At 63.1% G+C, this 50,043-nt stretch carries 35 protein-coding genes; 26 read left to right on the top strand and 9 right to left on the bottom strand.

The window, feature by feature from the left end; all coding sequences use genetic code 11:
• Positions 1-122 precede the first annotated feature (122 nt).
• On the bottom strand, positions 123-476 hold the full coding sequence (locus ACTXGA_RS22915) for a hypothetical protein (protein WP_443397043.1): 354 nt from the start codon (positions 474-476) through the stop codon (positions 123-125).
• A gap of 247 nt (positions 477-723) precedes the next feature.
• On the opposite strand from ACTXGA_RS22915, the gene ACTXGA_RS22910 reads away from it, so the two are divergent.
• The 6 genes from ACTXGA_RS22910 (at position 724) to ACTXGA_RS22885 (ending at position 10,470) form a co-directional block, all read left to right on the top strand.
• Positions 724-2,109, top strand: coding sequence for an amidase (locus ACTXGA_RS22910; protein ID WP_443397042.1), 1,386 nt, complete (start codon positions 724-726; stop codon positions 2,107-2,109).
• An 883-nt stretch (positions 2,110-2,992) separates the two neighbouring features.
• The gene (locus ACTXGA_RS22905) at positions 2,993-4,156 is read left to right on the top strand and encodes an efflux RND transporter periplasmic adaptor subunit (RefSeq protein ID WP_443397041.1); all 1,164 of its coding nucleotides are present in this window, start codon (positions 2,993-2,995) and stop codon (positions 4,154-4,156) included.
• Entirely contained in the window at positions 4,153-7,248 is a 3,096-nt protein-coding gene (locus ACTXGA_RS22900; RefSeq protein WP_443397040.1) for an efflux RND transporter permease subunit, read from the top strand. The genes ACTXGA_RS22905 and ACTXGA_RS22900 overlap by 4 nt, the downstream gene beginning before the upstream one ends.
• 209 nt (positions 7,249-7,457) lie before the next feature.
• Positions 7,458-8,000 carry a GbsR/MarR family transcriptional regulator gene (locus ACTXGA_RS22895; RefSeq protein WP_443397039.1) on the top strand — a complete coding sequence of 181 codons (543 nt, stop codon included), beginning with the start codon at positions 7,458-7,460 and terminating at the stop codon, positions 7,998-8,000.
• Positions 8,001-8,015: 15 nt separating this feature from the next.
• A complete protein-coding gene (locus tag ACTXGA_RS22890; RefSeq protein WP_443397038.1) occupies positions 8,016-9,452 on the top strand; it encodes a cytochrome ubiquinol oxidase subunit I in 1,437 nt (478 codons plus the stop codon).
• Between the two features lie 7 nt (positions 9,453-9,459).
• Complete coding sequence (locus tag ACTXGA_RS22885) at positions 9,460-10,470, top strand: cytochrome d ubiquinol oxidase subunit II (RefSeq protein WP_443397044.1); 1,011 nt, start codon at positions 9,460-9,462, stop codon at positions 10,468-10,470.
• A gap of 65 nt (positions 10,471-10,535) precedes the next feature.
• Here ACTXGA_RS22885 and ACTXGA_RS22880 read toward each other — a convergent pair whose 3' ends face one another.
• Positions 10,536-11,582: a LacI family DNA-binding transcriptional regulator gene (locus tag ACTXGA_RS22880; RefSeq protein WP_443397037.1), complete on the bottom strand. Its 1,047-nt coding sequence runs from the start codon at positions 11,580-11,582 to the stop codon at positions 10,536-10,538.
• 245 nt (positions 11,583-11,827) lie between these two features.
• On the opposite strand from ACTXGA_RS22880, the gene ACTXGA_RS22875 reads away from it, so the two are divergent.
• The 8 genes from ACTXGA_RS22875 (at position 11,828) to ACTXGA_RS22840 (ending at position 21,507) form a co-directional block, all read left to right on the top strand.
• Positions 11,828-13,096, top strand: a complete 1,269-nt coding sequence (locus ACTXGA_RS22875) for an ABC transporter substrate-binding protein (RefSeq protein WP_443397036.1) — start codon at positions 11,828-11,830, stop codon at positions 13,094-13,096.
• Positions 13,097-13,228: 132 nt separating this feature from the next.
• Positions 13,229-14,074 carry a carbohydrate ABC transporter permease gene (locus tag ACTXGA_RS22870; protein WP_443397035.1) on the top strand — a complete coding sequence of 282 codons (846 nt, stop codon included), beginning with the start codon at positions 13,229-13,231 and terminating at the stop codon, positions 14,072-14,074.
• The gene (locus tag ACTXGA_RS22865) at positions 14,071-14,910 is read left to right on the top strand and encodes a carbohydrate ABC transporter permease (RefSeq protein WP_443397034.1); all 840 of its coding nucleotides are present in this window, start codon (positions 14,071-14,073) and stop codon (positions 14,908-14,910) included. Before ACTXGA_RS22870 ends, ACTXGA_RS22865 begins: the two co-directional genes overlap by 4 nt.
• A 30-nt stretch (positions 14,911-14,940) precedes the next feature.
• Positions 14,941-15,984 (top strand): ABC transporter ATP-binding protein, encoded by a 1,044-nt coding sequence (locus ACTXGA_RS22860; protein WP_443397033.1) that lies wholly within the window; start codon positions 14,941-14,943, stop codon positions 15,982-15,984.
• 9 nt (positions 15,985-15,993) lie between these two features.
• Complete coding sequence (locus tag ACTXGA_RS22855) at positions 15,994-17,274, top strand: amylo-alpha-1,6-glucosidase (RefSeq protein ID WP_443397032.1); 1,281 nt, start codon at positions 15,994-15,996, stop codon at positions 17,272-17,274.
• On the top strand, positions 17,271-17,957 hold the full coding sequence (locus ACTXGA_RS22850; RefSeq protein WP_443397031.1) for a D-lyxose/D-mannose family sugar isomerase: 687 nt from the start codon (positions 17,271-17,273) through the stop codon (positions 17,955-17,957). The genes ACTXGA_RS22855 and ACTXGA_RS22850 overlap by 4 nt, the downstream gene beginning before the upstream one ends.
• A gap of 161 nt (positions 17,958-18,118) precedes the next feature.
• Positions 18,119-18,295, top strand: a complete 177-nt coding sequence (locus tag ACTXGA_RS22845) for a helix-turn-helix domain-containing protein (protein WP_443397030.1) — start codon at positions 18,119-18,121, stop codon at positions 18,293-18,295.
• A gap of 179 nt (positions 18,296-18,474) precedes the next feature.
• A complete protein-coding gene (locus tag ACTXGA_RS22840; protein ID WP_443397029.1) occupies positions 18,475-21,507 on the top strand; it encodes a hypothetical protein in 3,033 nt (1,010 codons plus the stop codon).
• A 39-nt stretch (positions 21,508-21,546) separates the two neighbouring features.
• On the opposite strand, the gene ACTXGA_RS22835 is transcribed toward ACTXGA_RS22840, so the two are convergent.
• Together ACTXGA_RS22835 and ACTXGA_RS22830 are read right to left on the bottom strand one after the other, a co-directional pair.
• A complete protein-coding gene (locus tag ACTXGA_RS22835) occupies positions 21,547-27,597 on the bottom strand; it encodes a LamG-like jellyroll fold domain-containing protein (protein WP_443397028.1) in 6,051 nt (2,016 codons plus the stop codon).
• A gap of 167 nt (positions 27,598-27,764) precedes the next feature.
• Positions 27,765-28,418, bottom strand: coding sequence for a LuxR C-terminal-related transcriptional regulator (locus tag ACTXGA_RS22830; protein WP_443397027.1), 654 nt, complete (start codon positions 28,416-28,418; stop codon positions 27,765-27,767).
• Between the two features lie 35 nt (positions 28,419-28,453).
• Between ACTXGA_RS22830 and ACTXGA_RS22825 the strand changes: the two genes are divergently transcribed.
• The 4 genes from ACTXGA_RS22825 to ACTXGA_RS22810 all read left to right on the top strand — a co-directional run bounded on the left by ACTXGA_RS22825 (position 28,454) and on the right by ACTXGA_RS22810 (position 33,316).
• The gene (locus ACTXGA_RS22825) at positions 28,454-30,460 is read left to right on the top strand and encodes a sensor histidine kinase (RefSeq protein ID WP_443397026.1); all 2,007 of its coding nucleotides are present in this window, start codon (positions 28,454-28,456) and stop codon (positions 30,458-30,460) included.
• Positions 30,457-30,792 (top strand): EF-hand domain-containing protein, encoded by a 336-nt coding sequence (locus ACTXGA_RS22820; protein ID WP_443397025.1) that lies wholly within the window; start codon positions 30,457-30,459, stop codon positions 30,790-30,792. Before ACTXGA_RS22825 ends, ACTXGA_RS22820 begins: the two co-directional genes overlap by 4 nt.
• 111 nt (positions 30,793-30,903) lie before the next feature.
• Entirely contained in the window at positions 30,904-31,287 is a 384-nt protein-coding gene (locus ACTXGA_RS22815) for a hypothetical protein (RefSeq protein WP_443397024.1), read from the top strand.
• Between the two features lie 118 nt (positions 31,288-31,405).
• Positions 31,406-33,316: a hypothetical protein gene (locus tag ACTXGA_RS22810; protein WP_443397023.1), complete on the top strand. Its 1,911-nt coding sequence runs from the start codon at positions 31,406-31,408 to the stop codon at positions 33,314-33,316.
• A gap of 120 nt (positions 33,317-33,436) precedes the next feature.
• Here ACTXGA_RS22810 and ACTXGA_RS22805 read toward each other — a convergent pair whose 3' ends face one another.
• The 3 genes from ACTXGA_RS22805 to tcuA all read right to left on the bottom strand — a co-directional run bounded on the left by ACTXGA_RS22805 (position 33,437) and on the right by tcuA (position 37,615).
• Positions 33,437-35,065 (bottom strand): tetratricopeptide repeat protein, encoded by a 1,629-nt coding sequence (locus ACTXGA_RS22805; protein ID WP_443397022.1) that lies wholly within the window; start codon positions 35,063-35,065, stop codon positions 33,437-33,439.
• Between the two features lie 71 nt (positions 35,066-35,136).
• Positions 35,137-36,240, bottom strand: coding sequence for a tricarballylate utilization 4Fe-4S protein TcuB (gene tcuB / locus ACTXGA_RS22800; protein WP_443397021.1), 1,104 nt, complete (start codon positions 36,238-36,240; stop codon positions 35,137-35,139).
• A complete protein-coding gene (gene tcuA / locus ACTXGA_RS22795) occupies positions 36,230-37,615 on the bottom strand; it encodes an FAD-dependent tricarballylate dehydrogenase TcuA (protein WP_443397020.1) in 1,386 nt (461 codons plus the stop codon). Before tcuA ends, tcuB begins: the two co-directional genes overlap by 11 nt.
• 79 nt (positions 37,616-37,694) lie before the next feature.
• Between tcuA and ACTXGA_RS22790 the strand changes: the two genes are divergently transcribed.
• Complete coding sequence (locus ACTXGA_RS22790; protein WP_443397019.1) at positions 37,695-38,618, top strand: LysR family transcriptional regulator; 924 nt, start codon at positions 37,695-37,697, stop codon at positions 38,616-38,618.
• 47 nt (positions 38,619-38,665) lie between these two features.
• On the opposite strand, the gene ACTXGA_RS22785 is transcribed toward ACTXGA_RS22790, so the two are convergent.
• Both ACTXGA_RS22785 and ACTXGA_RS22780 read right to left on the bottom strand, forming a co-directional pair.
• Positions 38,666-39,820, bottom strand: coding sequence for an acetate/propionate family kinase (locus tag ACTXGA_RS22785; protein ID WP_443397018.1), 1,155 nt, complete (start codon positions 39,818-39,820; stop codon positions 38,666-38,668).
• Positions 39,817-41,208, bottom strand: coding sequence for a bifunctional enoyl-CoA hydratase/phosphate acetyltransferase (locus ACTXGA_RS22780; RefSeq protein ID WP_443397017.1), 1,392 nt, complete (start codon positions 41,206-41,208; stop codon positions 39,817-39,819). The genes ACTXGA_RS22785 and ACTXGA_RS22780 overlap by 4 nt, the downstream gene beginning before the upstream one ends.
• A gap of 284 nt (positions 41,209-41,492) precedes the next feature.
• Between ACTXGA_RS22780 and ACTXGA_RS22775 the strand changes: the two genes are divergently transcribed.
• From ACTXGA_RS22775 to ACTXGA_RS22745, 7 genes are all read left to right on the top strand, one after another.
• Positions 41,493-42,326 carry a TolB family protein gene (locus ACTXGA_RS22775; protein WP_443397016.1) on the top strand — a complete coding sequence of 278 codons (834 nt, stop codon included), beginning with the start codon at positions 41,493-41,495 and terminating at the stop codon, positions 42,324-42,326.
• Between the two features lie 227 nt (positions 42,327-42,553).
• Positions 42,554-43,450, top strand: a complete 897-nt coding sequence (locus ACTXGA_RS22770; protein WP_443397015.1) for an OmpA family protein — start codon at positions 42,554-42,556, stop codon at positions 43,448-43,450.
• Between the two features lie 111 nt (positions 43,451-43,561).
• The gene (locus ACTXGA_RS22765) at positions 43,562-44,542 is read left to right on the top strand and encodes a hypothetical protein (RefSeq protein ID WP_443397014.1); all 981 of its coding nucleotides are present in this window, start codon (positions 43,562-43,564) and stop codon (positions 44,540-44,542) included.
• A gap of 94 nt (positions 44,543-44,636) precedes the next feature.
• Positions 44,637-45,584, top strand: coding sequence for a trypsin-like serine peptidase (locus ACTXGA_RS22760; RefSeq protein ID WP_443397013.1), 948 nt, complete (start codon positions 44,637-44,639; stop codon positions 45,582-45,584).
• Positions 45,585-45,622: 38 nt separating this feature from the next.
• A complete protein-coding gene (locus ACTXGA_RS22755) occupies positions 45,623-46,312 on the top strand; it encodes an OmpA family protein (RefSeq protein WP_443397012.1) in 690 nt (229 codons plus the stop codon).
• A 33-nt stretch (positions 46,313-46,345) separates the two neighbouring features.
• Positions 46,346-48,157, top strand: a complete 1,812-nt coding sequence (locus tag ACTXGA_RS22750; RefSeq protein WP_443397011.1) for a caspase family protein — start codon at positions 46,346-46,348, stop codon at positions 48,155-48,157.
• Positions 48,158-49,630, top strand: a complete 1,473-nt coding sequence (locus ACTXGA_RS22745; protein ID WP_443397010.1) for a hypothetical protein — start codon at positions 48,158-48,160, stop codon at positions 49,628-49,630.
• Positions 49,631-50,043: the final 413 nt, after the last annotated feature.

The raw sequence follows: 50,043 nt of genomic DNA, 5'->3' as shown, positions 1-50,043 counted from the left end.
TTCAAAGCCAGTTCCGAAGCCGCCAAGAAAACAAGAAAGGAGACGCCGGCATTGACCACAACATGACCGCCGAGGAATAAACAAGGGTGGGTCAAATCTCGGTGAAAAAACCGGGTCACTTCTCAGCGGAAATCAACAGATTGTGAGCTTAGGATCTCGAACCCGTAGGAAATGGACCCCTTGGGGCGCGGGCTGTCTCGCCACACAGAAAACGCGGCGCCGGGACCGTCGCCACCGTTCAGGCGATCCAGCCGCACAATTACGGGACTGTCCTCCAGAAGCTCTCTGGGGCGTGTTTGCAGGATCGCGTCCGTGAAGGCAAAACCGATTTGCACGCGGACGTTTTCCGCAAAGGCATCGGATGGGACGGCCCCAAAGGCGGCCCAAGAAACCAAGTAGACCATCAATGATGTGCCGCGAACCAGGGATTCAGCCGTGCCCCGTTTCAATGTGCCCGCATTCACAAGTCCGCTCATATCTCACATGCCCCGCATGCCCCCGTCGTGTGCCGCATCGAACGTTGGATTGAACGACCACTCGTGATAGTCACTTCTAGCTTTAATAAAAATCATCTCGGGGAGACCTTCCATGCTCACGCGTCGTGCCCTCTTGAGAAGCACTGTTGGGGCTATGGTCGCCGCAACAGTGGTTCCAGCGCAAGTCAAACCTGCCGCTGCCGCCCCGAGGGCAATCGATGAATTCATCGACCGGGACGCCTTGGGCATGGCCGAACTGATCAAGAGCGGCGAGATTTCCGCACGGGAGGCTGTCGAGATCACGATTCGCCGGATCGAGGCGATGGAGCCCATCGTCAACGCGATCACGACCCGCAGTTATGACCGCGCCTTCGAGAAGGCCGAGACGATTTCCAAGGACACGACCTTTGCGGGCATGCCGATCCTGATAAAAGATATGATCGACGTGGGCGGCGTGCGGCGGACCGATGGGTCGCGCATGATGCTTGCCAACATCCCGGCCGAGAACGTCATGTATGTCGACGGGGTCGAGGCGGCGGGGATGAACATCATCGGCATGACCAATGTGCCGGAATTCGCCCAGTTGGGGATCATCACCAACAACACCGCCTTTGGCCTGTCGCGCAATCCCTGGGATCTGTCCTTGTCCACGCTGGGCTCGTCCGGGGGTGCCGGCGCGGCGGTCGCGTCAGGCATGGTGCCTCTCGCCCACGGAACCGACGGCGGAGGGTCGAACCGGTTGCCAGCTTGCGCGCAGGGTCTCTTTGGTGTGAAACCCAGCCGCGCGCGGATGCTGCCGGGCGAGGCGGGAGGCCAGCACGGCCCTTTCAAGACCAACCAGGCGATCTCGCGCACGGTGCGCGACAGCGCGGCCCTCTTCGCACATACCGAGGATCCGAACGGGCCGTTCCCAGCGATCGGACTGGTAACGGGAGCGTCCACCAGACGGCTTAGGATCGGATATGCTCCGAGCATGGACGGCGGCGTGGCCGTCGATCCCGCCGTCGTGGCCGCGCAGGAGAACACCGTCCAGCTGTTGCGCGATCTCGGGCACGAAGTGGTGGACGCCGCCATCCCCTTGAATGCGAGCGAGTTCTTCGAGAATTACAACGGCGCGTTCCTTGGGCAGTTCGGCGTCGTCGCCGATGGCGCCCGCGCGATTACCGGCGCGTCCGCGCGCGAGAGCGGATTGCTGGACCCCTTCACTGCGACCCTCATCGAATACGGCAGCACCATCCCGGCCGACGTTCAGACGGCGGGCATGGAGTATCTGGCCACTGTACCGGCGCGCTACGCCCAAGTATTCGAGGACATCGACCTGCTCTTGTTACCGGTGATGCCGTTCCTGTCGATCGACGGCAATGCGCTGTCCCCGGACACGATCGTCAACGACTCCGTGATCGACTTCCTTCAGGCGGGTCTTTCATTCACCGCGTCGGTCAACGTCTCCGGCCACGCGGCAATGTCGGTGCCGCTGAACTGGGATCCGGAAACGGGCCTGCCTGTCGGATCGATGTTCCAGACTGCGACGGGCAACGACCGCATGCTCTACGAGCTGGCGTTCGAGCTGGAAGAGGCGCGCCCGTGGAAAGATCGCTGGGCTCCCTATTCCTGCAAGTTCATTCCGGTGTGATCCACGACTGAGATTGTCCTTGCGCGGGGGGCGGCGCCCGGTTGACGGGAGTGAAAAGCGGGACAGCGGGAGAATTTGGCCTTGGGCATCGGCGGCGATCACGCTATCCGCGCCTAGCGCGGCCAAAACGGCTTGTCCGGCTTGATCGATTTGCACCGCCTGTTTGATCGCTGGACCCTGGCAGGCCGCGGGAACCGGACCCAATGTGTTGGTCGTTCGAAAACCGGAGCGATTTCTTCGAAACGCCATCGCTGCTTGGCCTGCGGGTTGGTCAGGTAGGGCCGACAGGTGGCAGCTTTGGCGATGCTGGCTGGTTCCTCGCACGGCACAACTGTATGCAATGTCCGGACAGAGGTTACGGTGCACTGGCCTTTGGGTAGCTTGCCCTTTTTGGATTTTATCGACTTGTCCGGCTATCCTGGGAGATGGAACCGATTTCAGAACGCGTTGCTGCTGATCAACTCGACGTTCCCATTCCCGGATCTTGGTTTGCGGGCGACGCTGCCCCAAGCCGAACGATCCGCATTTCCCGTTCACGGCGCCAATGAGGACATCGGGTCTGGGCCCATTTGCGGTGAGCTTTTTTTGGCGTGCGGGCGGCCGACTTTACCGGTCACGGCCAATAGCCCCGGGTCGAAAACAGCCTTTGGCCTTCGAAATCCGGGTCGCGCCTTTCAGGACCCGGTCCGGCGGCAAACCGTGACAGGTCCCAAAGCCCCACTTCGCACAAAAAGCGGCCAGATTGAGCACATGGGATCACGACATTGGGAGGGGTCCGACAAATTCTGGACCGCCTAGGGGCTTCGTGAAACTAATTCCGACGGAGTTGAGACGCGGCGTCGTTGAAGGCTCGAACCCCAACTGCTTCGAAGCGGAGTCCGCAGTGAAATTGGTCAAACATACGGCAGTCATTTTTGCCTCCATCGGTATCCTTGCGGGCGCATACGCCCTGACTTTCGGCGTGCCATCGCAGGTATCGCAGCTTTGGGGGGGCGTAAGCTCTGAACCGGTTGCAGGGGGCCCCGGAGGGGCGCCCGGTGCGAGGGCAGGGGGCCCCGGCGGCGGGCGCGGCGGTCAGGCGACTTCGGTTGTGATGGGGCCGATGGAGGAAAGCAGCTATGCGCTGGTTCTGCACACCGTCGGCAGCGCCACATCCCTGCGCCGGTCCAACGTTACGATGAGCGAGGCGGGCGAAGTTGTCGAAACCGCGCTTTTGGCCAATGGGGCCGTCGAAAAGGGCGATGTTCTGTTGCGGCTGGATGACCGGACGCAGCGTCTGGCGCTGGACATCGCCGAGGCGGAACGGGATCAGGCACGCGACACGCTTGAGCGGTATAAAAGCCTCCAGTCGGGCGGAAATCTGACGGTGTCCGGTGTCACGCTGGCGGAGGCCGAAGTTGCGCTGCGGCTGGCGGAGGCCAATCTGGGCATGGCCGAATTGGCCTTGGAGGAGCGCACGGTGGTCGCGCCAATCTCCGGGCGCATGGGGCTGAGCGATGTTCAGGTCGGCGATCTGGTCAGCGCGGGCGATGTGATCGTGACCATCGACGATTCCACCACCCTGATCGCCGAATTCGAGGTTCCGGAACGGTCGATCGGTTTGCTGGAAATCGGCAAGACGGTGCGGGTAGGCACGCCGACTTATACAGGCCGTGTGTTCGAAGGGCGCGTGGCGGCCTTTGACAGCCGTCTTGATCCGGTGACGCGCAGCGTGACGGTCAAGGCGGAAATCGACAATTCCGAAGGTCTGCTGTGGTCCGGCATGACCTTTTCGGTGCGTATGATCGAACAGACGGAGCCGCTGCCCACGGTGCCCGCCACGGCGGTGACATGGGACCGGACCGGCGCGGGCATCTGGGTGGTCGATGGCGGCCGCGCCTCGCGCGTGCCGGTGACCATCAAGTACCGTGAGGGCGACCGGGTCTGGCTGGAAACCTCGGTTTCCGACGGCGCGATTGTCGTGACCGAAGGTGCCTCGAAATTGCGCGATGGCGCGATGGTGGCCAATGCCGACGGCGCTCTCGATGCTGGAGGCCCGCAGACATGAGCCTTGAAAAAACGCTGCACCGGGTCGGGTTTGCGGATACCTTCGTCGCCCGCCCGATCCTTGGCCTTGTGCTGAATCTCTTGATCATCATTGCCGGGCTGGCCGCCCTGACCAGCGTTGACGTCCGCGAAATGCCGGATGTGGATCAGCCCGTGCTGTCGATCCGCACTACCTATGAGGGGGCTGTTCCCGCCACCGTCGACACCGAGATCACGCAGGTTCTGGAGGATGCGCTGAGCGCGCTCGAAGGGCTGGTCTACATGGAATCGGAGTCGAGCGCCGGTTCGAGCCGTATCACCATCGACCTGTCTGACGGGACCGACGTGGACATCGCGGCAAACGAAGCGCGCGAGATCGTGTCGGAAACCATGCGTTCGTTGCCTGACGACGTGGACGATCCGAGCGTGTCCAAGGCTGACAGCAACTCCGACGCCATCATCCGGCTGGCGCTGCTGGGCGACGCCAGTTTCGACGAGCTGACGCGGCTCGCCGAAGGGGCGGTTTATGAGCGGTTGTCGACCATCGACGGCATCGCCGAGGTCACGATCCGCGGCAACCGGGCGAATGAATTCCGCGTCACGCTGGACATGCCGTCGCTGTTGGGGCGCGGGTTGACGATCTTCGATGTCAGCGATGCGCTGTCCAGCCTGCGGGACGACACCCCGCTGGGCGAGTTGGAAAGCCAGGCGACGACGCTGGCGCTCAGCGTCGGGAACAAGGCCGTCACCGTCGATACGGTCAAGGCGGTGCGGATCAATGGCACGACCTCGATCTCTGATGTGGCGCTGGTGCAGTTGCTGCCGGAGGATGCCAGCGTCTTTGCCCGGGTGAACGGGCAGACGGCGGTAGGGCTCGACATCACGCGGCAATCGGTCGGGAACACGCTGGATATCTCACGAGAGGTCAATCTGGCTGTCGAAGAATTGCGGCAGGTCCTGCCGGAGGGCGTTCAGCTGGTCATCACCTCGGATGACGGTGTCTTTATCGAAGGGTCGATCAACGAGGTGGTGCAGTCCATCCTGCTGGCCACGGTCATCGTGATCGCGGTGATTTTCGTCTTTCTGCGCTCGCCCCGGGCGACGCTGATCCCGGCGATCACGATCCCGGTGGCGCTGATCGGCACATTGGCGGCGATCTGGCTGACCGGGTTTTCGGTCAATACGATCAGCCTGCTGGCACTGGTGCTGGCGACCGGCATGGTGGTGGATGACGCCATCGTGGTGATCGAAAATATCGTACGCAAACGCAAACAGGGCATGGGGGCCTTTGCCGCTGCGGCGGCAGGCACGAACGAGGTCTTCTTTGCGGTCATTTCGACCACCGCGACGCTGGCGGCGGTCTTCATTCCGATTTCCTTCCTGCCCGGGCAGGCGGGCGGTGTGTTTTCTGAATTCGGGTTCGTGCTGGCCATTGCGGTGACGCTGTCTTCGGCCACGGCGCTGACGCTTGCGCCGGTGTTGGCGGCCCTGCTGGATCCCGGCAAGCCGACCGCGAAAGAGACCGGGGGCACTCAGCCTGCGGGTCTGATGGCGCGGGGGTTCGATGCGGTGATGGACTGGGCCATCCGCACGCCGGTTCTTGTGCTGGCGGTGGCGGGCGCTTTTGCCATCGTGGCCTTTGGCGCGGCTTCTACCTTGCCCTCTGCAGTGACGCCTTCCGAGGACCGTGGGTTCTTCCTTGTGCAGGCTCGCGGGGCGTCGGATGCGACGGTGGACTATCTGGATACGCAGGTGGCGCAGGTCGAGGATATCCTTGCCGCCTATCAGGCAACCGGCGAAATTACGACGGTGCAGAGCATCATCGGGGTCGGCGGCGGCACCAGTGCCTTTATCATCGTGCGTCTGCCGGATTGGGATGATCGCGATTTTTCGCAACAGGACCTTGTTGGGCGGATCAGCGGAGAGCTGGCTTCGGTGCCGGGCGTGCGCGTGAGCGCGCGGTCGACCAACAGCCTGAACATTCGTGGCGCGGGCAGCGGTCTGAGTTTTGCCATGACCGGCACCAACATCGACGCCATCACCGAGGCGACGCAGACGCTTGTCGCCGCGATGGCGCAGGATGCGACCTTTCTCAACCCGCAATTGTCCAATGACAGCGTCGATCCGCAACTGCAGGTCAGCGTGGACGTGGATGCGGCGAACGACATGAACCTGAAACCGTCGGAGGTGACCGCGCTGATCCGCGCGCTGGTTCAGGGCACTGTCGCGGTCACGGTCTTCGAGGATGACACCGAAATCGATGTCAACGTCGTGCCGGGCGGGCCGCCGATTGACGATCCGTCGGATATTGCCTCCATGTCGATCCGCCTTGGCGATGGCTCTTTTGTGCCGCTGTCGTCGCTGGCCTCGCTGGACATGGTGGTGAGCCAGGCCCAGATCGAGCGGCAGGGCGGTGCGCTTGCGGTTGCCGCGCAGGCGAACCTTGGCGACGGGGCAACCCTGTCGGATGCGATGGACCGGCTGCAGGAGATCGCACAAGAGGTGCTGCCCGACGGCATGGCGATTGCCTTTACCGGAGAGGCGGGGACACTGAACGACAGCGCGCAGTCGATCTACATGGTCTTTGCCGTGGCCTTGTTGGTGGTGCTCCTGGTCCTGTCGGCTCAGTTCGAAAGCTTTGCCAGCGCGATTGTCATCATGCTGACCGTGCCCTTTGGTCTTGCGGCGGCGGTTCTGGCGATTTCGCTGACCGGCGGATCGCTGAACTATTACAGCCAGATCGGGCTGGTCATGCTGATCGGGGTGATGGCCAAGAACGGCATCCTGATCGTCGAATTCGCCAACCAGCTGCGCGAAGAGGGGCAGGACATCGACAGCGCGATCCGCAATGCGCTGCGGCTGCGGATCCGGCCGGTCATGATGGCGATGGTGTCGACGGTCTTTGGCGGTCTGCCCCTGATCCTGACCTCTGGTGCGGGGGCAGAGGCGCGGGTGGCGGTCGGCTGGGTTATCGTCGGCGGGCTAGGTTTTGCGACGGTGTTCACGCTGTTCCTGACGCCGATCTTCTATCGCTGGATTGCGGTTTGGGGCGCGGCCCCGGGAGCGGCGGCCAAACGCCTGATGCAGGAACGCCAGGAACCTGCGCCAACCTGAGCGCACGCCGGGCCGATTGGTCGGCAAATGTAAACAGGGCAAGGCCGCCTGCAATGGAGTAAGGCCGGGGAGCGCTCCGGCCTTTTTCATGTCCGCGCCCGGGAATCCGGCGCACAGATTGACGCAGTGTTTTGACAGGTCAGGTCATCGTCTTACTTATCTTTCAGAAATTACTGAAATCTCCGAAAGGCGGCGTGCCGGTCATGAACATGTCACCTCTACATCAGGAGTTCGTCCTGCATTTCGGCGAGATGGGCAGCCGGTGGGGGATCAACCGGACCGTGGGGCAGATCTATGCCCTGCTGTTCCTGTCGGCCACCCCGCTGAACGCCGATCAGATCACCGAGGCGCTGGGCATCAGCCGCTCCAACGCCTCGATGGGGCTGAAGGAACTGCAGGCCTGGCGGCTGGTGCGGCTGAAACACATGCCGGACAGCCGCAAGGACCATTTCACCACACCCGAAGACCTGTGGGAGATCGGCCGCATCCTGATCGAAGAGCGCAAGAAGCGCGAAATCGATCCGACTCTGACCAAATTGCGGGCGCTGGAGATGCAGGGCCCGGCGGGGGACGCCTATTCCGAGGCCCGCATCGCCGAATTGCGCAAGATGATCGAGATGATGACAGAGTTCTACGAAGACATGGCGCGGCTGGAGACGGAAAAGCTGATCCGGCTGATGACCTATGGCAGCCGGATCGCGGGGCTGATCGACAAACTGGGCGGCTATATTCCGTCGCCCTCCAAAAGCTGACGAGGAAACCAACAGATGGAAGCGCTAGACACCCTCCTGCTCAGCCGCATCCAGTTTGCGGCGAACATCTCTTTCCACATCCTGTTCCCGACGATCACCATTGCGCTGGGCTGGGTCCTGCTGTTCTTTCGCCTGCGCTTTGCGCGCACCGGCGATGAAAAATGGATGGCGGCCTATCGGTTCTGGGTAAAGATCTTTGCCCTCAGCTTTGCCATGGGTGTGGTTTCAGGCATCACCATGTCGTTCCAGTTCGGGACCAACTGGCCCGGTTTCATGGAAACTGTGGGCAATATCGCCGGGCCGCTGCTGGCCTACGAGGTGCTGACCGCCTTCTTCCTTGAGGCGGGCTTTATCGGGATCATGCTGTTCGGCTTTTCCCGTGTGCCGGGATGGTTGCACATCACGGCCACGGCGCTGGTGGCCTTTGGCACGACGTTGTCGACCTTCTGGATCATCGTGCTGAACAGCTGGATGCACACGCCGCAGGGCTATGAGGTGATCGACGGTGTGGCGCATGCCACCGATTGGTGGGCGATCATCTTCAATCCATCGATGCCCTACCGCTTTGCCCATATGGTGCTGGCCAGCTTTCTGACGGTTGGCTTCCTTGTCGCGGGTGTCTCCGCCTTTCGCTGGATCGTCGGTGACCGTTCGCGCGAGGTGCGCGCGATGCTCAAGACCGGGGTGGTCATGGGCGCGCTGCTGATCCCGGTGCAGATATTCATGGGCGACATGCACGGGCTGAACACGCTGGAGCACCAGCCGCAAAAAGTCGCCGCGATGGAGGGCAACTGGGAAACCGGACCGAACACACCGCTGTTGCTGTTCGCCCTGCCGGATGAGGATGCGCGCGAAAACCGGTTCGAGATTGGCGTGCCCAACGGCGCCTCGCTGATCCTGACGCATCATGCGGATGGTGTCGTGCCCGGTCTGAACGATTTCGTGGCCGAGGACGGGACGCCCATGCATCCGCCGGTGATGCCTGTCTTCTGGTCCTTCCGCGTGATGGTGGGCACGGGCATGGCCATGCTGCTGATCAGTTGGAGCGCCGCCTTTTTCATGTGGGTTCGGCGCAACCGGCATGAGGGACGCACAGGCGGGCAATGGATGGCCGTCGAGGGGCTGCCCAAGGCGCTGCTCTGGGCGCTGGTGCCGATGGGCCTGTCGGGGTGGGTGGCCACCCTTGCCGGCTGGTACACGACAGAGATCGGCCGCCAGCCGTGGCTGGTGCAGGGGATCATGACAACGGAGATGGCCGTGGCCGAGGTGCCCGCGCCCATGGTGATGGGGACCCTGCTGGCCTACCTTGCTGTCTATGTGGCGCTGCTGATCGCCTATATCGGCGTGATCGCCTACCTCGCGCGGAAGGCCGCACGGGGGCAGGACGCCCATACCGACAGCATGACCCATTCGGGCAAGGCGCATGTCGCCGCCCTGTCCGCCGCGGAGTGAACAGATGATGCCGGACTTTTCAAACCCCGCCGACTGGCTGCCCTGGGCTTTCGCCTCTTTGATGGGGCTGGCGATCCTTGTTTACGTCGTTCTGGACGGTTTTGACCTTGGCGTCGGCATCCTGTTTCCCCTTGGCGACACGTTGCAGAAAGACCGCATGATCGGCTCTATCGGGCCGTTCTGGGACGCCAACGAAACCTGGTTGGTGCTGGCGGTGGGGCTGCTGTTGGTCGCCTTTCCGACGGCGCATGGCATGATCCTGTCCACGCTGTATCTGCCGGTCTTTGTCATGCTGATAGGGCTGATCCTGCGGGGTGTTGCGTTCGAGTTTCGGGCCAAGGCGCGGTCACGCCACAAGGCGCTGTGGAATTGGCTGTTCTTCGTGGGTTCGCTGACAACGGCGCTGGCGCAGGGCTTTATGCTGGGCCTCTATATCATGGGGCTGGAAAAGGCGCCGGATACCTATCTGTTTGCGGCCATCGTCGCGGTCTGCCTGACGGTGGGTTACGCGTTCATCGGCGCCACTTGGCTGGTGCACAAGGCCGAAGGCGCGTTGCAGATCAGGGCGCTGGACTGGGCGCGCAGGGGCCTGTGGGGCGTGATCGCCGGGGTGGGGGCGGTGTCGCTGGCCACGCCGCTGGTCAGCGACCGGATCTTTGACAAATGGGTCGGCTTTCCGGAAAGCGTGATGCTGGCGCCCCTACCACTGATTTCTCTGGGTCTGATCGTGGCGCTGTGGGTGATGTTGCGGCGGATGCCGTTTGACCGGGACCGGTATAGCTGGCTGCCCTTTGCAACCGCCAGCGGGCTGTTCGCGCTGGCCTATCTGGGGCTTGCCTACAGCTTTTACCCCTATGTCGTGCCGGACCGGCTGACCATCTACGAGGCTGCTGCGGCCCCCGAAAGCCTGATGATCATCCTTGTGGGGGCCTGTTTCGTGGTGCCGATGATCATCGCCTATTCGGTGCTGGCCTATGTGATCTTTCGCGGTAAGGCGACCGACCTGCGCTATGATTGAACCCGTGCTTTAAGCCCTTCGGGGGCCACCTGTTTCCTGTGGGGAACCGGGGCAGGGCGGTCGGCTCAGGACCGGGGCGCGCCGGTGGTTTCCCGGACGACCAGATCCGCGGCGATTTCGGACACGGTTTCGGGCATGTCCGGTTCGGCAATGCGATCCAGCAGCACCCGCGCCAGTTTCCGGCCCAGCTTGTGCGGGTGCACGGCCATAGTCGTCAGAGGCGGGGTCGCCACGGCCGCATCCTGAATGTCGTCGAACCCGATGATTGAGACGTCCTCGCCTGGCACAAGGCCAAGGCGCGTGATGGCCAGGCTGGCCCCGATGGCGACCATGTCACCGTTGCAGACAACCGCCGTGATTTCGGGGTGCGCGCGGCGCAGGTCCATCATGGCATCCAAGCCGGCCAGCTTGTTGTCGTGGCAATCCCAGATCACCGGCGCCGCCAGCCCGCGTTCGGCCATGACCCTTTTATAGCCCGCGATCCGCTCCTTGCGGACAAAGGTCATGTCCGTACCGCCCAGATACCCGATCCGACGGTGTCCCAGATCGGCAAGATAGGCGGTGGCGGTCGCTGTAGCCTCTGCGTTGCGGATGCCGACGTGGTCCTGACCGCGCCCGGCGGGGCGCAGGAAGGTCACGGTGGGGATGCCCTGCGCCATGAGCAGGTCCAGCGTCTCTTCCGACGTATCGTGCGCCGGAACCCAGATCAGCCCGCCGCGTCCGTGACGGATGAAAGCCTCCAGCTGTCGGCTCTGGCGGTCCGGGTCATCGCGGGTGTCCACTATGGAAACGAGATAGCCTTCGGCCTCCAGCAGATCGACGACCCCGCCGACGACCTCGGCATTGAAGGGGTTCTGGAACTGGTTGATGACAAATCCGATCTCTCGGTTGTCGCCGGATCTCATCGAGGCCGCGCGGGAATTCGGCACGTAGTGCAACTCGCGCGCCGCCGTCAGCACCTTTTGCCGCGTCTCTTCCGAGATGCGTCCGGTGCCGCGCATGACCTGGCTGACCGTCGGAATGGAGACGCCGGCAGCTTTTGCTACGGTTCCTAGGGTGGGCTTGCCTGACACGGCGCGGACTCTCGTGTTGGTATAACGTTTAACCAGCATCCTGCCAAAATTTCTTCGCCGTGGCAATGGATTGGCATTTTGCGCCGATGCTGCGCTGCAGGGTGGCCAGAATAGTCGTTGACAGAAGATATAACGATATATCAAACTGGATAACACGGAAGAGATTCGTCGCAGCTTGGAGGGCTGCGGGGCATCTCGGCCAGATTGCCCGCAACATCGGGCAGGCCAATCAGAAGGGGGGACGGCGCATCGGTCGGCCCCGCGACACCACTGTGGGAGGACACATGACCTATTTCTCGAAAATCCTTGGCGCGGCTTCCGGCCTAGCGCTGTCTTGCGCCGCGGTTGCCGCGCAGGCCGAAACGCTGTTCTGGTCGACGCAGGCCAAGCCGGTCGAAGAGGCGCAGGCCATGCGTGAGCAGGTGCTGTCAGGCTTTGACGGTGGCGTTGACTACCAACCGAATGACGGCGGTCCGTGGCTGACCCGTCTGCAGGCCGAACTGCAGGCCGGTACAGGTACCATCGGTGTTCTGGGCGCGCTGCATGGCGATTTCTCAGCAATGGATCCCGAGACCCTCGTCGATCTCAGCGACATGGGCGTGATGTCGGCCTCCGGCACGTTCAACGATCTGGCCAAGCTGGGCACCGACAGCCTGCAGTACGTCCCGTGGATGCAGGCCAGCTATATCATGGCGGCCAACAAGGAAGCGCTGCAATACCTGCCCGAGGGCGCGGACATCGATGCGCTGACCTATGACCAGTTGATCGAATGGTCCGCCAACGTGCATGAGGCCACCGGCGAGCCCAAGTTCGGCTTTCCCGCAGGCCCCAAGGGTCTGAAGCACCGCTTCTTCCAGGGCTACCTGTACCCCTCCTACACCAACGGCGTCGTGCGCACCTTTGCCTCGCCCGAGGCGGTCACCGCATGGGAAAAGTTCAAGGAGCTGTGGTCGCACACCAACCCGGCCTCGACCAACTTCTCCTTCATGCAGGAACAGCTGCTGTCGGGTGATGCGTGGATCGTCTTCGATCACACCTCGCGCCTGGCGCAGGCTTTCAACGAGCGCCCCGATGATTTCGTCGCCTTCCCGGCGCCCGCTGGTCCGACCGGCCGTGGTTTCATGCCCGTTCTGGCAGGGGTCGCCATCCCCAAGACCGCGCCCGACATGGAAGCGTCCAAGGCGCTCATCGCGCACCTGATGAAGCCGGAAACCCAGATCGCGACCCTGAAGGCCACCAACTTCTTCCCGGTTGTTGACGTGGACCTGCCTGACGATCTGCCGCCGTCGGTTATCGCCGCAGGTGACGCCGTGGCCAAGATGTCCGGTTCCGCCGATGCCAACCCTGGCCTGCTGCCTGCCGGTCTGGGCGACAAGGGCGGTGACTTCAACCGCGTCTTCGTAGATGCGTTCGAGCGTATCGTGCTGGCGGGTCAGCCGATCGAGATGGTGCTCGAAGATCAGAAAGGCCGTCTGGCCGCCATCATGGAAGAGACCGGCGCGCCCTGCTGGGCCCCGGACGCTCCGTCCGAAGGCGCTTGCCCGGTGGAGTGATCCACCGGGGCCATAGCGCCCCTCCCGGTCCGGGCCCGCAGGGGCCCGGACACACTCCCCGGACTGCCCCGACTACCCCCCTGAACATTGCCACCCAAGGCGCTGATCTGCGCCGGAACAAGGAGCGATTCCATGAACGCTCGACTATTGCCTTACATGCTGATCCTGCCGGTGACGCTGTTCCTGTGCCTGTTCTTTATTTACCCCTTCGTTCTGGTTGCGAAACAGGCCTTCAGCACAGGCGCCGGCTTTACCCTTGAGAACTTCGAAGAGGTTGTTAGTTACTGGAAATTCCCGATCTCGCTGAAGAACACCCTGCTGCTTGCCGCGGCCGTGGTCCCGGTTCAGTTGGCGCTGTCGCTGCTGATGGCGACGATGGTCACCAAGATGAAAAAGGGCCGCGATATGGTCCTGTATGTCTGGACCATTCCGCTGGGCATCTCCGACCTTGCCGCCGGTCTGATCTGGCTGGCGATCTTCGAACAGTCGGGTTTCCTGAACTCGATGATGCACGGCATGGGCCTGATCGACAAACCGATCAACCTGCTGACCTTCCAGAACCCCGGCCTTGTCTTCATCGCGATTGCGTTGGCCGAGATCTGGCGCGCGACGGCCATCATGCTTGTGATCCTGGTGGCGGGCATCGGTCTGATCCCGAAAGAGTATTACGAGGCCGCCGAAGTCTTTGGCGCCAGCCCGTGGAAGCGTTTCCTGCGCATCACGCTGCCTCTCTTGCGGCCCAGCCTGCAAACGGCGCTGGTCCTGCGCGTGATCATGGCCTTCGAGGTCTTCGCCGTGGTGGCGGCCCTTGGTGGCACGCTGTTCCCGGTGCTGATGGGTGAAACCTATGCCTACCAGTTCGACCTGCTGAATAACGGTGCGGCTGCCGCGATTGCGCTGATCATCCTTGCCATCTCGATCGCTGCCACACTTGTCATCCTGCGCGTTCTGCGCGTCCCGAAAGGAGCAACGATATGACCGCTGCTGCTACCGAAGCCCCCGCTGAAGATACCCGCAGCGCCGGCCGGTTCGTCTATATCGCTGGCGTGGTCCTGCTCTGCGCCTGGGTGATCGTCCCGATCTACTTCCTGCTGGTGAACACGCTGTCCTCTCCGGACACGGTGAACAGCTTTCCCAAGCCGTTTTTCCCCGAGTTCGACTTCGGCTCGCTCAGCTTCTTTGCCCAGTTCGCGGGCATGTTGAACGCGCTCAAGAACTCGGTGCTAACGGCAGGGATGACGATGATCATGTCGATCCTGATCGGCGCGCCCGCAGGTTATGCCCTGTCGCGCTTTGACTTCCGGGGCAAGGAGTTGTTCCGGATGCTGATCCTGCTGACACGGGCCTTTCCGCTGCCGCTCTTGGCGCTGCCCTTGGCGGTGATGTTCATCCGGACCGGTCTGGACGACACTGTCTTTGGTCTGGCGCTTGTGCACACCACGCTGGCACTGCCCTTTGCGGTTCTGATCACCTTCTCGCTCTTTTCCGGCATCCCGATGGAGCTGGAAGAGGCGGCATGGACCCTGGGCTGCACCCGGCTGACTGCCTTTACCAAGGTGGTGCTGCCGCTGATCCTGCCCGGCATCACGGCCTCGGCGATCTTTGCCTTCGTGATCTCGTGGAACGAGGTCTTCGCCGCCGCCGTGCTGACCATCGAGAACCGGACGCTGACGGCCTTCCTGCTGCAGAACCTCGATACCTCTCCTCTGCACCTGAAGTTCGCCGGTGGCTTCATCCTCGTCGTGCCCGCGCTGATCTTCATCTTCGCCGTGCGCAAATACCTCTTCGCCATGTGGGGCATCGCCAACCGCTGACGCGGGGCGAGAGACAAAGGAACCAGAAAAATGGCTGAAATTCAGATCAAGAACGTCGCCAAGAAATTCGGTGCTTACCAGGCGCTGCATGACATCAACCTGACCATAGCGGACCAGGAATTCATGGTCCTGCTCGGGGCCTCGGGCTGTGGCAAGACCACCCTGCTGCGGATCATCTGCGGGCTGGAAACCGCCACGGAAGGCGAGGTCTGGATCGGCGGGCGTCGCGTCGACCACCTCGCCCCCAAGGATCGCGGCATCGCGATGGTGTTCCAGAACTACGCCGTCTTCCCGCACCTGACGGTGTTCGAAAACATCGGCTTTGGCCTGCGGATGCAGAAGCTGCCCAATGACGAGGTCAAACGCCGCGTCGAGAAGGTGGCTGGCCTGATGCATATCGAAATGCTGCTGAAGCGGTATTCGGGCGAATTGTCGGGCGGTCAGCGGCAGCGTGTCGCCGTGGCCCGCGCCCTGGCGATGGAACCGGACGTGATCCTGATGGACGAACCGCTGTCGAACCTCGACGCGCTCTTGCGGATGGAAATGCGCGCCGAACTGAAAGGCGTGCTGGCGGAATCCAAGACCACTGCCGTCTACGTCACGCACGATCAGGTCGAGGCGATGTCCATGGCCGACCGGATCAGCGTCATGCACAAGGGCAAGATCGTTCAGGCGGCTTCGCCGATCGAAGTCTACCGCAACCCGGCTGCCGAATTCGTCGCCAGCTTCATCGGCAACCCGCCGATGAACTTCCTTCGCGCCGAGGCGGCAGGCGATGGCAAATGGACGGTCGCGGGCAACGTGATCGACGGGCCGCGCTACGGCAGCTCTCCGCTGCAATTCGCGATCCGGCCAGAGGATATGCAGCCCGCCGACCAGGGCCTTGCCGCCAAGGTCAGGATCGTTGAACCGCTGGGCGCCCATCTGCTGGTCACCTGTGATGTCAACGGCTCCATGTTCCGCGCAGTGCTGGACAGCGACCTGCGGGTAAAGCAGGGGGACACCCTGACACTGGCCCCCAATCCGGACCGCGTGCGCTGGTTCGATCCCGAAACCACCCTTGCGGTCGCCTGAGGCAAAACCATGCAAAAACACGAGATGATCGACCACGCGCGGCAAGTTCTGCGCGACAATGACCGGGGCACCTACACGGTGCCGACGCACGGGCTCTATCCATTCCAGTGGAACTGGGACTCGGCGCTCAGCGCGCTGGGCTTTGCGCAGTTCGACGAACCGCGCGCCTGGACAGAGATCGAAACGCTGCTGGCACACCAGTGGGAAGACGGGATGGTGCCGCACATCATCTTTCATCAGCCCGACGATGGGTATTTTCCCGGGCCGGATGTCTGGGACACGGGGCGCCCTGTACCGACCACTGGCATCACCCAACCGGCGGTGGCGGGCTTTGCTGTGCGCCGTATCCACGACCGTGCCCGGGACACGGCGTTGGCGGCCGAGAAGGCCCGCGCCATGCTGCCCAAGATCCACGCTTGGCACCAGTGGTTCTACCGCTGCCGCGATCCGCAGGGCACCGGCCTCATCGCGGTTCTGCACCCTTGGGAAACCGGGCGCGACAATTCGGTCGACTGGGACGAGGCCTTTGAACGTGTGCCCACCGATGGCGTTGGCACCTTCACCCGCCGCGACACGACCCACGCCAACCCGGCGCACCGCCCGACGGATGAGCAGTACAAGCGTTATATCTGGCTGGTGCAGAAGTTCCGCAGCCTGAACTGGGACAACACCAAGCTACACGACGCCTCGCCGTTCCAGATGGTCGATCCCGGCTTCAACGCGATCCTGATCCGGTCCTGCCATGATGTCGCGGATCTTGCCGCGCGTTTGGACATGCCCGAGATCGCCGCAGAGGCCCGCGCCATGGCGGACAAGGGCGTGGCCGCGATGGAAACGCTTTGGCACGATGGGCTGGGGCAATACCTCTGCCTTGACCGGACCACCGGCAAGCTGGTCGAAAGTGCATCGATCGGCGGCATCCTTGCGGTTTTTGCCCCGATCCCCAAGGAGCGCGCCGCCGCCGTCAGTCGCCGGATCGAGAAGCTGGCCGAGTCCTGCGAATACCTGATCCCCAGCCACGATCCGACAGCGCCGGAATTCGACGGGCTGCGCTACTGGCGGGGGCCGGTCTGGCTGATCGTGAACTACATGATCGCCGACGGGCTGGAATGCGCCGGTGAGACAAAGATGATCGACCGCATCATGGGCGATTGCCTGCGCCTGATCGAGACCAGCGGCTTTGCCGAGTATCACGACCCGATCACCGCCGAACCCTGTGGCGGGGCGCATTTCACATGGACCGCCGCGATGGTCATCGAAATCCTGCACACTTTCAAGGCTGCCGCATGAAACGATCCCGTATCAACGACATCATGGGGGCTGCGGATGACATGATCCGCAGCCAAGGGTTCACCCTGCCGCCCTTTGCCTATTGGACTCCAGAGGAATTCAAGGCGCGCAGGGCGCAGGCAGGCCATGTGATCGATGCGCGCTGTGGCTGGGACATCACCGATTACGGCGCCGGGCGCTATGATGAGATGGGGCTGTTCCTGTTCACCCTGCGCAACGGTCTGCCGGGCGATCTGCAGAAGGGCGGGGGCATGTGCTATGCGGAAAAGCTGCTGATTTCCAAGCAGGATCAGCTGTCGCCCATGCACACCCATGTGATCAAGGCCGAGGATATCATCAACCGCGGCGGGGCGACCCTTGTTGTGGAGCTGTTCGGCTCGGACGATCAGGGCAACTTTGCCGAGGATCGTGGCGGCACGGTCTGGCTGGACGGCATCCGGCACGAATTTGCGCCCGGCGAAAAGCTGCAACTGGCCCCCGGCGAAAGCGTCACGCTGCGCCCCGGCGATTGGCATGCCTTCTGGGGCGAAGGGGGCGACGTGCTGATCGGTGAGGTCTCGACCGTCAATGACGACGAGACCGACAATATCTTCCGCGAACCTATCGGACGCTTTGCCGAGATCGAGGAAGACGCGGCACCGACGCATCTTCTGGTCAGCGACTACCGGAATTGGCTGGCCTGATCGTTCCAAGAAAATCGCGGCGCGTCCGATGGGTCACTGGGCGCGCCATCCCGCAAGATCTTTGCGCCCTCTTCCCCCTATTTCGCTCTGCAATTTGCAGGATAATACACTTGGGAATAGGGCAGGGGAGGCGCCCCTTGATCAAGATTTAGCATATTCAGGTGCTGCTGGCCGTGGAAACTGCGGGCAGCATTAGGACCGCCGCCAAGGCATTGGACAAGACCCAGCCTGCGGTGACCAAGGCGCTGAGCATCGAATTCGCGGTCCAGTCGCTGGCCGGGATGCCGCTGCATCCGGGCGCAGAACGGTACTATCGCGAAGTCGGCGCATCGAAATAACGTGGTCGGTCGGGGCGGATTAACGTCCCGAACAGCCCTGCGCAACATTCGGCTGCGCGCCTGCGGATACCCTGCAATCGGTTTCCGAATAAATGCCTTGGCATTTTTTGAATTCTCAAGGTTTCCTCGAATCTCCTTTTAGGTGATGCTCCGTAAATAAATTCAATCGGAGTTTGATCATGCGGCACCTTGGAATTCTTGCACTGGCACTGTCCCTATCGTTCCCCTGTGCGGACAGCGCGTTTGCCTTTGATGCAGGAAAAGCCGCGCAATCGGCCAAACCGGCAAGCCTGCCACTGCCCAGCAGCCTGCCCCTGATCGACTACGAAGAGGTTCTGTTCCCGTGGATCGCCAAGCGCGCCTATCTTGACCTGCACTGGAAGCGCGACAAAAGCTGGCGGGACACCGGGCCCTTTGTCTTTGACATGAGCTTTGGCGTGCATCCGGCGGTGCGCATGTATTATTCGCCGGAAATCATGACCTGGCTCGAAGGCGGGCGTACCGGCGAGATTGCCGACGGCGCCATCGTGATCAAGGAAATGGTGACGCCACCGGCAGAGCGATACAACGCGCATTACGCGGACCTTCTGGTAGAATACAAGGACGACCCGGCCAAGGTCGCCGAGGCGATGGCCGCCTATGCCTATGGCACCGGTGGTTTGAACTGGACCGTTATGGTCAAGGACAGCGTGCTGTCCCACGGCGGGTGGTTCTTTGCCTCGGTCTATTTCGCCGATCAGGATGACATGAAGGCGCGCAAGCCCGTCATCGACAGCTTTGAGCCGCCCTTCAGCCCGCCGCTGGGGGCCGGTGGTGATGGCATGTGTATGCGGTGCCATGCCTCTGCGGCAGAGGAACTGATCTTTTCCGCGCTGGAAAACGTCGAGGGCTATCCGGGTGAGCCGATGATCTTCCGCGTCGACGAAAGCTGGCGCGACTTGCCAAAGCCCCAGAAACCGGCCTTTGGCGCCAGCCTTTCGGAAATGATCGATTCCTACCTGAAGGACCCGCATGATCCGGCAGAGATGCGCGCGGCGCATGTGGCGGCGGCCAAGGCATCGCCGGTCGATGTGAACCCGGAGTTTACCGCGATGTTTCCGGCCTCTGGCGGGATCGATGTCACCCATGCCAACCTGCAGACCCTGCCCAGCGAATGGCTGGATCACGTCCCGGCGCGGCCCGATGACACGCAGCATTTCCTGACGTCGGACAATTGCATCGGCTGTCATGGCGGGCTTGGCGGGGCGCCCTCGGGTGTCACCATGTTCATCAAGGATGGTCCGAATTACGGTGACGGGTTCAACATCTCCGAATACGGCGAATGGCGCTGGTCGCCCATGGGACTGGCCGGGCGGGACCCGATTTTCTATGCACAGCTGGAGTCCGAATTTGCCCTGCTGAAAGCGGCCGGGGCCGGGGATTTGTCCGGCAATCTTGGCACCACTTGCCTGTCCTGCCACGGCGCGATGGGACAGCGACAACTGGAGATCGATGCGCACGAAAACCCGGCGCTGGGCCTCGACGGCAATATCTTCAAGACCGAATACACGCTGCTGCACACCCCGCTGACCACAGAACAAAAGGATCAGCAGGTGGCCGACGGCACCTATGACTATCACATCTACGGCAACCTCGCGCGCGAGGGGATTTCCTGCACCGTCTGCCATCATATCGCGCCGCCGGAACGGGCAGAGGGGCAGCCGGACTACAACAAGCTGGACACCTACCTGATGAACGGCACGACCGGCGTGTTTCGCATGAACGCGGCCAGCGAACTGATGGGCCCCTTTGCCGATGTCCGGGAAAAGCCGATGCAGAACGCCATGGGCATCACGCCGGTGCATGACGATTACATCAAGGACAGCGAGATGTGCGGCGCCTGCCACACCATCAACCTGCCCAACGTGGACGCGCCGACCGACAAACCACTGCCAGGCTTCACCGAGGCCGAACAGGCGATCCTGAACAAGGCGGCGGAAAACGCCGTGACCTTCCTGAACGAGGAATTCGGCGTCACCTATCGTGAGCCGCTGGTCAAGTTCCAGCATTCGGTGGAGCAGGCGACCTTTCTCGAATGGCAGAACAGCCAGTTTGCCGATGCCGGCACCGCACAGTCCTGCCAAGACTGCCACATGAAAGGCAATTTCGAAACGCCGGACGGCAAGATCAAGATCGACAGCCTGACGACGCAGATCGCCTCGATCCAGGACACCAACCTGCCCGATGTGCCCCATGCGCTGCCGCATGAAGAGATCGAAGTGCCGTTCCGCGATGGCTACAAGCGGCACAATTTCGTCGGGCTGAACGCCTTCATGGTCGAGATGCTGCGGCAGTTCGATGAGGAAATGGGGCTGAGCCCCAAGGACCCGATGACCTATGCCACGAATGGCGCGCAGCTTTCGCTGGACACCATGGCCCTGCAGGCCCGCAATGAAACGGCCGAGGTCAAGATCGAGAGCCTAACCGGTTCGGATGGCACGCTGACAGCCATTGTCAGCGTCGACAACAAAACCGGCCACCGCCTGCCGTCGGGCGTCGGCTTCCGCCGCGCGTTTCTTGAGCTCCGCGTCATGGATGCCGGTGGCAAGCAGTTGTGGTGTTCGGGGTGCACGAACGGGGCTGGGGTCATCATCGGGCCTGACGAGAAGCCGCTGAAAACCGAGTTTCTGGACTTCGTGCCCGAAGGCGCGACCGAGGCCCTGTATCAGCCGCATTATGACGTGATCGACGATCAGACGCAGGTGCAGATCTACGAAGAGCTGACCCAGAACGCGCAAAAGCAATTCACCAGCAGCTTTGTCCATCGGGTCTATCACCCCAAGGACAACCGCTTGCTGCCTTGGGGTGCGGCCGAACCGGGATCAGAGGCCTTTGTGAAACGCTTTGGCGATTCCGACGTGACGGCGGCCTTCATGCAGGCGACCATGCCGGAAGGCCGGGCAGAACATGACGCGGGCGTGAAGGCGGGCAAGGATGAGCTGGCCTACCGGATCGCCTTGCCCTCTGATGTCGACCCCAAGACGGTCACGGTTTCGGCCACGCTCTATTCGCAGGCCATTCCGCCCTATTATCTCAAGCAGCGCTTCGAAACCGCACCGGATGGCCCGGCGACGCAGCGACTCTACTACCTCGCCAGCCGCCTGAAGACCGAAGGCACATTGATCGAGAACTGGAAGCTGAGGGTGCAGGGCGATACCGCGCAGCTGCGCTGACAGGGAATTGCCCCGGCAGCGCAGCAGGATTGCGGGCGGTTACAGGATGAAATCGCCCGCTGTCAGCCCGGTGGTGCCGGTCAGTTCGATTTCGGCCTCGGCCGCAAGGTCGGCGTCGGTGTTGAACTGCACGATGCTGTTGCCTGCGACCTCTGTCACCCGGATCTGATTGGTCCCGGTGAAGGCGGCGCTGCCGACAAAGGTGAAAACGCCCGGTGCCATAGCGGCGACGTCGATCACATCGGTGCCGGTTTCGAAATCCAGCACCTGATCGCGCGACGCGCCCAGTCCGGCCTCTGCGGTCGAGGCAAAGACAAAGGTGTCCGCCTCACTTCCGCCGGTCAGCAGATCGGTGCCAAGGCCGCCGATCAGCAGGTCCGCACCGGCACCACCGTTCAGTTCGTCGTTGCCTCCATCGCCGCGCAGGGAGTCGGCTCCGTTTCCGCCGGTCAGCATATCCGCTCCCTGACGTCCGATCAGCACATCCGCGCCGTCGCCACCGTCCAGATGGTTGTTCAGATGATTGCCGCGCAGCACGTCACCAAAGGCAGTGCCGGTGAGGTTCTCGACCGACAGATAGCTGTCGCCGCGCGCGTCCCCGGTATTGGCAGCGGCATTGGCCAGATCCGCGATCAGCCCGGCGGAGGCCGAGGCGTAGTCGGCCGTGTCGGTTCCATTGCCGCCGATCAGGCGGTCCGCCCCGGCATCGCCGGACAGCGTGTCATCGCCGTCATAGCCGATTAGCGTGTCATTGCTGGCACCGCCCGCCAGTCGGTTGGCGGTGCCGTTGCCACGCAGGCTGTCACTGAAGGCGCTGCCGATCAGGCCCTCGACATCCAAGTAGCTGTCGCCCGCCGCATCGCCGGTGTTCAGGGCGCTGTTGCCAAGGTCGGCGATCACCGCGCCCGCGGCCGAGGCATAGCTGGCCGCGTCGATCCCCGTGGCGCCGATCAAGCGGTCAGCCCCGGCGCCACCCAACAAGGTATCATCGCCGCCGCGGCCGATCAGGGTATCGTCCCCGCTCAGCCCGGACAGCAGATTGGCGGCGTCATCCCCGCGCAGGCTGTCCGCGAGTTGTGACCCTTCGAGGTTTTCGATCCCGACATAGGTATCCCCGCGCGCGTCGCCGGTGTTCAGGCCGGTATCCGCCAGATCGGCGATCAGCCCGGCCGCCGCATCGGCGTAAGAGGCGGTGTCCCGCCCGGTATTGCCGACAAGCCAATCCGCCCCTGCGCCGCCGGTCAGAATGTCATCGCCGCCAAGCCCGTTCAGGATGTCATTGCCCAGGCCGGCGGTCAGCCGGTTGGCCTGCCCGTTGCCAAACAGCCGGTCGTTTGCGCTGCCGCTGGTCACATGTTCAATGCCGGTCAAGACGTCCAGACCGTGGCCGGTATCCTGCGCGCCGGTGATGCTGAGATCCACAGTGACGACATCCTCTCCGGCGTAGGACGCTGTATCCTCTCCCGCGCCGCCGATCAGGCTGTCGTTGCCAAGGCCGCCGGTCAGGTCGTCATTGCCAAGGCCGCCGTCGATCAGGTCATCGCCTGCACCGCCGTTCATGGTGTCATTGCCGCCACCGGTCTGGCTGACGATCTGGGGCACTGGTCCGGTGCCGCTAATGGTGCGCGGGGTCAAAGGCGCACCGCCAAGGTCATCTGCCATCTGGCCGGTGGCAGGATCGGGGCGCCACAGGGACACAAGACCCGGCTCGGTAACAGGATCGACCGAGCCAAAGGCCTTTTGCGCGATCTCGCTGGCGCCCATGGCGCGGTTCCAGAAGCGGACCTCGCCGACCTCACCCTGCAGCACCTGGTTGGAATTGAAGGCGCCGTTCACCGCATCCTGTTCCTGACCGAAGATCAGCGATCCGCCTGCCGTCAGCCCGCCAAAGATCGAACCGACCGGGGCGCGATAGCTGTAAACCTCTTCGCCATCGACATGCAGGCTGAAGCCCGCCTTGTCCCTCGATCCTACGATTCCGGTCACCGTGCTGAGCGACAGGGCGATGCGATGTTCCTGTCCGTCGAACAGCGAGGTGATCGGCTCGTTGGTTACAAAGTGCCGGCCGTCGACCCAGATTTCGAACCCGTTGCTGCCGGGGTTGCCGTAGATCAGCAGCTCGTTGTCGGTGCCGGGCACCGCATAAGACAGGAACGGCGTGTGCAGTGTCCCAAGAGGGGCGATGGCGCGGAACATCACGTCGACGGTCAGTGATCCGCCGGGCATGTCGCTGTATCCGTTCAGTGCCAGCATCTGGTCCCGCGTGCCGCCTACGTTCATGGCAAATGCCGGGGTGTCCTGCCCGTCCAGCAGGGTGTCGTTGCCATCGCCGCCCGACAGAACGTCATTGCCGCCCAACCCGACCAAAAGGTCGTTGCCCGCGTCCCCGGTCAGCTGGTTGCGCAGGTCATCGCCGGTCAACCGGTCATCCGAGAGCGATCCGGCCACGTTTTCAATGCCGGAGAAGACGTATGTGGAGGTCGTGCCGGTCGACAGATCGGTAAAACCGCCGATCCCGTCGGCAAGGTTGATCGTGGCCCGCCCGGGCGTTTGCGTCGGCTGCCAGTCCGGCGTTCCATCCGCCAGATCGCCGGTCTGGTTGGGGCCAAAGCTGGCGGTGTCGATCCCGGCGCCGCCCTGCATGTCACCGCCGCCCAGCCCGACAACCAGCAGGTCGTTGCCGTTGCCGCCCAGCAGGGTGTCCTGCCCCAACCCGGCAAAAAGCACGTCATTGCCCGCACCGCCGTCGATCAGGTCATCGCCGTCCTGCCCGTTGAGATTGTTGCCAAGGTGATTGCCGGTCAGGCTGTCGTTGTGGACACTGCCGCGCAGGTTCTCCACACCGATGGCCGTGACCGTTGCGTTCCCGCCCACAGACAGGTCAAAGGTCAGCGGCCCGACATAGTCAGAGAAATCTGCGATGTCGGATCCCGGTCCACCAAAGAGGGTGACACTGCCGGAGCCGCTGAACAGGCGCAGGATATCGTCACCATTTCCACCGGACATGAAGTCGGTTCCGCCAACGAACAGGCTGCCTTCGGCATTGCGCAGGTCGTCATTCCCGTCACCGCCAAGGATGCTGTCGTCGCCAGAGCCGCCGATCACGGTATCGTCCCCGGCATCGCCCGACAGCAGGTCCAACCCGCTGCCGGAGTGGCCAAAGATCACGTCGTTGCCCAACCCGCCCGACAGGGTGTTGGCGTGGTCGTTTCCGGCGATGAAATCATTCTGCGCGCTACCGGTGACAGCCTCGAACGCCGCGATTTCAAGATAGGATTCCCCAAGCAGGATGTCGTAATCCGCCCCCGCCGCCAACTGCCGTTGCAGACTGTTAAACGCCAGGTAGTCGGTCGGCCCCGGCAGATCGGCGGTGCCCGGTTCGTGGCCCTCTGCTAGCCCCCCGTAGCCCAGCTTGCCCGGGTCGCCGAGGTAGTCGCCGGCCAGGTCGACGGCCCAGCCCAGATCGCTGCCGGAAAAGTCCAGCCTGTCGACCTCTGTGCTGCCCGTAGGTTCGGTCCGTTCGCTGCCGTTCACCAACAGCCAGCCCGGCTGCGTGATCCTGACGGTGTCGTTTCCGCTGCCGCCTTCGATATTGGTGCGCCCGGCAGTCGGGCGGAACAGATCGTCCCCGTCACCTCCGTCATAGTAGTCATGCACGGTAAAGCTGTTCTGGGAGTCAGCCGTGTCCCAGAGCGGGCGAAAGTTGCTGAGCCCGCCATCAAAGATGTCGTTGCCTGTGCCGCCGTAGTAGAAATCCTGACGGGCGGAGCCGGTGAAACGGTCGTTGCCCGCGGAGCCGTAAATGGCAAAATTGCCCTCCGTGGTGTCCGTGCCGGTCAGGGCGCCCGTCGCATCGTACTTGCGGATCCGGTCCACCGTCCCGTCGACGACCACACGGCTTGGCAGCATGGCATCGATTTCGGCCGGTGACAGACCGGCAGCGGTCAGCGATGGAAACCCGGCAAGGACCTGTTCAAAGTCCTCACCGCCATACCAGATCGAACTGAAATTTCCGCGCTCGTTGACGAAGTGATCATTGCCGGTTCCCGCGACCATCGCCTTGAACCCGACAGTCGACGGGTCGAGCGGATCGTAATCCACGGCAGTCGCGATGACGGTGTCATTGCCCGCGCCGCCGATCATCAGATCCCTGCCTGATCCGCTGAGCAGAGAGTCGTCGCCATCCAGCCCGCGCAGCACGTCATTTCCGGCACGGCCGTCCAGACGGTTTGCCCCGTCGTCGCCCCACAGCCAGTCTTCGTTGTCGCTGCCGGTCAGGTTTTCGACGTTGACGTAGAGGTCTTCGGAGACGAAGGGCTGACGCGCATCGCCCGGCGCGAGCAAAGAGGCGAAATGCGCGCTGCCCGCTTCGCCAAGATAAGAGCCGACGTCGATATCGCTGCCGCCGTCGATCCGGTCAAACCCGTCGCCACCTTCAAGGAAGTCGTTGCCGCTGCCGCCATAGATAGAGTCGTCCCCACCGCGCGCGGTGATGTAGTCGTTCTGCTGGTAGGAGGCGATGCTTTCGCCGCCATCGGTGCCGAACATGAAATCGCGCGCAGGGGCGTTGGGCACACCGGGCAGCGACAGCCCGTCGCCGTCGGTTTCCCCGTTCGCGGCATCGTAGAAATAATCGAAATCGCTGATGTGCAGCGTGCGATCCTTGAAGATGAAATAATCGACGTTGGTGATCACGTCCGTGCCAAGGTCTGGCCCGGTCGGCGCGCCGTGGGTGTGACTGACCGTGATAGCCCCGGTGGCGGTGTCGCGCTTGAAGCTGAACTCGCTCAGGTATCCCTGCAAGATCACGCCGTCGGTGTAATCGACGCCCGACACCGTATCGTCGCCGCCGCCATCGATGATGTCATCCCCCGCGCCGCCTATCAGGATATCGTTGCCAAAACCGCCGTTCAGGAAGTCGTCGCCCAAACCGCCCGAGATCAGATCATCGCCACCCTGGGCGTTGATCTGCGTGCCCCCGGCGATGATCCCGTTGGGGTCGCGGTTTGCGAAACCATCGTATCCGATGGCAAGGTTCGCGCTGCCATCAAGGATGATGTTGCTTGGATCGAAGGGGGTGATCAGCTTGCGCACCTCGATGGTCAGGTGGCCGATATCATCGCGCAACCGCGCCATCAGGTTGGGGTCCAGCGCCGCGTCCAGACCGGGCGTGCCAACCGCCAGCCCGCCGAATTGGGTATCGAAGCGCGACAGATCGGCGTCGATGCCGGTGAAAAGGCTGAGTTCGGGGACGAGGCCGTTGATGACGTCTGCCAATTCGTCGAACAGCGCCGTTACACCAAGGCTGTCGAGGATCGGATCCAGCACCGGGTTGATGACCGCTTCGATCACCGCCTCGGCGGCATCCAGTGCCCATTGAACCGGCTCCAGCGCGTCGTTCAGCAGGTCCATCGGTGTCTGCAGGAAATCGACCTTGCCGATCATGTCGGCAAAGTCCTTCGCCGCCGACAGAAGGCCTGAAACCGACGATGGAAAGCTGCCAAAGACGCCATCGATCCGCGCCTTGAGCGTGTTGATGTCATCGGCCAGATCGGTGATGCCAGACGTCGCGCTGTTCAGGTTGCCGGCGATGATGTTCGCCTGATCCAGTGCATTCTGCAGCTCTGCCGGGATGGAATGCGCGGTCTCGATGCCGGTGGCCGCATCGGCGATGCCATTTTCCACCGCCGAGAGTTCCGCGACAGAGATTTCCAGCCCGTCGCGGACCACTTCCAGCCCGTTGAGCAGGCTGTCGACGCGCTCCTTGAAGGTGCCGAACTTGCTTTCGACGTTGATGCCCTTTTCGACTTCGTCGGCGCGGGCCTCGACCTTGTCGATCACGCGTTTCAGGATCGGTGCGACGCTGGACAGCGGAGGGCCGACCTTGGACACCAGTTTCATCGCATTGCTCAGGCCCTTGGCGATGCTTTCCAGCTTTTCAGCGTCCTCGTCGATGTCTTCGAGCACCTCGAAGACGTCCTTGACCAGATCGAGCGCGTCGATCGCGCCATTGACCGCATTTAGCGAGGTTTGCGCGGCTTGGCGGGTGTCCTGAATATTATCGTTCAGCAGTGAAATCTGGCTGGGCATTGGAATAGCTCCGTCAAAACAATGGGGCCGCAGGTGCGGTTTGGAAAAAATCTATACGGGAGCAGACAAACGGAGGATGGGGTCGATCCCCCATTCGACGATCCGGACCAAACGGATGCGCAAATCATCCTGCGCGGTTTGGGCCGCACCTGTCCGGAACGGGGGCCTTACAAATCGGCCGAAGGGGCGATCAGACCTTCACGCAGGGCATAGGCGATCAACTGGGCCACGGAATGCACGTCCAGTTTCTGCATCAGGTTGGTGCGGTGACGGTCGACGGTCTTGGCGCTGATGCCAAGGATCTCGGCGATTTCCTTGTTCGATCTGCCCGCGACGATCAGGTTCAACACCTGCCTTTCACGGTCGGACAGCGGCTGGACCTGTGGCGCGTTCTCCAGCATCTGCGCAAAAGCCGTGCCGATGTGGCGCCGTCCACGCAGGATGCCCGGCAGGGCGCCGAACAGTTCCTCATTGTCTTCGCCCTTCGAAAACAACCCATCAACACCGCTGGCAACCAGCTCGCTGATCTTGCCGATGGCGGTCACGCCGCTGAGCACCACAACCCTTGTGTCCGGGGACCACCGGCGCGCCTCGATCAGCACTTCCAGCCCGCCCGCCAGTGGCATCTGAACATCAAGCAACAACAGGGCAGGGCGGTGCTGACGGACAGCAGCAATGGCGGACAGGCCATCCGCCGCCTCGGCGACCACACTGATGCCTGCCGGTTCCACCAGTCCCGGACTTTCAAGAGCGGCACGCAGCCCGGCGCGGACAATGGCGTGGTCGTCGGCCACAACGGCATGGAAACGGGGCTCTGTCACTGTATGCTCCGTCAAAGCGACTGGGAGAGGTTTGTTTGCGCGCAGTTCTAGCACTTTTCCTGGCCTGTTCGATGGTTCTCTTTTCAGCGGCGGGCGTGAAGGCCGAGCCGCCGAGGCCTTTTATCCTTGATCCCGACACACCGGCGCAGCAATTGGCGGGCGCCATGCGTTTTGCGCCTGACAGGGGCGATACGCTCAGCGATCTTTCGGCGCGATACGCCGAAGGGCTTTTAGATCCGTCTTTCACTGAGGCCGCGCGCCAGTTGCAGCCCTATCAACCGCTCTGGGCGGTGGTGGAAATCCAGAACGGCGCGCCCGCCGATGGGCGCCCGCCCGACGACTGGCGGCTGGCCTCTGACATCTACGGGCTGATCGCTCTGGACGTGTTGTTGATCCGGTTGGGGGCCGAGACGGAGCAACTGCTGGCGCATGACATCCGCCAGCCTTTTGACCCGTCGGATTATGCGGTCAACCGCTTGGTCAGCGCGCCCTTCGATCTGCGACCCGAGGAGCGCGCGCTGCTGATCGTGCGCATGGTGCATGGCCCGACAGAGGCGCTGGACCTAAGCCTCGAACGGGGCGAAACCGTGCGCGCAACGGCCTTTACCGGCGGTTTGTCATTGGCGGCCTTCTATGCCTTCCTGTTGTCCTGCCTGCTGATCTTTGCCGTTTTCAGCCTGTTGATACGGGTGGAGATTGGCCTTGCCTACGCGGTGCTGTTGTTGATGGGGCTGGGGTTCGTCGCCTATCTTGACAACTTCGGGTTCCGATGGCTTTACCCGCAGCGGCCGGACCTGCATCTCCCCTTGGGCGTGGTTTTGTTGCTGATCGTCACCTCGTTGGGCTATCTGACGGCGGCGCTGTCGCTGGTGCGCCTGTCCGGCGTGACACGTTTGCGGAAACCCTTGATCGCCCTGTTGATCGCCTTGGCCGCCTTGGCGGCGATCTGCCTGCCGGGCGCAGTCCTGCTCTCTCCGGATCTGATGGTGCCATGGGCTTATACCCTGTTGGTCGGGATGCTGGCGGCGCAGGTCTATGCAGCCTTTCACTGGGACGTAATGGGTAAGGCGCAGCGCCCGGTGTCCCGGCTTATCCCCTTGGTCGCCCTTGTCGGGTTGGGCGGGGTGGTGGTGCTGGCGATGGCGCGCAGTCAGCCAGGCGACCTGTCCATTCCGTGGATCATCAAGGGTACATACGGCGCGCTTGCCCTGACGATCATGGCGGGGTTGTCGGCTGGGCTGATCGACATGCGGCGGTCCCATGCCGCCGCCCTGGCCCGAGAGGTGGAGGCCGTGCGCAAAGAGGCGCAGGTCACGCGGGATCTGCTGGAGGCGGAGCGGAACCATGCCCGGATGCGGGACCTTGCGGACCAGCGGCGCATGCAGATGGCCAGCATGTCTCACGATATCCGGCAACCGCTCAGCGCGCTGCGCCTGACGTTCGAGCGAATGACCCGCGATGCGCCACCGGACACGCGCGACCATCTGCGCGAGGCCTTTGACTACCTCCAGACACTGACCGCCGGTCATCTGGATCAATCGAAGGAGGAGGTTCTGGCGGAAAATCGGCATGTTCACGAGGCCGCATCCGAAGAGCGCGTCGATCCTTATCCGCTGTCCCTGGTTCTATCTGCTGTCGGTCAGATGTTCGGCGACGAGGCGCGCGCGAAGGCGCTGGAACTGCATATCGTCCCCTGCACCGCAGAGGTCAGCGTTCCTCCGCTGCACCTGATGCGCATTGTTTCGAATCTTGTGTCGAACGCGGTGAAATACACGGTCAATGGCCGGGTTCTTGTCGGTGTCCGCAGGCGGACCGATCACCTGCTGGTGCAGGTGTTGGACACGGGCCCCGGCATGACGGACGAAGACCTGAAACGCAATATGCAGGCCTGGCAGTCCGGCGCATCCAGTCAGGGTCATGGTCTGGGGCTGGCGATATGTCAGCAGCTTGCTGCGGAGAACGGGCTTGAACTGGACGTGGCATCGCGGCCAGACCGGGGCACGGCCTTTTGCCTACGCATCCCCAGAGAGGTGAACACATGATACGTTTAGCGCTCTGTTTTCTGGTGGCGGTCTGGATGGCCACGCCGGACCGGGCAGGGGCCCAGACCACTGTGCCCGGCGCAGGTGTCGTGTCGCCCAGCGAGGTCGACGCCTTTGTTCGGGCGGACGCAAACCGCGATGGGCTGCTGAGTTTCTCCGAATTCCGCGTTTTCGTGCGACAGATGGCGGCTGCCGGACAGTCGACAGCAATCACGATCCGCAGTTTCGGGGCCTATCGTCTGGCCTTTCGCAGGGTCGACCGTGATCGCAACGGGTTCGCCACACCGGGCGAATTGAGGCGCGCGGACGATGGGTTCCGCGCGGGGGACTGAGATCGGGAAACGCTGATTGGGGGATCGGCCCCATTCGGCGCGTGTTGGTTGCAGGCTAGGGTGGCGGTGCCCCGATGGAGCGCCGCGCCCGCAACCGAAAAGGACCGCCCGATGTGTCACCGCCGTTCGATCGCCCTGTGCTGTCTGCTGGCCCTTTCGGGCCTTCCGGCGTGGTCCGAAACGGTGGGGACGAACTCCGCGCCGGTCGGGGATGGGCCGTCCATGGATATCGCCCAACAGGCGCTGGTCAGCGGACGGTACAGCGGGCAATGGCACGACGGCCGGACGCTGGCACAGACCATCGTGATGATCACGCCTGACATGATCACCCTGCAGCGCCATGCCTATTCCTCGACGCCGGTGACGTTTCGCCGGGTCGAACCGGACCTGTTTCGCGACCGCGACGGCAATACGCTGACCCTGATCGACCCGGAGCGCGTGATCTGGCGGGACCGGGCGGGCGATCTCAGCGTCGTCTACACTCGGACGCCGTAAGCGCCGCCAAAATTTTTTTCGATCTGTCCGAAATGCGCCAAGGACGCGGGGCGCTGTCGCGTCATACACTTGTAGGACGGCTTTTCTGCTGTTCTCGAACGACCAGGAGCACAAGACCATGACGAAATCCATTTTCCTTCCGGCCCTGTTGGCCACGACCTGTCTTGCGGGTATTGCATTCGCCTCGCCCGAGATCACCCGCATCGAACTGGGGCAGGCCGGGATTGCCCGATACACATTTATCGCCCCGACAGAGGGCAACACGCTGTCCTTTGACGTGCCTATGCGCGATTCCGACGACGTTCTGGCCTCACTGGTCGTGCGCGATCCTGCGGGCGGTGTGATCGACCTGCAGACCGATACGCCGGGCAGCAGCCTTGCCGCGCTGGCGGACACGATCTTTTCCGGCGGTGTGCCGCGCACGACCGAAGGGCTGGTGCGGGCCATGATCGGCGAAACGCTGGAGGTCACGACCGAGCGCGGCGCCTTTACCGGCCGCGTGATGGGCGTGTCGGAGACGCCGATGGTTGAGGATGGCAATGATGTGATCCGCACGTCGGTCCTGATGCTGACCAAGGACGGCGTGCAGGAAATCGTGCTGACGCCGGGCGCGCAGGTCACCTTTTCCGAGGCTGTCGCCCAACAGTTGGCGCGCGCGATGGATGCAGACCGGCGTGACACCACATCCCGCCGGTTCGACCTGACGCTGGAGGCCTCCGGTGTGCGGGATGTGGAGCTGTCTTACGTGACAGAGGTGGCCGCGTGGAAAAATTCATGGCGGCTATTGCTGGACGAAGGCCGTTTCCAAGGTTGGGCCACGGTCGAAAACGTGTCGGGGCAGGACTGGATCGACGTGGCGCTGACGCTGACGACCGGCTCTCCCGTCGCTTACCGGCGTGAGATGATCGACCCGCTTTATATCGCGCGCAACGATCCGCCGCAGGGGCCGCGGCCCGTGACGGTTGCGCCGGACACCGGCGCCTTTGCCCGCCTTGCCATGAAGGCGCCCGCGCCGATGGCCTCCCCGATGGCCGAGGCTGCTTTCGCAGATGCGATCGCGCCGTCCGGCACGGCGCGCGCCGGTCAGGCACTGAACAGTGCCGGGATCCTGCGTTATGCCATGCCGCAGCCTGTCGATCTGAAAGAGGGGCGCACGGCGAACCTGATGTATCTGGACATGCCGATAGAGCCGAAAATCCGGGCGCTATACCGTCCGTTGAAGACCGGGGATGACGTTCTGCTGGCCGCCTCGTTGCAGGCGGATGAGGCCCTGGCCCCCGGCCTTGTATCCGTGCAGGACAGCAACGGCTTTGTCGGCGATGCGCCGTTCACGGGCATGTTGGCAGGCCAGACGCGCCTGTTGCCCTTTGCATCGGCGACCGGCGCGCAGGTTCTGACGGACCGCACCCAGAACCAGCGCGTGACCGGCATGATTTCGGGCGGCGAACAGGTGACGGTCAACCTCGTGACGCTGCGGACAACCCGCTACGATGCCTCGGTGCCCGAACAGGCAGGTTTGTTTTCGGTCGAACACCCCGAAGGCTTTGGCGAGTTGGACAGCGCACCGGGAGAAGTGGAACGCGGCGACGGTTTCGTGCGCGTCACGGTGCCGGTCGAAAACGGAGAGGTTTCCCTGTCAATCGTGGAACGGGCCCGCAGCAGCCGCCAGATGACGCTTGGCTCGCAGGAATTCGAAGGCTTTGTCCTCGACGTGCGCGCCGGGCGGATCGCGGTGGCTGAGCCCATGGCGGCGGCATTCGATACCGCGCATGAGTTGATGCGCCGCGCGCGCGCCGTGGGGCAGGAAATCGACGCACAAGAAGCCCGGCAGCGCGATCTGTCGTCCGAACAAGGGCGCTTGCGTGCCAATCTCGATGCTGTCGAACAGGACGCCCTGCGCAACCGCTATCTGAAATCGCTGGACGAAACAGAGACACAGATCGCGGACGCGGCGGACAAGCTGGCCGAATTGCGCGCAGAGCGGACGGCCCTCGGTGATCAGCTCATTGCCCTGTTCGATCCGAAATGACGGGCGCTTTCTGACGCTTAAAATGGTGGATGGCCGGATCCGGTACGGGTTCGGCCATTGCGCGTTTCCACCTGAAAGAAGCTGCACCGCTTCAAGTCCAGGCAAATCCCAGAGCGGCGTTCAGCCGGAACGGCAGGCGCAACTGGCGCGGATCGGAATGTCGGCCCGGGCCAGCGCCTGATCGAGCTGCGCCTTTATGTGCTGCCGTTCCACCGCTTCGCCACGTCGGATGAGGCATTCGTGCAGCCCATGCAGCGCCCAGACGTTGCGCGGGTGCTGGCTGGGCCGGGGCAAGGATCCGTCAAGGCCAAGGTCGGCGCGATAGACCGCCTCTGCCTCATCGTGTTGTCCCGCCTCCATCAGCAGCGCGCCAAGCGCGTGGCGCGTGGGCTGCGGCCATCCCCAGGGTTCTTCGTACATCAGCCCGTCATCCAGCGCGACGGCCCGGCGCAGATGATCCAGCCCCTCGGCTTGCCGCCCGGCCTTGAAGGCGACCTCGCCCCACATCATCGCCTGCGCCACGGCCAGCACGTCGCGGGCGGAGTTGTTAAAGAGCATCCGCTCCTCTGGCACCTCGGCAAAGGCCGTCTCAAAGTCGGCGCGGGCGCTTTCGGCCTCCCCGTGGCGTCCGAGATTGGCCAGCGCCACCGCGCGGGCGTAGAGGATCAGCGCGTTTGTGGTCGTATACAGTGCCTTGTCGCGTGGAAGCTCCAGTTCAAGCACCTCGGCCCACAGGCCGAAGCGGATGTAGACATGCGGCAAGGCGGCGACGAAGGTTTCGAACAGGTCCGGATAGACGCGCACGACCTCATCGGGCACCTCGTCCCGCAGGCGTATCGCCGCGTCCAGCGCCGCCGCCTTCTGTCCAAGGAACATCGCGCCGTAAAGCGCGAAGTGCAGGTTGTGAATGCGGTAGAGCGCATAGAAATTCGCACCTCCCGCGTAGGCCTTGAATTTCTCGTCCACCCGTGCGGCGGCAAGGTTGCGGGTCAGCACGTTGTGATAGTCGCCACACAAAACATCGATGTGCGACCCCATGTGAACCAGATGCCCGGCGTCCGGTACCAGCCCGGTCAAACGGTCGCCGTGGCGCAGGGCGCGTTCGGGATGCGGCGACATCTCCATCAGGTGTATATACATGTGCAGCAGCCCGGGGTGATCCCATGCGCCGGGGGTCTCTTCGAATGCACGGTCAAGCACGGCCATTGCCTCGACGGTCGACGCGTCGGGGTTCGGCACACCCTGTCGGAACTCCCACAATTGCCAGGGCGTGCGGTTCATCAGGGCCTCGGCAAAGACAAACGCAATGTCCAGATCATCGGGATAGGCCTCAAAGATCGGCCTCATGGCGGCGGCAAAACCGTCGTTGAACGGCTGGTAGTCTTCGATCTCAGGGTCACGCGGATAACGCAGGGCCAATGCCTGCAACAGTGCCCGTTCCTCCGGCGCGGCACCGTCCAGTGCCAGGCCCTCGGCCAGCGCATCATGCGCGCGGGCCAGCGCCGGGGCCTTTTCCTCCGGGCTAAAGACTTCCCACGGCTTATTGTAGTTCGGGCCGATGGCATAGGCGATGCCCCAATGTGCCAGCGCGCACGCGGGATCGGCCGACAGGGTCTTTTCGAAACAGGCGATGGCCTCTTCGTGGTTGTAGGCAAACAGCCAGTTCAGGCCGCGGTCGAACCAAAGCTGGGCGTCATGAACTGTGCTGGCAGGTCGGCCATATTGACCAAGGTCGAAATAATCCGTCACGAGCAATGCCCCAAATGAAAACGCCTGCGCCGGTAATACCACAGCGCAGGCGTTTTCGGGAGCGTTTGACCTCAGGTGCGGTTGGTCGCGGTGAGGTTGGCATCCTGCGGGGCGGGGCGCATGCGACGGGCGTCATGGGTCAGGGCTGCCATGCGGAAGAAGCCATGCGCCATCTTGGAATAGGGCGTCAGCAGGAAAAAGGTCAGCACCGCGCCCAAGTGCAACGGCAGCAGGGTGCCCACGGCTGACGTCCCGGTCGCCGCATAGAGGGCAAGGCCCGTGGCGCTGACAAGGAACAGCAAGAGGACAAAAGCCATCTCACCGCCCCAGGCGGCGGGCGCGCCAAGATTGCGGTCCGCCTTGGTCTTCAGCCAGGCCAGGCCAAGCGTGCCAAGGCACAGCAGCAGGCCACCGGGCACGCCCAGCAGCTTGGGCAGGCTGAAGAAACCATAAGGCGCCTCCATCCCGAAACCATAGTGCAGGACCGTGCCGCTGGAGGTGGAGGCAAAGCACAGCAGGAAACCATAGAGCGTAGCCTGATGGAAATGACGTCGCGCCTGCGAAAACCGGTCCTCATCTTCGAAGTTGCAGCCATCGCCGTGACCGCCTTCGAGGTTTTTCATCCGGCCCGCGGATTTCATCGCCGTCCAGATATCCCCCAAAGCCACGTCCCCACCGTCGACGCTGCGCCAGTAGCTGCGCAGCGATATGCCAATCGCCACCAAGGGCAGCAGGAAGGCGGGCAGAAAGATCGCCACCATCAGGCCATGTGACATGACGGCGTAGAAGCCCTCACCGCTGGCCGGTTGCAGGGCGCGTGCTAGCCAGAAGATGAAGGAAAAAGCCAAAACCAGACCCGCCGCGATGGCCAGGCCGGACCGATCGAACAGCCGCGCAAAGCCTGCGGGCCATGCGTTGGCCTTCCAACTGTCTTGCCGCACCTCTGCCAGCGCCTTTGGCAGGTTCAGGTCGAACTCATGCGGGGCGGTGTACTGGCAGGCGTAATAGCAGCCACGGCAGTTGTGACACAGGTTGGCCAGTTGCGTGATGTCGCCGTCGGAAAAGGCGCGGTCCGCGTGCATGGCGGGAAAGACCGAACAATAGCCTTCGCAATAGCGGCAGGCGTTGCAGATCTCGGCCTGACGGCGGGCTTCCTGAATGAGGTCAATTTGCATGGGCTGCGGCCTCCTTGCCTGCGATGCGCCCGAAGACGGTGCCGATGGTCATGCCGAAACCGGCAAGATACCCTTGGCCAAGGATCGATCCGGCCATGGTTTCGCCCGCGGCCCAGAGATTTGCCACGGGGCGGTTGCCGATGCTGCACTGGGCGTTTTCGTCAACCTTCAGGCCGAGATAGGTAAAGGTGACGCCGGTGCGCAGCGAATAGCCGTAAAAGGGCGGTTCGGTGATCGGGCGCGCCCAGTTGGTCTTGGGTGGGGTGATGCCGGTGGTGGTGACGCCGTCCAGTTCGGTGGGGTGAAAGCCAGAGGTGTCGCCACAGGCTGCGTTGAACGCGTCGACCGTGGCGCGCAGCTTGTCGGCGGGCAGGTCCAGCTTTGCGGCCAACTCCTCCAGCGTGTCGGCCTTTATGGGGGGAAAGACGGAGGGCATGAACAGGTTCAGCGACTTGGCGTCGATGATCACATATCCCACCTGATCCGGCTGACCGGCCACAAGGCGGCCCCAGATCGCATAGCGCTTGGGCCAGACGTCCTCCCCCTCATTATAGAACCGTTCGGCGTTCTTGTTCACCACGATGGAAAAGGGCACGCAGTCCAGACGGGTGACGATCCCTCCGTCATATTTCGGCGCGCGTCCGTCGATGGCGACAGCGTGGCATTGGGTCGGGTCGCCGACCTGTTCGATGCCCTGATCCAGAAGATCGGCAAGAACGACGCCGCGATTGTATGGGGTGCCGCGGATCAGGAAGTTCTTCGCCGCCGGTCCCCATGCCCGCGCCAGCCAGTCTGTATCGGCTTGGAAACCGCCGGAGGCCACGATCACGGACTTGGGGCAGACGCGGTGAGTCTGGTCGTCTTGCGTGTAATCGATGGCCGCAACCCGGTCGCCGTCCATCTCCAGATGTGTGACAGGGGCTTCGTACTTGACCTCGACACCCAGTGCTTCGGCAGTGCGGTAGTAGGCGTTCACAAGGCCCTTGCCGCCGCCAAGAAAGAACGCGTTTGTCCGGGCCAGCGACAGCGTGCCGGACAGGGATGGCTGAAACCGTACGCCATGCGCCTGCATCCACGGCAGGCATTCCTCGGACGTACGGATCGCCAGACGGGCAAGGTGTTCGTCGGTCTTGCCGTCTGTCACCTTCATCAGGTCGGCGAAGTATTCCTCTTCGCTGTAGCTGTCGACCAGCGGACCCAGCGGGCCGGAATGCATGCAGCGAAAATTTCGGGTGTGGCGGGAGTTGCCGCCCCGGTAGGGTTTTGGTGCGGCCTCCAGGATCAGCACGCGGGCCCCGGCCTCTGCTGCCGTGATGGCGGCACAAAGCGCGGCGTTCCCCCCGCCGATCACGACGATATCAGGCTCATTGGTCATGGTGGCGTCCTCGTTTGTCAGGTCTTTAGCAGCCGGGATTTGATTTGACCAATTCAGGCTTTTCAGAGATTGATGCGATATGCGTATCAATTTCGATTTCACCGATCTCGAAAGCTTTGTGGCCGTCATGGAGGCGGGGTCCTTCCACAAGGCAGCGGAACGACTGAACATGTCCCAGCCATCGGTCACCCGGCGTATCCGCAAGCTGGAAGAGGCGCTGGGCTCGGTGCTGTTCGAACGCACGACACGCTCTGTCCGGCCGACACTGGCGGCGAAGCGGCTGAAAATCAGTGCCGAGGCGATTCTCGAAGACGCACAGGAAGCCACGCGCGCCCTGCGCGACGAAAGCCAGGCCCACGCCTATCAACGGGCCCGCACCATCACGATTGCCACGATCCCGACGCTGGTACGCCCGGTGATTATTCCGGCGCTGCGCCGGTTCCGCGAACTGGGACAGGAGGCGCGCATTCGCCTGATGGACCTTGCCGCCAATGAGGTGGCCGAGGCGGTGGCCGAAGGTGAGGCCGATCTTGGGATCAGTTCTGTGCACCTGCAGGACCCGGCCATCCTGTTCGAGGGGCTGTTTGACGATCCAATCGTCCTCGCCCTGCCGCAGGAACACGGTCTTGCCGGGCAAGAGCGTGTCAGATGGCAGGATTTGGAGAGCGAAACCCTGATCCTGCCCGCCAGAGGTACCGGAAACCGCCTGCTGATTGACGATGCGCTTGCGCGCAGTTCGGACAGTGTGCGCTGGACCTATGAGGTCGGGCGATCCTCGACGGCGCTCGATCTGGTCGAAGACGGGATTGGGGTGGCCCCGTTGCCACGCGTGTCGCTGGCCGGGACAGCCATGCGGAGGATTGTCTGGTTGCCTGTGACAGAGCCGGAAATCCTGCGCCCGATCGGTCTGTTGACGCGCGTGGGCCAGAGACCGTCAAAGAGTGTCGCAGCCATGAAATCCGCGTTGAAGGGGTGGAAAGCACGGGCGAGGTCAGGCGAATAAACCGCCCGCCTGTGCAGCGATCTTCGGTTCGTTTTGCCGATCTGCCGTCAGCCCAATGTCCCTGTCGCCGCCCGCGCGATCACCAATTCCTCATTCGTGGGCATCACCAGAACCCGGACCCGCGACAAGTCTGCGCTGATCTCCCGCTCGTTTCCCAGATTGCGCGTCTCATCCAGTTCCACGCCAATCCAGCGCAGTTTGTCACAGACCCTCTGCCGGATCGGGGCGGCGTTCTCGCCAATTCCCCCGGTAAAGACGATGGCGTCCAGCCCCTGCAGGGCCGCAGCCAGCCCGCCAAGCTCACGCTGGATGCGGAAGCAGAAGTATTCGACGGCTTCCCGTGCGTGCCTGTCGTCCGAGGCCAGCAAGGTGCGCATGTCATTGCTGATGCCCGACATGCCCAGCAGGCCGGACCGGCGATAGAGAAGGTCGGCGATTTCATCCGCGTTCAACCCTTCTTCCTGCATCAGGTACAACACCACGCCCGGATCCAGTTGCCCGGAGCGGGTGCCCATCGGCAAGCCGTCCAGCGCCGAAAACCCCATCGACGAGGCGATCGAGCGACCGTTCAACAGCCCGCACATCGAAGCGCCGTTTCCCAGATGGGCGACGATGACGCGCCCGGAATGCAGCGTGGGCGCGATCTCTGCCAGACGACCGGCGATATAGTCGTAGCTCAATCCGTGAAAGCCGTAGCGGCGCACGCCCTTGTCATAATAGGCGCGGGGCAGGGCGAAGGTATCGTTCACAAAGGGATGCTGACGGTGAAAGGCGGTGTCGAAACAGGCGACCTGACGCGCCTGCGGAAAGGCCTGCAAGGCGGCGCGCACCCCGGCAAGGTTATGCGGCTGATGCAGGGGCGCAAAGGGGACGAACCGGGCAAGCCGCTCCATCACCTGCGGGGTCAGGATCACCGGTTCGGCGAAATCCATGCCGCCATGCACAACCCTGTGCCCGACGGCGGTGATCTCCGCATCAGGGTGACGGGTGCAGATCGCCTTTAGCACAGCGGCCAGCGCTCCCTGATGGGTTGCGGCCTGTTCGCCGGTCAGTGTCTCGGCCTCGTCGCCGATCCGCAGCGTTGCTGAGCCTCCGATGCGATCGACCTTGCCCCTCAGCAGGAGGTCCGGCTCTGCCGCTTCATTGAACAGGCCGAACTTCAGCGAGGAAGATCCGGCGTTCAGGACCAGCACATGGCTCATGCCTTTGTCCCCTGAAGGCGGGCATGATGCAGTGCAGCCACCGCACAGGAAGCCAGCCGCGACATGTCATCGTCCGCCCGACTGTTGAGAATGATCGGCACCCGCGCGCCCAGTACCAGCCCCGCACCCTCTGCGTGGCTGATGAAGGTCAATTGCTTGGCCAGCATGTTGCCCGCGTCGATATTGGGGACCACCAGCACCTCGGCCTGACCGGCGACCGGCGATGTGATCCCCTTGGTACGGGCGGCGGCTAGGTTGATTGCGTTGTCCATCGCAAGGGGGCCGTCCACCAACCCGCCGGTGATCTGCCCGCGCTCTGCCATCTTCGACAACAGCGCCGCATCGACGGATGAGGGGATATCCGGGTTCACGGTTTCCACCGCCGACAGGACGCCCACCTTGGGTTCCGCCATGCCGATGCTGATGCCTAGGTCGATGGCGTTCTGAACGATATCAACCTTGGTGCGCAGATCGGGCGCGATGTTGATCGCGGCATCCGTCACCAACAGCGGATGTGGCAGGCCCGGCACGTCCATCACAAAGACATGGGTGAACCGGCGACCGGCGCGCAGCCCGGTTTGTTTGTCCAGCGCGGCGCGCAGCAGTTGGTCGGTATGCAGGTGCCCCTTCATCAAGGCCGCCGCGCGCCCCTCTGTCACCAAGGCCACCGAGCGGCGCGCGGCGGCGTCATGGTTCGGCTCGGCGATGATTTCGATGCCGGCAAGGTCGGCGCCAAGCTCCTCGGCCGTCCGCGCGATCTTGTCCGGATCTCCGACGAGGATCGGCTCGATCAGGGTGTGTTCGCGGGCCAGGAGCGCCCCGCCTAGAGAATTGGGTTCTTCCGGGCAGATGATGGCGGTGACAAGCGCGGGCAGGGGGGCGGCCAGCCGCAACAGCTTTTCGAAATGGCGGTGGCGTTGAACGACGAGGCCGGGCAGGTCGTGGCTGGAATAGCTCAGCTTGCGTCGGGGCGCCTCGACCTCGGCCACGCCGGACAGGATCAGCGCGCCGTCGCTGACCCGTTTGACCTCGGTTGCCAATGTGACGGTGAATTCCTTTTCATTCTTGTCGGTCACGGTGACCGTGCTTTCAAGTTCATCGCCCGCATGTGCCCGGTTGTGGAAGACAAGGCTTTGCGAGCGATAGAGCGTGCCCGCCCCCGGCAACAGATTGCCCAGCACCGCCGAGATCAGCGAGCCTACGAACATGCCCGGCGCAATCGCCTCCGGCTGGCCGTCTGCGTCGCCATCGGCGTCGAAGATATGCATGGGATTGTGGTTGCCCGAGACATTGGCGAAGACAAGCAGATCGTCCTGCGTGCACAGGCGGCGCAGAGAGGCGCTGTTACCCGGCTGCAATTCGTCGAAGGTGCGGTTTTCCAGTTTCACGGCCGGTTGCCTTTCTGTAGCGCCGCGGACCTGACGGGGGCGGCTGTCGGAATGAAATGGAGGTCGTCCAAGTCATCTGTGTTTCATCAATGTGTCGGGATGCTGCGTCTTATGGGCGAAATCGGCAAGCGGGGGACGGTGCAAAAGTGCATGTCACGGTTGAAGAACTGGCACACCTGCCTGTTTCCGGTCCGAAGCGAGAGGCTTGAACGGCTACGGGTCCGGCACTTATGACTTAGCTCGTCCTGACCGGCGCGCGACGCACAGCATCAGTGGAGGTGGCCATGAGGTCCTTTGTCGAAATCCTGTCACCGGCAACCGGAAAGGTCGTCCCGGTTCTGCAAACCGACAGGCTGATCGAAGCCCCGAACTGGACGCCCGACGGGGCAGTGCTGATCGTCAATGGGGGCGGACAGCTGTTCCGCGTTCCGCTGGCCGCGCCGGTACTGGATCCCGTTCGCTGCGATGGTCTGAACCATCTGAACAACGATCACGGTGTTTCACCGGACGGCCAGAGCCTTGTGGTCTCCAACTCAAAGGGGCGCGGAACCGCCGTGATCTATAGCCTGCCGATCACAGGCGGGGTGCCGCGACAGGTCACGCAGATTGCACCAAGCTGGTGGCACGGCTGGTCGCCGGAGGGCGTGCGGCTGGCCTATACCTGTGTGCGCGACGGCGCGTTCGGGATCGCGACCTGTCCGTTGCAGGGGGGAGAAGAGCAGGTGTTGATCTCCGGTCCACATCACTACGATGGACCGGACTACGCGCCGGACGGGCAGTGGATCTGGTTTAATTCGGATCGCGGCGGATCAATGGATCTTTGGCGCATGCGTGTCGACGGCAGCGACGTTCAGCAAATGACCGAAGACGCCGAGGTCAACTGGTTTCCCCATCCGTCGCCGGACGGTCGCCACGTGCTGTACCTTGCCTATCCGCCGGGAACCGAGGGGCATCCGCGCGACCGCGACGTCAAACTCAAGCTTCTGGATCTGAAGACCCGGGAAATCCGGGTTCTGCGCGACATCTTTGGCGGTCAGGGGACGATCAATGTGCCCTGCTGGGCCCCGGATGGTGAGCGGTTCGCCTATGTCCGGTACGCCACCGCGCCCGAAGGCTGATCACGGGCATCTGCGTCTCGACGGGGCGGTGAACGCCTGCGAAGCTGCGCAGATAAGTCATGCCAAGTGAGTATTCCATTATCCGCATATAACTTGATCTAACTCAAGGCGGCGCCGTGAGGACCTGACAAACTCGGGGTATTGATTGACACCCCTTGATTACTGGTCCCGAGTTGAATGCCGTTCCCGTGAGGGGGGTGTCTCCACACTGTTGCTGGGGAGACAACATGAAAAGATCACTCAAACGCCTTTCCGTTGTGGCGGCTGTCTTGCTGGGATCCGTCTCCCCGGCAATGACGCAGACCGCCAATGAAACCCTGAAGCTGGACACCTCCCGCGCAGATCAGGTGACGGCCATCATCAAGTCCCTGGCCCCGACGGCAGAGCAGCCGGGCACGCCACCCGCGCCAGCGCCGCCGGCCGGGGGACAGCCGCCGCAGGTGATCTATCCGCTGCCGGATGTCTTTCTACCGCCAGTCGTGATCGGCAGGCCGACGACCGTGATCATCGACCGCCGTCCGATCGTGCTGAACTATCGGTACAGTCTGGATCTGACGATCTACTTTGCCTACGACAGCGCCTTTCTGACACCGCAGGCGCGGGATCAACTGGTTCTGGTCGGCATGGCATTGCAGTCGCCCGAACTGTCCAACAACCGCTATCTGATTGCCGGTCACACCGATGCTCGCGGTCCGGACGCCTATAATACGGAACTGTCCTATCAACGGGCCTGGGCGGTGAAGCGTTACCTGATGCGGCACTTCGGCATCGCGTCCTGGCGGTTAGAGGTTGTGGGTTGGGGCGAGCGGTATCCCCGTGATCCGAATGATCCCTATGCCGCCACGAACCGCCGGGTGGAAATCACCCTGATCGACACCATCCGCCCGGTGCCGCCTCAGCCGCAGCCTGCACCGACGCCCCCGCCTGTCGCGCCGCCGCAGGTCAGCAGCCTGTACAAGCCGCTGCTGCCTCCCTGTCCGGAACGTGTGCGCGGGATCGACGGCGCGGTGGTGCCCGACCTCGATGACTTTACCCCAGAGGCCTACGTGGATTGCGATCCGTCGCTGCCCGCCGCTGGCCGGGTGATCGTGCAACCCGATGGCCGGGTGATCGTGCTGCCCTGAGCCACAGCCCCAAGCCAATGCGCTGTGAGCGCACAAGACAAGACAGATGCCAACGACCGTGGGCCACACCGGCCCCGGACGACAGGAAAGACTTAACTGGAGGACCCCCGAATGAAACAGATCTTCAACGCGATGACAGCGTTTCTCACCGCACTGACACTGGTGCTGACGCTATCGCTGACAACCGCCCCGGTGCAGGCCGGTGACCAGCCCAATATCCTGCCGGTGCCAGAGGACTTTGATCTCGACACCGTGCCCGGCAATTCGCGCGTGTTCGAACGTGTGCTGCGCGTGATCATCACCGAAATGCAGAACCAGGGCTTTCGCGTTTATGACCAGACCGGCGTGATCATGGGCTTTACCAATCCCAACCGGGTACGCCGCAGCGATGCAGAGTTGATCGCCATCGCACAACGGGTGCCGAATGTGCCGATCGATGTGCTCCTGCCGATCCAGATCTACGCTTCGGCAGAGCAGAACCCCTATATTCAGGACGTCGTCGATCTGCGGATCCGGGTCACCGGCCGGATGATACACGCGCAAAGCATGCAGGCGCTGGGCAACTTCGAAGTGTCCTACGGTCCGGGCGAATTGCCGCCGCTGCCGGTCAACTGCAACCGCGACTGCGTGCTGGAACACGTTGGCGAAGAGGCCCGCCGCATCGGGGCCGATGTGGGGGCCGCGCTGGCGATCAAGCTGGATGTGCTGTCGCCCGCCCGTCCGCAGCCGCAACCGCAGCCTCCCGCAGCCGCGATGCCGGCGCAACCGGCCATGCCCGCAGCACCGGCAGTGCCCTATGCCTCACCCTGCACCGGCCTGACCACGGCCTACACTTTGGCCTTCTCCGGTTTTGCCCAGGACGAGATGACCCGAATCGAGGAATACCTTGTGGTCTTCAAGGGCTATGACCATCACCGTCCGGTCCGAGTGACCATGACCTCTGCCGACTACTGGTATGAAACCTGCAGCGATGTCGCCCGGCTGAACCGCAACCTGCGCATGATGGTCGAACAACTTGGGGTGAACGCGCAGATATCGATGGTCGGCAACCGGTTCGAGATCAACAAGATCGGTGTCATGGGCAACCGCTGATCCCAAGGGCCGAAACGGGGCGCGCCGGATCACCGGCGCCCCCGACACACCTCACATCGCAATCGCCGCTTTGTACCGACCGAAAGGATAAGGGATGTTCCGCTATCTGCGCCTTGCGCTCTCATCGGCTCTTGCCCTGTCTTTCCCGGCGGTCGCGCTTGGACAGGTGGCGATGTTCGATGCGTCGGATTATGGCAAGACGGATTTGCCGCTGCTTGAAAGCACCGGTGACGCCAGTGCCTATATCGCGGCCAACGACGGCGCATTCGAACCTATCCGCGAACTGCCCGAAGACGATCCGATCCGTCGCATCGCCTCTGCCATCGGGCGCGTCGATATTCTGCAGCGATCCCCGGACGGGTCGCGCGGGCTTGTGACCTGTAGCGGGTCGATCCTGCCCGGCGGGTGGGTTTTGACAAACCATCACTGCATTCCCGAGGGCGCGGACAGCACGCTGCTCGCCGCCTCCATCGTGACCGGCTATCTGGTGCAGGGACAGGACGCGGCGCGCTACACGCTGTCCGTTGCGCCCGAAGATTGGCACAGCATTCTGGATTTCAGCCTTGTGCGGATGCGGGAGGTGCCAACCGACATCCTGCCGCTCATGGTTTCTGACGTAGGGATCGACGCCGGCGATCCGCTGATCGTGATCCATCACCCCCTGGGCCGCCCACAGGTGATGACGCGGTTCCGGTGCTTTGCCGCCCGTGAACAGGCGGACGACGTGATCCTGCGCCACCGCTGCGATACGCAGCCCGGCAGTTCCGGGTCGATCCTGTTCGATCGGGATCTGCGTCCCGTGGCTCTGCACCACACTGGCGGCATGACCCCGAATGACGACCGCAGCTTCAACAAGAGCACGCGGCTCACCGCAATCCTGCAGCAGTCCGCCCTGCTGCGCGAAATCGTCGGGGGGGCGGTATCAGCTGACCGCGCTCCGGCGTCGCCGCCCGCCGAACAGCCTTTGTCGCCGGAACACGCTCCGGCAGCCCCAAAGGGCCTATCTGCGGGCGGCATCACCGACATCCTGCGCGGCGACTGACTGGTTGCGGGCGCGACAGAACACAAGGGAGAGGACCGATGACATTGAGATCGAGCAATCGGCTGGGAGGATTGGGGCTTGCCCTCTGGATCGGGCTGTCGGCCTTGCCTGGACAGGCGGATCAGGCGGCGGATATTCAGGCGCTGATCACCGCGCTGGCCCCGACGCCGGACCAAAAGGAATCCTCTGCCGCCGCCGAGGCGGCGGAAGTCCACGGCAAGACCATCTATCTGGTGCCAGCCTACAGCGCCGATCTGGAGGTCTTCTTTGCGCTCGACAGCTATGAACTGACATGGCAGGCGCAGCAGGATCTGGCGGCACTGGGCCATGCCTTGGTTTCGCCCGCGCTACGTCCTTACCGCTATCTGGTCGCCGGTCACACGGATGCAACCGGCGATGCGGGTCATAATCAATGGCTGTCCGAACGCCGCGCTGAAAGTGTCGTGCGCTTCCTGATCCAGAATTTCCCGATCGACCCCATGCGGCTGATCGCGGTCGGCTGGGGCGAGAGTCGGCTAAAGACACCCGGTACGCCCAATGCCGCGATCAACCGGCGCGTCGAGGTCACTCTGATGCTGCCCTACGCGCCCGAGGCATCCGCGCCCGCGCCGTCTGCCAGCGCCGTTGACCCCGAACCCGTCGAGGGGATGGACCCGGCTCCACAGCCAGAGCCTTTGCCGGGCACGCTGCAAAAGGACAAGGACGGCAACATTACCATCACGTGGTGAGCGACCGGAGAGGACCGCTGGAAAGGGGACAATATGTTGCGCAACTTGAATCGAGGTTTGATCGCCCTGTTCGCCATGTTGGTGTTCCCGTCAAACGCCATCGGTCAGGAGGGGCCTTTGGTGCTGGAAGGGCATCAGGGGGCCGTTGATGCGGCGGCGTTCAGTCCTGACGGGATGCATGTCCTGACCGGCAGCGCCGACTACTATGCAGCCCTTTGGGAGGTGTCGACGGGGCGGGAGCTGTTGCTGCTGGACGGGCATGAAAACCGCGTCAGTGGCGTGGGGTTCAGTCCTGACGGGACCCGTGCGGTCACCGCCAGCACGGATGGCACTGTCCGCCTCTGGGATCTGGCCGACGGGGCGGAACTGCTGAAGGTGTCCAGACCGGAGATGCGCTTTACCGCCATCGCCTTCAGCCCCAACGGGCGGCAGGCGGTGACGGGCGGCAACGACGGTACGGCACGGCTATGGGATTTGCGAAACGGGGCCGAGTTGCGCGCCTTCGATGGGCATGAGGCCAGCATCACCTCTCTGGCGCTCAGCACGGACGGTCGTCACCTGCTGACCGGCAGCACCGACCGCAGCGCCCGTCTTTGGAACATGGCCAGCGGTGAAGAGGTGCAGCGGTTCGACGGCCACAGCGCCCTGATCCTGTCGGTGGGCTTATCCCCGGATGGGGCGCGGGTCATCACCGGCAGTTGGGATCAGACCGCGCGCATCTGGGATACTGAAACAGGCAAGGAGGTGCTGCAGCTTCCCGGGCACGAGGCGGCGGTGCGCGCCGTGGCCTTCAGCCCGGATGGAGCGCTGGCGCTGACCGGGGAATGGGGAAATGCGGCCTATCTGTGGGATGCGGAAACCGGCGCGGAACTGCACACGTTCGAGGGGCATGAGGCCTCTGTCGACGCGGTTGTCTTCGCCCCGGACGGGCGCAGCGTCCTGACCGCGAGCTGGGACAGGACCACGCGTCTTTGGCCGCTGGATCCGGCGATGTGGTCCGACAAGCCGATGCCCGCACCGGAGGTGGCCAAACGCCCGTCGCCGCCAAAGGCTCCGCGCGTGCCGGTCGCACGGCCCGACATGTTGATCCTCGCCATAGGCAACCGCATCTACGATGAAGCGCCGCCGGTCGCGTTTGCCCACAACGATGCAGAGGCGATGGCCCGTTACTTTCGCGACATGCTGGGGGTTCCGGACGAGAACATCATTTTAGAGAAGGATCTGAACTCGATCGGCATGGCGCGGTATTTCGGTACCGAAGAAGTCCCAGAGGGGCGGCTGGCCCGGCGCGCCCGCTTTGTCGATGAGATCGTCGTCTTCTATTCGGGACACGGTGTGCCGGTCTTTCGTGAAGAGGGTTTGCCCAACGGCTATCTGTTGCCGGTCGATGTTCCTGCTGCAGAGCCCGGTTTTGGTGCCTATCCGCTGGATCTGTTGATCCAGCAGTTGGAGGCGCTGCCGGTGACACGGGTAACGCTGTTGCTGGATGCCTGCTTTTCGGGACTGTCGACGCAGGGAAGCCTTGTGCCCAACGTCTCGGGTGCTTTTGGTGTCGCCATCGCGCCGCCGGAAGAAAAGGCGAGGGTCTCGGTCCTTACGGCCACCGATTTCCGCACGCCGCAGTTCGCCCACTGGTTGGAGGACAAGGAACACGGGGCCTTTTCCTACTTTGCATTGGAGGGCATGCGAGGGGCCGCCGACAGCGACGGCGATGGGCGCGTGCTCTTATCGGAATTGCGGGATTACGTGGACGAGGCATTGGCGCGCAGAGATTTTCGCCAGACGCCCAGCCTGATGCCGGGGGGCGGTGATCCGGTGATGATGGAATACCCGGCGGATGACTGAATGATGGGGAACCGTTTCACCATATCGGCCCTTTCGCGGCGGGCGGTGCGCGCCTTGGTCGGGATGGTGCTGATCCTGGGGATGGCAGTCGCGCCGGGACAGGCCGCCGCCCAGGCAGATCAAACCCTCGGGGCCGAGCTATGCGCCGCGGCCCAGGGCGTGATCCCGGCCGGAAGCCGGATCGCGCTTGCGCCGCCGTTCGCCACGGAAAGCCCGATCCCGGTGCCAGAGGTCGAGGCCGTCATGAGCCGCGCCGCGCAGGCCATGTGTGCCGATTGGTCTGAAAAGCCGCGCATCTTAGCGGGCAGCACGGATTTGCGCACGTCCCTAGCGCTTGTGCAGGCGCGGCAGGGGGCAGAGGCATGGCGCGACACGGTCGAAGCGACCGTGCGACGTGAGGCGGACTACGTTCTCGTCGGCGAGACGGCGATCATGGGCGATAACGTCGTGTTGCGACTGACGCTGGTGGATCTCGAAGACGGGCGCGTCTTAGTGAAAACCTCAGACGTCAGTCTGGGCTCAGTCGCGCGGCGGGTGGCCGGTGATCCACGGGCCGCGATATGGGACGCGATCGAACAGTTCATCGACGGTCTCCCTGCCGCAAGGGAGGAGGTGACCGTCGGTGCTTTCGTTAATGAAACCTCCGGGGTCGAGACAGCGCTGGGCCGGGCGCTCCGCGAAATGGCGGTCGAGGCTTGGCTGGACAACGCCAATTCCATCACGGCGCTGTTGCGCGATGCGCCCCCGGCGCGCGTCCGGACAGCAGCAGGACCCGAAACCGGATTTTTCCTTGAGGGTGCGATACGCCCGGTCAATGGCAATCGTTTCCAATTGGTACTGCGCCTGTCGCAGGACGGGGCGCTGCGGGCGACCCGCACTTTGGATTTGTCTGCACTGCAATTGCCGGACAGGTTGCGGCGCCTTGTCGATCCCGGAGCCCCCGAGGCCGTTGGCCTGGATGAGATCGAACGGGCGCTTGCCGAACTGGGGGACGGCCATATGGCGGTAACGGCCCGCGGGGGATACAACGGCGTATACCCGCTGTGCCGGACGACTGACGCCGCGCGCGTGGTCGAAGACTGCGCGGACAGCCTGATCCGCGTCGATCTGTTTGCTGACAGGCCAGGCAGCTTGCTGTGCCTGTCGCTGGATGACAGCGGGCAGTTCTTCGTGATGCTGCCCAGCAGCTATGCTCCGAATACGGCGCTCCATGCCGAACGTCTTCTGACCTTGCCGGATCATCTGCCGGTCTTGCCTGACGGCAACCGAGTCTATTGGCCCGCGATGGGGCCGCCCGCCGAAACGCTGGTGGGATGCGCTCTCTATGCGGGGTCGCCGGGACCAGCACTCGGCCCATTGGCGGGTCTCGACGGCAAAATTCTGTCGGCGGAGGAAAAGACCCGCCTGATTTCGATACTACGGGACTCCGGACCGCTCGCCGGTGGGGCTGTCCGGGTGCGGATCGTGGACTGAAGCAGGCGGATTCGGGTGGGGCAGGGGGCAAATCGCGAAATCGGCGCTGCGCTGGCCGCCAGAAGGGGCGATTCCGGCCGGATTCCGGCGCTGACTCGATGCGATTCACAGCCTCTGGTAGACTGCCCTGTGAATAACCCTGTGGGAAACCTTCCGACTGGAAGCGAGTCGCCCGAAATGGGGGTCAAAATCGGAGATGTTTGCGCAAACTTAGAGAAAATAGGCCTGTCAACTATCTGATTTAGAATGGATTTTTCGACTTCTTCAAAAAAGTTGGGGTTGGGGCGAAAAAACTGCTTGCGGGTATTGGGTGATAACCTTAGAACCCCCTTCACCGGCGGCGCTGAGGCGCACAACGGGACGCCAGACGGAACGGACGGGACGCCAACGAGGGGTTCTTGATGGGAAGCGAG

Origin of the sequence: Antarctobacter jejuensis, from assembly GCF_052266595.1 — a bacterium.
GTDB lineage: Bacteria > Pseudomonadota > Alphaproteobacteria > Rhodobacterales > Rhodobacteraceae > Antarctobacter > Antarctobacter jejuensis.
Note: the sequence above shows the minus strand (reverse complement) of the source record. Positions and strands in the feature narration are given on the sequence as shown.

What these genes read in the sequence shown, in the direction of transcription:
- ACTXGA_RS22915 (WP_443397043.1), bottom strand. Translation starts at nt 476, where the DNA reads ATGAGCGGACTTGTGAATGCGGGCACATTGAAACGGGGCACGGCTGAA.
- ACTXGA_RS22910 (WP_443397042.1), top strand. Translation starts at nt 724, where the DNA reads ATGGCCGAACTGATCAAGAGCGGCGAGATTTCCGCACGGGAGGCTGTC.
- ACTXGA_RS22900 (WP_443397040.1), top strand. Translation starts at nt 4,153, where the DNA reads ATGAGCCTTGAAAAAACGCTGCACCGGGTCGGGTTTGCGGATACCTTC.
- ACTXGA_RS22895 (WP_443397039.1), top strand. Translation starts at nt 7,458, where the DNA reads ATGTCACCTCTACATCAGGAGTTCGTCCTGCATTTCGGCGAGATGGGC.
- ACTXGA_RS22890 (WP_443397038.1), top strand. Translation starts at nt 8,016, where the DNA reads ATGGAAGCGCTAGACACCCTCCTGCTCAGCCGCATCCAGTTTGCGGCG.
- ACTXGA_RS22885 (WP_443397044.1), top strand. Translation starts at nt 9,460, where the DNA reads ATGCCGGACTTTTCAAACCCCGCCGACTGGCTGCCCTGGGCTTTCGCC.
- ACTXGA_RS22880 (WP_443397037.1), bottom strand. Translation starts at nt 11,582, where the DNA reads ATGCTGGTTAAACGTTATACCAACACGAGAGTCCGCGCCGTGTCAGGC.
- ACTXGA_RS22875 (WP_443397036.1), top strand. Translation starts at nt 11,828, where the DNA reads ATGACCTATTTCTCGAAAATCCTTGGCGCGGCTTCCGGCCTAGCGCTG.
- ACTXGA_RS22870 (WP_443397035.1), top strand. Translation starts at nt 13,229, where the DNA reads ATGAACGCTCGACTATTGCCTTACATGCTGATCCTGCCGGTGACGCTG.
- ACTXGA_RS22865 (WP_443397034.1), top strand. Translation starts at nt 14,071, where the DNA reads ATGACCGCTGCTGCTACCGAAGCCCCCGCTGAAGATACCCGCAGCGCC.
- ACTXGA_RS22860 (WP_443397033.1), top strand. Translation starts at nt 14,941, where the DNA reads ATGGCTGAAATTCAGATCAAGAACGTCGCCAAGAAATTCGGTGCTTAC.
- ACTXGA_RS22855 (WP_443397032.1), top strand. Translation starts at nt 15,994, where the DNA reads ATGCAAAAACACGAGATGATCGACCACGCGCGGCAAGTTCTGCGCGAC.
- ACTXGA_RS22850 (WP_443397031.1), top strand. Translation starts at nt 17,271, where the DNA reads ATGAAACGATCCCGTATCAACGACATCATGGGGGCTGCGGATGACATG.
- ACTXGA_RS22840 (WP_443397029.1), top strand. Translation starts at nt 18,475, where the DNA reads ATGCGGCACCTTGGAATTCTTGCACTGGCACTGTCCCTATCGTTCCCC.
- ACTXGA_RS22835 (WP_443397028.1), bottom strand. Translation starts at nt 27,597, where the DNA reads ATGCCCAGCCAGATTTCACTGCTGAACGATAATATTCAGGACACCCGC.
- ACTXGA_RS22820 (WP_443397025.1), top strand. Translation starts at nt 30,457, where the DNA reads ATGATACGTTTAGCGCTCTGTTTTCTGGTGGCGGTCTGGATGGCCACG.
- ACTXGA_RS22815 (WP_443397024.1), top strand. Translation starts at nt 30,904, where the DNA reads ATGTGTCACCGCCGTTCGATCGCCCTGTGCTGTCTGCTGGCCCTTTCG.
- ACTXGA_RS22810 (WP_443397023.1), top strand. Translation starts at nt 31,406, where the DNA reads ATGACGAAATCCATTTTCCTTCCGGCCCTGTTGGCCACGACCTGTCTT.
- tcuB (WP_443397021.1), bottom strand. Translation starts at nt 36,240, where the DNA reads ATGCAAATTGACCTCATTCAGGAAGCCCGCCGTCAGGCCGAGATCTGC.
- tcuA (WP_443397020.1), bottom strand. Translation starts at nt 37,615, where the DNA reads ATGACCAATGAGCCTGATATCGTCGTGATCGGCGGGGGGAACGCCGCG.
- ACTXGA_RS22790 (WP_443397019.1), top strand. Translation starts at nt 37,695, where the DNA reads ATGCGTATCAATTTCGATTTCACCGATCTCGAAAGCTTTGTGGCCGTC.
- ACTXGA_RS22785 (WP_443397018.1), bottom strand. Translation starts at nt 39,820, where the DNA reads ATGAGCCATGTGCTGGTCCTGAACGCCGGATCTTCCTCGCTGAAGTTC.
- ACTXGA_RS22775 (WP_443397016.1), top strand. Translation starts at nt 41,493, where the DNA reads ATGAGGTCCTTTGTCGAAATCCTGTCACCGGCAACCGGAAAGGTCGTC.
- ACTXGA_RS22770 (WP_443397015.1), top strand. Translation starts at nt 42,554, where the DNA reads ATGAAAAGATCACTCAAACGCCTTTCCGTTGTGGCGGCTGTCTTGCTG.
- ACTXGA_RS22765 (WP_443397014.1), top strand. Translation starts at nt 43,562, where the DNA reads ATGAAACAGATCTTCAACGCGATGACAGCGTTTCTCACCGCACTGACA.
- ACTXGA_RS22760 (WP_443397013.1), top strand. Translation starts at nt 44,637, where the DNA reads ATGTTCCGCTATCTGCGCCTTGCGCTCTCATCGGCTCTTGCCCTGTCT.
- ACTXGA_RS22755 (WP_443397012.1), top strand. Translation starts at nt 45,623, where the DNA reads ATGACATTGAGATCGAGCAATCGGCTGGGAGGATTGGGGCTTGCCCTC.
- ACTXGA_RS22750 (WP_443397011.1), top strand. Translation starts at nt 46,346, where the DNA reads ATGTTGCGCAACTTGAATCGAGGTTTGATCGCCCTGTTCGCCATGTTG.
- ACTXGA_RS22745 (WP_443397010.1), top strand. Translation starts at nt 48,158, where the DNA reads ATGATGGGGAACCGTTTCACCATATCGGCCCTTTCGCGGCGGGCGGTG.